Source organism: Pantoea folii (assembly GCF_056678875.1).
In genome coordinates, this window is the sequence record NZ_JBWXON010000003.1 from 173,014 (window position 1) to 230,145 (window position 57,132).

General features: G+C 54.5%; 58 protein-coding genes (1 of these 58 only partly in view). 25 read left to right on the top strand and 33 right to left on the bottom strand.

Features of this window, described 5'->3' with window-relative positions; genetic code table 11:
- Positions 1-35 precede the first annotated feature (35 nt).
- Positions 36-326, top strand: coding sequence for an Rdx family protein (locus tag AC1MDE_RS05780; protein ID WP_058959322.1), 291 nt, complete (start codon positions 36-38; stop codon positions 324-326).
- Between the two features lie 76 nt (positions 327-402).
- Here AC1MDE_RS05780 and AC1MDE_RS05785 read toward each other — a convergent pair whose 3' ends face one another.
- The 12 genes from AC1MDE_RS05785 to AC1MDE_RS05840 all read right to left on the bottom strand — a co-directional run bounded on the left by AC1MDE_RS05785 (position 403) and on the right by AC1MDE_RS05840 (position 10,703).
- Complete coding sequence (locus tag AC1MDE_RS05785) at positions 403-1,281, bottom strand: LysR family transcriptional regulator (protein ID WP_479399529.1); 879 nt, start codon at positions 1,279-1,281, stop codon at positions 403-405.
- A gap of 69 nt (positions 1,282-1,350) precedes the next feature.
- Complete coding sequence (locus AC1MDE_RS05790) at positions 1,351-2,073, bottom strand: DUF554 domain-containing protein (RefSeq protein WP_058959320.1); 723 nt, start codon at positions 2,071-2,073, stop codon at positions 1,351-1,353.
- Positions 2,074-2,083: 10 nt separating this feature from the next.
- Positions 2,084-2,662 carry a UbiX family flavin prenyltransferase gene (locus tag AC1MDE_RS05795; RefSeq protein WP_072226488.1) on the bottom strand — a complete coding sequence of 193 codons (579 nt, stop codon included), beginning with the start codon at positions 2,660-2,662 and terminating at the stop codon, positions 2,084-2,086.
- 11 nt (positions 2,663-2,673) lie between these two features.
- On the bottom strand, positions 2,674-4,155 hold the full coding sequence (locus tag AC1MDE_RS05800) for a UbiD family decarboxylase (protein WP_153012256.1): 1,482 nt from the start codon (positions 4,153-4,155) through the stop codon (positions 2,674-2,676).
- A 208-nt stretch (positions 4,156-4,363) separates the two neighbouring features.
- Positions 4,364-4,903 carry a PadR family transcriptional regulator gene (locus AC1MDE_RS05805; protein ID WP_058959317.1) on the bottom strand — a complete coding sequence of 180 codons (540 nt, stop codon included), beginning with the start codon at positions 4,901-4,903 and terminating at the stop codon, positions 4,364-4,366.
- Between the two features lie 90 nt (positions 4,904-4,993).
- Positions 4,994-5,776 carry a siderophore-interacting protein gene (locus tag AC1MDE_RS05810; RefSeq protein ID WP_058959316.1) on the bottom strand — a complete coding sequence of 261 codons (783 nt, stop codon included), beginning with the start codon at positions 5,774-5,776 and terminating at the stop codon, positions 4,994-4,996.
- 52 nt (positions 5,777-5,828) lie between these two features.
- Positions 5,829-6,272, bottom strand: a complete 444-nt coding sequence (locus AC1MDE_RS05815; RefSeq protein WP_479414342.1) for a GlcG/HbpS family heme-binding protein — start codon at positions 6,270-6,272, stop codon at positions 5,829-5,831.
- A gap of 325 nt (positions 6,273-6,597) precedes the next feature.
- A complete protein-coding gene (locus AC1MDE_RS05820) occupies positions 6,598-6,807 on the bottom strand; it encodes a hypothetical protein (protein ID WP_034823294.1) in 210 nt (69 codons plus the stop codon).
- Positions 6,808-6,991: 184 nt separating this feature from the next.
- Positions 6,992-7,858 (bottom strand): helix-turn-helix domain-containing protein, encoded by an 867-nt coding sequence (locus tag AC1MDE_RS05825; RefSeq protein WP_034823295.1) that lies wholly within the window; start codon positions 7,856-7,858, stop codon positions 6,992-6,994.
- A gap of 256 nt (positions 7,859-8,114) precedes the next feature.
- The gene (locus AC1MDE_RS05830; RefSeq protein ID WP_064511324.1) at positions 8,115-8,279 is read right to left on the bottom strand and encodes a DUF2474 domain-containing protein; all 165 of its coding nucleotides are present in this window, start codon (positions 8,277-8,279) and stop codon (positions 8,115-8,117) included.
- A 1-nt stretch (position 8,280) separates the two neighbouring features.
- The gene (cydB, locus tag AC1MDE_RS05835; RefSeq protein ID WP_058959314.1) at positions 8,281-9,285 is read right to left on the bottom strand and encodes a cytochrome d ubiquinol oxidase subunit II; all 1,005 of its coding nucleotides are present in this window, start codon (positions 9,283-9,285) and stop codon (positions 8,281-8,283) included.
- A 2-nt stretch (positions 9,286-9,287) separates the two neighbouring features.
- Positions 9,288-10,703, bottom strand: coding sequence for a cytochrome ubiquinol oxidase subunit I (locus AC1MDE_RS05840; RefSeq protein WP_058959313.1), 1,416 nt, complete (start codon positions 10,701-10,703; stop codon positions 9,288-9,290).
- Positions 10,704-11,271: 568 nt separating this feature from the next.
- Here AC1MDE_RS05840 and yghX point away from each other — a divergent pair.
- Positions 11,272-12,162: a YghX family hydrolase gene (gene yghX / locus AC1MDE_RS05845; RefSeq protein WP_058959312.1), complete on the top strand. Its 891-nt coding sequence runs from the start codon at positions 11,272-11,274 to the stop codon at positions 12,160-12,162.
- Positions 12,163-12,224: 62 nt separating this feature from the next.
- On the opposite strand, the gene AC1MDE_RS05850 is transcribed toward yghX, so the two are convergent.
- The 5 genes from AC1MDE_RS05850 to AC1MDE_RS05870 all read right to left on the bottom strand — a co-directional run bounded on the left by AC1MDE_RS05850 (position 12,225) and on the right by AC1MDE_RS05870 (position 17,816).
- Positions 12,225-13,355 (bottom strand): mandelate racemase/muconate lactonizing enzyme family protein, encoded by a 1,131-nt coding sequence (locus tag AC1MDE_RS05850; RefSeq protein ID WP_058959311.1) that lies wholly within the window; start codon positions 13,353-13,355, stop codon positions 12,225-12,227.
- The gene (locus tag AC1MDE_RS05855; RefSeq protein ID WP_058959310.1) at positions 13,352-15,127 is read right to left on the bottom strand and encodes an alkaline phosphatase family protein; all 1,776 of its coding nucleotides are present in this window, start codon (positions 15,125-15,127) and stop codon (positions 13,352-13,354) included. Before AC1MDE_RS05855 ends, AC1MDE_RS05850 begins: the two co-directional genes overlap by 4 nt.
- A gap of 11 nt (positions 15,128-15,138) precedes the next feature.
- Positions 15,139-15,834: a GntR family transcriptional regulator gene (locus AC1MDE_RS05860; RefSeq protein ID WP_058959309.1), complete on the bottom strand. Its 696-nt coding sequence runs from the start codon at positions 15,832-15,834 to the stop codon at positions 15,139-15,141.
- Positions 15,834-17,186 (bottom strand): MFS transporter, encoded by a 1,353-nt coding sequence (locus AC1MDE_RS05865; protein ID WP_153012255.1) that lies wholly within the window; start codon positions 17,184-17,186, stop codon positions 15,834-15,836. The genes AC1MDE_RS05860 and AC1MDE_RS05865 overlap by 1 nt, the downstream gene beginning before the upstream one ends.
- Before the next feature lie 258 nt (positions 17,187-17,444).
- Positions 17,445-17,816, bottom strand: coding sequence for a winged helix-turn-helix transcriptional regulator (locus tag AC1MDE_RS05870; RefSeq protein ID WP_034823303.1), 372 nt, complete (start codon positions 17,814-17,816; stop codon positions 17,445-17,447).
- 101 nt (positions 17,817-17,917) lie between these two features.
- Here AC1MDE_RS05870 and AC1MDE_RS05875 point away from each other — a divergent pair, with 101 nt between their 5' ends.
- Positions 17,918-18,772 carry an SDR family oxidoreductase gene (locus AC1MDE_RS05875; protein WP_479401549.1) on the top strand — a complete coding sequence of 285 codons (855 nt, stop codon included), beginning with the start codon at positions 17,918-17,920 and terminating at the stop codon, positions 18,770-18,772.
- A gap of 317 nt (positions 18,773-19,089) precedes the next feature.
- Positions 19,090-20,748 (top strand): alpha,alpha-trehalase TreF, encoded by a 1,659-nt coding sequence (treF, locus tag AC1MDE_RS05880; RefSeq protein ID WP_052127430.1) that lies wholly within the window; start codon positions 19,090-19,092, stop codon positions 20,746-20,748.
- Between the two features lie 126 nt (positions 20,749-20,874).
- Here treF and AC1MDE_RS05885 read toward each other — a convergent pair whose 3' ends face one another.
- Entirely contained in the window at positions 20,875-21,699 is an 825-nt protein-coding gene (locus AC1MDE_RS05885) for an alpha/beta fold hydrolase (RefSeq protein ID WP_479399541.1), read from the bottom strand.
- Positions 21,700-21,917: 218 nt separating this feature from the next.
- On the opposite strand from AC1MDE_RS05885, the gene AC1MDE_RS05890 reads away from it, so the two are divergent.
- Positions 21,918-23,507 carry an MFS transporter gene (locus AC1MDE_RS05890; protein WP_480344406.1) on the top strand — a complete coding sequence of 530 codons (1,590 nt, stop codon included), beginning with the start codon at positions 21,918-21,920 and terminating at the stop codon, positions 23,505-23,507.
- 6 nt (positions 23,508-23,513) lie between these two features.
- On the opposite strand, the gene AC1MDE_RS05895 is transcribed toward AC1MDE_RS05890, so the two are convergent.
- Positions 23,514-24,422: a LysR family transcriptional regulator gene (locus AC1MDE_RS05895; protein ID WP_058959305.1), complete on the bottom strand. Its 909-nt coding sequence runs from the start codon at positions 24,420-24,422 to the stop codon at positions 23,514-23,516.
- A gap of 129 nt (positions 24,423-24,551) precedes the next feature.
- Between AC1MDE_RS05895 and AC1MDE_RS05900 the strand changes: the two genes are divergently transcribed.
- Both AC1MDE_RS05900 and AC1MDE_RS05905 read left to right on the top strand, forming a co-directional pair.
- Entirely contained in the window at positions 24,552-25,112 is a 561-nt protein-coding gene (locus AC1MDE_RS05900) for an antibiotic biosynthesis monooxygenase (RefSeq protein ID WP_058959304.1), read from the top strand.
- Positions 25,113-25,131: 19 nt separating this feature from the next.
- The gene (locus tag AC1MDE_RS05905) at positions 25,132-27,000 is read left to right on the top strand and encodes an amidohydrolase (RefSeq protein WP_374754030.1); all 1,869 of its coding nucleotides are present in this window, start codon (positions 25,132-25,134) and stop codon (positions 26,998-27,000) included.
- 102 nt (positions 27,001-27,102) lie between these two features.
- Here AC1MDE_RS05905 and AC1MDE_RS05910 read toward each other — a convergent pair whose 3' ends face one another.
- On the bottom strand, positions 27,103-28,050 hold the full coding sequence (locus AC1MDE_RS05910) for a sensor domain-containing diguanylate cyclase (RefSeq protein WP_058959302.1): 948 nt from the start codon (positions 28,048-28,050) through the stop codon (positions 27,103-27,105).
- Between the two features lie 394 nt (positions 28,051-28,444).
- Between AC1MDE_RS05910 and uxuA the strand changes: the two genes are divergently transcribed.
- Entirely contained in the window at positions 28,445-29,509 is a 1,065-nt protein-coding gene (uxuA, locus tag AC1MDE_RS05915) for a mannonate dehydratase (protein WP_034823371.1), read from the top strand.
- A gap of 66 nt (positions 29,510-29,575) precedes the next feature.
- Here the strand turns inward: uxuA and fabF are convergent, their stop codons facing one another.
- From fabF to AC1MDE_RS05975, 12 genes are all read right to left on the bottom strand, one after another.
- Positions 29,576-30,850, bottom strand: coding sequence for a beta-ketoacyl-ACP synthase II (fabF, locus tag AC1MDE_RS05920; RefSeq protein ID WP_480344377.1), 1,275 nt, complete (start codon positions 30,848-30,850; stop codon positions 29,576-29,578).
- A gap of 10 nt (positions 30,851-30,860) precedes the next feature.
- Complete coding sequence (locus AC1MDE_RS05925) at positions 30,861-32,417, bottom strand: DHA2 family efflux MFS transporter permease subunit (RefSeq protein WP_479401534.1); 1,557 nt, start codon at positions 32,415-32,417, stop codon at positions 30,861-30,863.
- Entirely contained in the window at positions 32,414-33,454 is a 1,041-nt protein-coding gene (locus AC1MDE_RS05930; RefSeq protein ID WP_480344378.1) for an HlyD family secretion protein, read from the bottom strand. The genes AC1MDE_RS05925 and AC1MDE_RS05930 overlap by 4 nt, the downstream gene beginning before the upstream one ends.
- The gene (locus AC1MDE_RS05935; RefSeq protein ID WP_034823322.1) at positions 33,451-33,993 is read right to left on the bottom strand and encodes a winged helix-turn-helix transcriptional regulator; all 543 of its coding nucleotides are present in this window, start codon (positions 33,991-33,993) and stop codon (positions 33,451-33,453) included. Before AC1MDE_RS05935 ends, AC1MDE_RS05930 begins: the two co-directional genes overlap by 4 nt.
- Before the next feature lie 224 nt (positions 33,994-34,217).
- Positions 34,218-34,910, bottom strand: a complete 693-nt coding sequence (locus AC1MDE_RS05940) for an amino acid ABC transporter permease (protein ID WP_034823323.1) — start codon at positions 34,908-34,910, stop codon at positions 34,218-34,220.
- Positions 34,911-34,926: 16 nt separating this feature from the next.
- A complete protein-coding gene (locus AC1MDE_RS05945) occupies positions 34,927-35,616 on the bottom strand; it encodes an amino acid ABC transporter permease (RefSeq protein WP_197080186.1) in 690 nt (229 codons plus the stop codon).
- A gap of 79 nt (positions 35,617-35,695) precedes the next feature.
- Positions 35,696-36,511: a transporter substrate-binding domain-containing protein gene (locus AC1MDE_RS05950; protein WP_034823325.1), complete on the bottom strand. Its 816-nt coding sequence runs from the start codon at positions 36,509-36,511 to the stop codon at positions 35,696-35,698.
- A 20-nt stretch (positions 36,512-36,531) separates the two neighbouring features.
- Positions 36,532-37,269: an amino acid ABC transporter ATP-binding protein gene (locus AC1MDE_RS05955; protein ID WP_058959296.1), complete on the bottom strand. Its 738-nt coding sequence runs from the start codon at positions 37,267-37,269 to the stop codon at positions 36,532-36,534.
- A gap of 12 nt (positions 37,270-37,281) precedes the next feature.
- A complete protein-coding gene (locus AC1MDE_RS05960; protein WP_058959295.1) occupies positions 37,282-37,848 on the bottom strand; it encodes a peroxidase-related enzyme in 567 nt (188 codons plus the stop codon).
- Positions 37,845-38,327, bottom strand: coding sequence for a CMD domain-containing protein (locus AC1MDE_RS05965; RefSeq protein WP_479414340.1), 483 nt, complete (start codon positions 38,325-38,327; stop codon positions 37,845-37,847). The genes AC1MDE_RS05960 and AC1MDE_RS05965 overlap by 4 nt, the downstream gene beginning before the upstream one ends.
- Complete coding sequence (locus AC1MDE_RS05970) at positions 38,324-39,778, bottom strand: NAD(P)-binding domain-containing protein (protein WP_479414339.1); 1,455 nt, start codon at positions 39,776-39,778, stop codon at positions 38,324-38,326. Before AC1MDE_RS05970 ends, AC1MDE_RS05965 begins: the two co-directional genes overlap by 4 nt.
- Before the next feature lie 413 nt (positions 39,779-40,191).
- Complete coding sequence (locus AC1MDE_RS05975; RefSeq protein WP_480344379.1) at positions 40,192-41,154, bottom strand: LysR family transcriptional regulator; 963 nt, start codon at positions 41,152-41,154, stop codon at positions 40,192-40,194.
- A gap of 216 nt (positions 41,155-41,370) precedes the next feature.
- On the opposite strand from AC1MDE_RS05975, the gene AC1MDE_RS05980 reads away from it, so the two are divergent.
- The 11 genes from AC1MDE_RS05980 to AC1MDE_RS06030 all read left to right on the top strand — a co-directional run bounded on the left by AC1MDE_RS05980 (position 41,371) and on the right by AC1MDE_RS06030 (position 51,294).
- Positions 41,371-42,765 (top strand): MFS transporter, encoded by a 1,395-nt coding sequence (locus tag AC1MDE_RS05980; protein WP_479414337.1) that lies wholly within the window; start codon positions 41,371-41,373, stop codon positions 42,763-42,765.
- A 539-nt stretch (positions 42,766-43,304) separates the two neighbouring features.
- Entirely contained in the window at positions 43,305-43,844 is a 540-nt protein-coding gene (locus AC1MDE_RS05985; protein WP_479414336.1) for a fimbrial protein, read from the top strand.
- Positions 43,845-43,915: 71 nt separating this feature from the next.
- Positions 43,916-44,467 carry a fimbrial protein gene (locus AC1MDE_RS05990; protein WP_480344380.1) on the top strand — a complete coding sequence of 184 codons (552 nt, stop codon included), beginning with the start codon at positions 43,916-43,918 and terminating at the stop codon, positions 44,465-44,467.
- Between the two features lie 14 nt (positions 44,468-44,481).
- Positions 44,482-47,004: an outer membrane usher protein gene (locus tag AC1MDE_RS05995; RefSeq protein WP_479414334.1), complete on the top strand. Its 2,523-nt coding sequence runs from the start codon at positions 44,482-44,484 to the stop codon at positions 47,002-47,004.
- Positions 47,005-47,042: 38 nt separating this feature from the next.
- Positions 47,043-47,819 (top strand): fimbria/pilus periplasmic chaperone, encoded by a 777-nt coding sequence (locus AC1MDE_RS06000; protein ID WP_479399555.1) that lies wholly within the window; start codon positions 47,043-47,045, stop codon positions 47,817-47,819.
- A 15-nt stretch (positions 47,820-47,834) separates the two neighbouring features.
- Positions 47,835-48,455, top strand: coding sequence for a fimbrial protein (locus AC1MDE_RS06005; RefSeq protein ID WP_479399557.1), 621 nt, complete (start codon positions 47,835-47,837; stop codon positions 48,453-48,455).
- Entirely contained in the window at positions 48,448-48,966 is a 519-nt protein-coding gene (locus AC1MDE_RS06010) for a fimbrial protein (protein WP_058959285.1), read from the top strand. The genes AC1MDE_RS06005 and AC1MDE_RS06010 overlap by 8 nt, the downstream gene beginning before the upstream one ends.
- A 10-nt stretch (positions 48,967-48,976) precedes the next feature.
- Entirely contained in the window at positions 48,977-49,462 is a 486-nt protein-coding gene (locus AC1MDE_RS06015; RefSeq protein WP_072226486.1) for a fimbrial protein, read from the top strand.
- A 9-nt stretch (positions 49,463-49,471) separates the two neighbouring features.
- Entirely contained in the window at positions 49,472-50,011 is a 540-nt protein-coding gene (locus AC1MDE_RS06020; protein WP_480344381.1) for a fimbrial protein, read from the top strand.
- A complete protein-coding gene (locus AC1MDE_RS06025; RefSeq protein WP_153012253.1) occupies positions 50,008-50,775 on the top strand; it encodes a hypothetical protein in 768 nt (255 codons plus the stop codon). The genes AC1MDE_RS06020 and AC1MDE_RS06025 overlap by 4 nt, the downstream gene beginning before the upstream one ends.
- Before the next feature lie 195 nt (positions 50,776-50,970).
- Positions 50,971-51,294: a gamma-glutamylcyclotransferase family protein gene (locus tag AC1MDE_RS06030; protein WP_058959282.1), complete on the top strand. Its 324-nt coding sequence runs from the start codon at positions 50,971-50,973 to the stop codon at positions 51,292-51,294.
- Here AC1MDE_RS06030 and AC1MDE_RS06035 read toward each other — a convergent pair.
- Entirely contained in the window at positions 51,286-52,239 is a 954-nt protein-coding gene (locus AC1MDE_RS06035; protein ID WP_480344382.1) for a hypothetical protein, read from the bottom strand. The two genes, AC1MDE_RS06030 and AC1MDE_RS06035, sit on opposite strands and share 9 nt — an antisense overlap.
- Before the next feature lie 292 nt (positions 52,240-52,531).
- On the opposite strand from AC1MDE_RS06035, the gene AC1MDE_RS06040 reads away from it, so the two are divergent.
- The 6 genes from AC1MDE_RS06040 to AC1MDE_RS06065 form a co-directional block, all read left to right on the top strand.
- Entirely contained in the window at positions 52,532-52,837 is a 306-nt protein-coding gene (locus tag AC1MDE_RS06040; RefSeq protein ID WP_160832993.1) for a PTS sugar transporter subunit IIB, read from the top strand.
- A gap of 61 nt (positions 52,838-52,898) precedes the next feature.
- Positions 52,899-53,240 carry a PTS lactose/cellobiose transporter subunit IIA gene (locus AC1MDE_RS06045; protein WP_034823342.1) on the top strand — a complete coding sequence of 114 codons (342 nt, stop codon included), beginning with the start codon at positions 52,899-52,901 and terminating at the stop codon, positions 53,238-53,240.
- Positions 53,233-54,549, top strand: coding sequence for a 6-phospho-beta-glucosidase (locus AC1MDE_RS06050; protein ID WP_058959280.1), 1,317 nt, complete (start codon positions 53,233-53,235; stop codon positions 54,547-54,549). Before AC1MDE_RS06045 ends, AC1MDE_RS06050 begins: the two co-directional genes overlap by 8 nt.
- A gap of 193 nt (positions 54,550-54,742) precedes the next feature.
- On the top strand, positions 54,743-56,095 hold the full coding sequence (gene celB, locus AC1MDE_RS06055; RefSeq protein ID WP_058959279.1) for a PTS cellobiose transporter subunit IIC: 1,353 nt from the start codon (positions 54,743-54,745) through the stop codon (positions 56,093-56,095).
- Between the two features lie 200 nt (positions 56,096-56,295).
- Positions 56,296-56,913: a glutathione S-transferase family protein gene (locus AC1MDE_RS06060; protein ID WP_480344383.1), complete on the top strand. Its 618-nt coding sequence runs from the start codon at positions 56,296-56,298 to the stop codon at positions 56,911-56,913.
- A 10-nt stretch (positions 56,914-56,923) separates the two neighbouring features.
- Positions 56,924-57,132 carry the 5' portion of an FAD-binding oxidoreductase gene (locus tag AC1MDE_RS06065; RefSeq protein ID WP_480344384.1) on the top strand. It continues 1,834 nt past the right edge of the window, so 209 of the gene's 2,043 nt are visible here — the first part of the coding sequence; the start codon lies at positions 56,924-56,926; the stop codon falls past the right edge of the window.

Below are 57,132 nucleotides of genomic sequence, written 5' to 3' on the forward strand. Positions count from 1 at the left end.
CTTGTTTATAATCAATAATTAAGAAGAGGCGCCTGATGTCGCAAAAACCGGCTGTGACGATTTACTACTGCACTCAATGCAACTGGCTGCTGCGTTCGGCGTGGATGGCGCAGGAACTGCTGCACACTTTTGCCGAAGATTTAGGCGCGGTGACGCTGAAGCCTGGCACGGGTGGCGTGTTTGAAATCTCGATTGATGGCACGGTGATTTGGGAGCGTAAACAGGAAGGCGGATTCCCGGATGCGGCCGCGCTGAAACAGCGCGTGCGTGATTTCTGCTGGCCGGATCGCGAGTTAGGGCACGTGGATAAGAAGAAGCCGGGTTAATCTTCGAGCGGAGCGATGCGCATGCCCTTAAGTCGCATCGAACATGACAGAATCGCCAGACATAGTGCCCGACTGCTCAACCCTCAGCCTCCTGCTCCAGCGGCCACAGCAGGCGATCCTGCGCGGTGCTTAGCGTGACGATGGCAGGATGATAAATGGCAAACGGTTCGGCCAGCGGGCACGCCAGATATTTGCCGTGCTGACTCGGCACGAACTCAGAGCGCGGTAGAAAAGCCGCGCCCTCAAAGCCCTGCTCCATCATCTCCAGCACCAGACGCGGTTCTGACACTTTGATGCTGATATTGATGTGGCTTAAGTTGCTAAACAGGGTGTTACGCAGCACTTCATAAGTGCCTTCACCACCAATGCGATGCAGCAAAATTAACGGAATCCCGTTGAGATCGGTAAATTTGAGGGTTTTTCCCGCCAGAATCGCGCTGTAATGCGTGGAAACCACGGCGATAGTATCAATCGGTTCCAGTTCACGCACAAACCACGCCTGGCGATCGTGTGGCACTTGCATCAGTGCAATATCGACACGCTGATCGACCAGCATCGCTTCCAGATGGCTGGAATCGGATACCACCACGTTGATATCCCACTCGGGACGGTTCTGATAATAACCCATCAGGATCGGGGTGAAATAACGCAGATACAGGTAGGAAATACCGATGGTGACGCGGCGCTGTTTGTGGGTAGCAATGGTGACCGTCTGCCGCTTTAAACTGTTCACCTGGCTGAGAATATCGCAGGCGCGGCGATAGAGAAAACTACCCGCTTCGGTTAACACCATGGCACGTGGCGTGCGCGTAAAAAGCGGTGAGCCAATCTCCTGTTCTAACTCTTGCAGACGTTTTCCCAACGGCGGTTGTGCGATGTTCAATAGCTTCGCGGCTTTACTGATCGAGCCCTGTTCCGCTATCGTGCAAAAATAATGCAATCGTTTCAGATCCATAATCCCTCCGCGCCCTGTTCGCGCTACTTTACCATGGCCGAAATCGATCCAACCGCGCTGAGCGCAAGCTTAGTGGATATAGATACTCCATAGGTGGCTGATCGGCATCACCAGCACCAGCGCCGGTAACATATTCGCCACTGGGAAGGATTTGATCCCGGCGATACGAAAGCCCGCCGCCAGCATCACAAACCCACCGGCTGCGGTGAAATCACTCATCATCGGTGCCGTGGTGTGCGGCATAATCAGTACCGCCGCCGAGGCCAGCACCAGTTGCACGATCAACTGTGGAATGGCAATCACCGCCACCGCATAACCGAGCAGCGTGGCAAATATCGCCGCCGTGAAGATATCCATGATGGATTTCACCAGCAGGATATTGGCATCGTGGGTCATGCCTTCGGTCATGGCACCAATAATGCCGGTGCCGCTGGCGCAGAACAGCACCATGATCGCCACATACTTTTCAGTGAACGCTTCACCACTCAATCCACCTTCTGCTGGCTGGCTTTGAAAACGGCTCACCAGCCCTTTCGCCAGATTTCCCAGTCGACCTATCTTCTGCTCCAGATAGGCATATTCACCCAGCGCCGCACCGAGGATCAGCGCCAGAATTACCGCCGGCAAACTGTGGATCTTGCCGATCAAAACAATGCCGAGGCCCATCGACGACAGGCCGAACGTCATGGGCAACGCGGTGCGCAGCCTCTCTGGCACTCTGGTGCCAAGAAAGGCGCCCACCAGCCCGCCAATCAGCACCGCGCTGCCGTTGACAAAGGGTCCCACTACCATAATTTACTCCTTACTTATCGTTATGTTTTTCACCCCAGCGTTTGAGGTTGCCCACATCGAGATCGAACAGATCGAGGGCACGCGCCACGCTGTGATGGACCATCTCATCCACGGACTGCGGCTGCTGATAAAAAGCCGGAACCGGAGGATAAATAATCCCTCCCATCTCCGTAACAGACTGCATATTGCGGATGTGCGCCAGATTGAGCGGCGTTTCTCGTACCATCAGCACCAGCCGGCGACGCTCTTTCAGGATCACATCCGCTGCTCGCGTCAGCAGATTGCTGGTCAGCCCATGGGCAATCGATGCCAGCGAGTTCATTGAGCAGGGCGCCACCAGCATGCCGAGGGTTTTAAACGATCCGCTGGAAATCGACGCGCCGAGATTGCTGATGCTGTGCACCTCATCGGCCAGATCCACCACATCCTGCCGTTGCCATTGGGTTTCCATCGAACGCGTCACTTCTGCGCCTTTGGTCACCACCAGATGCACTTCCACATCCTGATCGCGCAGCAACTGCAGCGCCTTCATGCCGTACTGAAAACCCGACGCGCCGCTAATGCCGACGATAATGCGCCTTCTGCTCACTGCTACCTCACTTACTCAAAATCAGGAAGAAAACGTTTCACATCCACCTCTTTGAACTTCGAGCGTTCAAAGTGCGCCTTCATGTGCCACGGCACGGTGCAATCAAAGATGGTTTTGCAGGTCACGCCCTGTTGGCTAATGCTGGCGCTGTATTCCGGCACCTGTGAAGGATCGAGCGGATGGCAGCGCACACCGGGAATGGTGAGATGATCGACATCGCCCTGATAGCGGGTTTGCATCGCCCACAAAATGTCGTCGGTGTCGAACACATCGACATCGTCATCCACCAGGATCACGTGTTTGAGTTCGGAGAAGGCGGCGAAGGCGATCAGTGCCGCCTGGCGCTGGCGTCCTTCATCCACTGCGGAGGCTTTTTTGAACTGGATGACGGCCAGTAATTTTCCGCCGCCAGAGGTGTGCGCATTGACGTTCAACACGCGCCCCGGCATCGCACGATCCAGCATATCCAGAATGCTGGCTTCCGTCGGAATGCCTGCCATGCTGACGTGTTCGCCACTCGGGCCCAGGGTGGTTTGCAGAATCGGGTGTTTACGATGGGTGACGGCTTTCACCTTGATCACCGGCAGCGCATCCTTGGCTTCGCCGGTGTATCCCGGAAACTCGGGCATCGCTTTACCCGTATTGGTGTTCTGATCTTCACGCACACGCACGTTCGGCAGCAGTTCGCCTTCAATCACGATTTCAGCATGGGCGATGGCTTTTTCATTGATGCTCACGCACGGCGTTAACTGCACCGGATAGCCGCGCAGCGCACCGGCAATGCTGAGTTCGTTGTAGCCCAGCGGGGTGGTCGGTGGTTCAAAGCAGGCGGCGATCTCAATCGCCGGATCGACACCAATACTGATCGAGATCGGCAGCGGCTGTCCGGCCTTTTCGGCTTTTTCACGGAAGGCGTCGATGTGACGACCCGGCGTCAGCCACATCGAAAGCTCATCACGGCTCTGAATGCACAGGCGATGGATAGTGATATCCGATTCGTGGGTTTCCGGATCCGAGGCGTAGCACATGCCCATGGTGAAATAGGGACCAGCATCTTCTTCAGTGTTGGTAGGTGCAGGCAACAGCGTGCGCAGATCGAAAGCCGGATCTTCCGCATAGTGCACCACTTCCTGGCACAGCGGTTTGGTGCGGGTCACCACCGGAGCAATCGCGTGGTGGACGGAATCTTTCAGCAGGAAGCCTAGCTTTTCAGGCGGGCAGTTGAGCAGATGGCCGACGCGCTCACGAGTCGACATCAAACCGGTGACCACGCGCACATCAGGGAAGCCTTTGACCTTATTGAACATCATCGCCGGACCTTTGCGGGTTGGACGTTCACAGGTGCCACCTGCGCCGACATAGCGATAAACACCAGACAGTTCGGCGTGTGGATCGACTTCAGTATCGGTGCTGACAAACTCGCCTTTCAGGCTGGTGAGTAGCGCGATGGCCGAGCGCAGATCGTGCACGGCTGGGGTTTTATTTTCAGACATACTTCTCTCCATAAACGCGTTAACTGCGATGGAGAAAAAGTAACGCCAAATAAAAAAGTTAAAAACTACCGTTTATATTCACAGGCTAAACCTTTTTGGTATGCCTGTAATAAAGGATGTTGGGATGTTTTTATTTTATGAATTTCGTAGCAGAAAGGTTAATACCACAGGCAATAAAAAAGGCGCGATTGTACGCGCCTTTAACCTGTTAACTGTTCGAAATTTTTTCCGTCGCTTCGTTCAGTGCATTAATCACAATTTCGAGCGACTCAGGCGAAATATCTTCCTGGGATAAGCGATGATTCAGCGTGTGACGAATATGATGAATCGCCTGCTCAACTTCCGGAATGCTGCGATTATTCACCAGAATCGCCAGCGAAGTCAGTCGCTCAATAATATTGGCAATATTCTCGCCGTTCTCGGCTAATAATGCGCGACCACCTTCATTGAGTGCGTAGGCTTTACGCGATGCATGTGCATCTACCACGCGGATCGCATCCATCTCTTCGAGCAAAGTGAGGTTAGGATAGATGATGCCAGGGCTGGGGGAGTATTCCCCTTTGGACAGCTCTTCCACTGACTTGATCAGCTCATAGCCATGCGCAGAACCGTTGGCGAGGAAATGCATCATCAACAGGCGGATATCACTGGCATCCAGCATCCTTTCCCGGCGCTTTTTACGCGCACCTGCACAGATTGCACGTTGTGCATTATCGGACTGCCATGGAAAATCCCGCTGCTGTTTCATTGCCTTCCCTGAGGTCAATTAAGGGAGGTTGATAGTAGTCTGCCGCCTGGCAAAATTCAACACAGGCGGCAGCGGGCGCGGCGAAGTCAGTTATTTCTGATGCCAGTAAGCCACCGCGCGCACGAAGTCGGTGTGGGCACCACGGCGTTGCGTGAAGTAGTCGCTCAGCAGTTTCACCGCTTCACCTTCACCGGTCAGCCAGATGAAATACTCTTCTGTGGGCAGTGAGATCTGATCCAGCTTTGCAATCAGCGGGCCGAGGTTGTCTACCTGCATGCTGCCACTGCCGAGCCAGGTCACCTGCACATTTGGCAGATCGCCGAGGTAATCACGCCCGGTGGTTTCATCGGCGTAGGCCAGCAGATGGATCTGCTGCGCCTGCATCTCAGCGTAGCGACGCTTAAAGGCTGGCAGACCGGTCTCATCGCACACGTAAATCTGGCAGGCATAATCCACGGGCACCACACAGGAGCCACGCGGGCCGCCCATGGCGATTTGATCACCTGGCTTTGCCTCATTCGCCCAGCTGCTGGCCACGCCGCCATCGTGAATATAGAAATCGAGCGTCAGGGAATCCGTACCGTTAAACGCCAGCGGCGTGTAGTCACGCGCAGCCGGACGTACGCCACCAGGCCAGACGATCCCTTCTTCGGTCATTTTCGGCAAGGCCAAAGCACTGCCAGCGTTGTCCGGGAAGAACACTTTGATGTGATCGTCGAACGATGGCGAATTGAAGCCCGCCAGATCGCTGCCGGTAAACTCGATGCGCCAGAATTCACCGGCGATTAAGGTTTTGCTCGCCACGGTGATATGACGGAAGCGTAATTCGTTACGTACGCGCTTCGGTGCGCGATCGTTGGTGTTTTTTTGCAAGAGTTCTCTCCAGGCAGATGCATCATGCTGACGTCCCTGCCAATCGGTGTATTTAAAGGATTGCCAGTGCTTCGGCGGCCATTTCCGCGACCTGTGAGTCGTTAGCGCCGTGCGCCCCGCTCACGCCAACCGCGCCAATCACTTCGCCGTTGAGCCATAAAGGAATACCGCCTTCCAGCGGGGTGACGCCGGGCGTGGCCAGAAAACTCGGGCTGCCAGCGTTGATGAAGGTCTCAAATTCTTTTGACGGTGCACGCAGCAGTGCTGCCGTGCGCGCTTTGCCCAGCGCCACCGTCGGGCTGATGCCAATCGCCTTGTCGCTACGATCCAGGCTCACTAACTCGCCCGCACGATCCACCACGGCCACACTGATATGCCAGCCGAATTCTGCTGCGGCCTCAAATGCGGCGTTAATCACCACGCGCGCAGCTGCCAAAGAGATGGTGTGACAAGGGCTTGCCAGCGCACTGCCGGCCGATGCTGATTGTTTATCCATAATTTTGTCCCGTACCGGACGTCAGAAGTCCGCGCATGAATCAAACGTTATCGAAAATCATTCTCATCTGACGTCAGGAAGAATAGCTATGATATATCTTCGATGCAATGCCGAAAAATGCTATTGGGAAAAGTTGCAGAATTTTCGGTGTGGCCTGGGTAGGTATTAACGCCGACGGGGGTTTCAGGAGAGCACCGCAGCGACCACTCCCGCACAGGGAATTGAGTTGGACTCGCGAACAACAGCAAGCAACGATCGCGCCGCAACAAACGTGCGGCGTGTCATCGATATTAACGGAGTAAAGCGCGGTAAAACGGAGGTGAAATCAGGCCTGATGGTTACTGCAGTTGACGAAGCTATTGTCATCCTGGCTGTGCTGCGGCAGCGGGTTATCACCCACAATTTCATGCTGCTGGCAGTGAGTCTGGTGAGGATGCAAGCCCCCCGGCGGAGAGAAAGGTTCAGCCATCTGTGCACTTGCCAGCGAGGAAAACGCCACAAGCGCTGTCATGAGGAACAACGGTAAAAGTCGCATAATTTTTTCTTTTTCACTTTAGCGGTCCAGAGCGGACCAGGAATGCAGGTGATTATCCAGCCTGATGTGTGGCGGCTGGTGTTTTACGCGGCCAATCAGGTTTCGATGGAGGATTTTACGCCAGTTACGGCGAATATTTTATAAAATCGTGCGGTTAGTCACAGATAACCGCACGATTTATGCATTAGCAGGTGGAGACCGGAATGTAGAAAGTGCCCTGCAGCAAATCGGGCGTGCTGTATTTCAGATCCAGCTTGAGCAGGTCTTTACCGGCCCGGCGCGCCACACCCAGTGCAGGCAAGTGGTTGTAGTAAATTTCGGCGGTAAACGCGTTAATCTCTTCCGGCGTACCGTGCCAGTCAATTTCCGCATATAAACCACTCTCGCCGGTCCAGTTCTGCACGTTGCGCGGCAGCACATCGGCATACTGACTTTCCAGCGCCTGGAACAAGCTAATGTGCTGCTGATCGGCAGAATTCACTCCCGGACTGAACTGGAAGCCCAGCCAGCCACGGCTGACATGTTTACCGGCAAAGCGGACAAAATCGCGGGTATGCTGCGCGACCACCTGATTATGATGATCGATGTATTCGCCAAAGCGGCATTCCCACTCAATCACTTCACCACACAGCTGCAACTCCGGCTTCTCGGCCAGACGCGCGTTGACCCACGAACGCTGCGTGGAAATACGACTGTGGAAATCCTTCATCAGCATGTCCGGGATACGACGATAGGCGCCGGGCGTCATGGAGAAGTGGCTTTTGAATACCCTCGTGAAATTCTGCTGGTTATCGAAGCCAAAGCGCACGGCAATATCGATCAGCGGCATGCTGGTCAAACGCAGCGCCATCGCTGACATGGTCAGGCGACGCTTGCGCGTATACGAGGCCAGCGTTTGGCCGGTCATCTCTTTGAACATGCGCTGCATGTGCCACTTGGAGTAACCAGATTTCAGGGTAATCAGATCGATATTGAGCTCATCGGTCAGATTCGCCTCTATCCAGTCCACCAGATCGTTGATGTACTGTTTTTTAAGATTCAGGCTGAGCATGATTTTTTCAATCGAGTGATAAGTGTGAAGGTAATGAATTTGCGCGATTAGTCACATAAATATAACAAAAACGTATTACTTACGTAAGGAAGAGTAAAGGCAGCGAGGCGGGAAAAGCATTAATTGCTTAGGTTACTAACGTTTTAGGGTCAATTTTTGCACTGCGATAATGTGAATAAGGTCGCTATTACCAGCGACCTTCACGCGATATTTGTAACGGGGTGCACACTGTTGCGAAACCGGTCTCTGTGAAGACTCAGTGCGTATGCATGCCTGCCGCGTTCATCATCATACGAAACAGTGATGCCACCACACCCAGTGCCAGCACGCTTGCGCCATAAATAATGACCAGCCACATCACCCGCTTCCACCATGGCGACGGCGTTACCCTGTCTTTCATCTTGCTGACCTGGATTGGCATATCAATGGTACCCCTCATCGGCTTTGATTTTTCCGCGGAACACGTAGTAACTCCAGAAGGTGTAACCCAGAATCACCGGAATAATCAGTAAAGCGCCCACCAACATAAACGCCTGGCTGCTGGCTGGAGACGCGGCCTGCCAGATAGTGATCGACGGCGGTACGATGTTTGGCCAGATGCTAATGCCCAGACCGGAAAAACCGAGGAAAATCAGCGCCAGCGTCAAAAGGAACGGTGAGTAATGCGCCTCACGCTTGATGGCGCGCACAATCCCCCACGAGCACAGCACCACCAGGAGCGGAACCGGCAGGAACCAGAACAGGTTGGGGCGTGAGAACCAGCGTTGCGCGATATCCGCGTGGGTGAGCGGCGTCCAGACACTGATAATGCCGACCACCAACAGCAGCGTCAGGGTAAGTGGCGTGGCCAGCGCTGACATTTTGCGGTGCAGGTCGTGCTCGGTTTTCATAATCAGCCAGGTGCAGCCCAGCAGTGCATAAGCAATCACTAAGCCAATACCGCAGAACAGCGGGAACGGCGCCAGCCAACTCATTGCTGAACCGACATATTCACGGCCAGACACCGGGAAACCATTAAGAATGGCGCCCACGGCCACGCCCTGACTGAAAGTCGCCAGCAGCGATCCGGCGATGAACGATTTATCCCAAAACGGACGATGCTCTTCGGTGGCTTTAAAACGGAACTCAAACGCCACGCCGCGAAAAATCAAACCGATGAGCATCGCGGTTAATGGGATCGATAGCGCATCCAGCAGCACCGAATAGGCTAGCGGGAATGCGCCATACAGCGCTGCGCCACCCAGTACCAGCCAGGTTTCGTTACCGTCCCACACTGGCGCCACGGTGTTGACCATCATGTCGCGCTCGATCGGATCTTTGTTGAACGGCAGCAATAGACCAATACCCAAATCGAAGCCATCCATCACGATATACATCAGGGTGCCAAACACGATGATGGCGAACCAGATAATAGAAAAGTCGATCATAATTATTGCTCCCCACGTTTATGGGTATTGGCCGCTGACAGCGGACGAGCCGGTGTGTGTTGCTCGCCCGGGCCACCGTGCGCCACTTCTCTACCTTCACCGGTCACTGGACCTTGTTTAATCAGGCGCATCATGTAGTGATAGCCGACACCAAACACCGAGCAGTAGACCACGATGAACGCCATCAGGCTGATGCTCATATGCAGATTGCCATGGGCGGAGACCGCATCAATGGTGCGCTGCACGCCATATACTACCCACGGCTGGCGACCCATTTCGGTGGTGATCCATCCCGCCAGAATGGCGATCAGCCCCGATGGCCCCATCAGCAAGCAGAACCACAAAAACGGCCGTGACTGATACAGGCGCTTCTTCACCCGCAGCCACAGGCTGATCACTCCCATACCGATCATCAACAAACCGAGCGCTACCATCACGCGGAACGACCAGAAAATCACGGTGGAGTTTGGGCGATCCTCTTTCGGGAAGGTTTTCAGTGCCGGGATCTGCTTCTCGAGGCTGTGCGTCAGAATCAGGCTACCGAGATAGGGAATCTCCAGCGCATATTTGGTGCGCTCCTGCTCCATATCCGGCACACCGAACAGAATCAGTGGCGTGGCTTCACCCGGCTTGTTTTCCCAGTGCCCTTCTATCGCCGCGATTTTGGCTGGCTGATATTCCAGCGTGTTCAGGCCATGCGCATCGCCGAGAAACGCCTGAATCGGTGAGACGATCAGTGCCATCCACAGCGCCATCGAAAACATCTTGCGCACGGCAGGGTTGTCATTGCCTCGCAGCAGATGCCAGGCCGCTGAAGCGCCGACAAAGAAGGCACTGGCGAGGAAAGCCGCGGTGGACATATGTAGCAATCGGAACGGGAATGAAGGGTTAAAGATGATCCTGAGCCAGTCCTGCGGCACCACAACGCCGTTTTCGATGATGTAACCCTGTGGGGTGTGCATCCAGCTGTTACTGGCCAGAATCCAGAACGTTGAGAAAATGGTGCCTAACGCCACCATGCAGGTAGCGAAGAAGTGCAGACCAGGACCGACGCGATTCCAGCCAAACAGCATCACACCGAGGAAACCCGCTTCCAGGAAGAAGGCGGTTAACACTTCATAGGTGAGCAGTGGCCCGGTGATACTGCCGGCAAACTGCGAGAAACCACTCCAGTTAGTACCGAACTGGTAGGCCATTACCAGCCCGGAGACCACGCCCATACCGAAGTTAACGGCAAAGGCTTTGGACCAAAAATGATAGAGATCGCGATAGGTCTCGTTGCGGGTTTTCAGCCACATCCCTTCGAGCACCGCCAGGAAACTGGCGAGGCCGATGGTGATGGCTGGAAAAATAATATGGAAGGAGACAGTAAAGGCGAACTGTATCCTTGCCAGGTGAAAAGCATCTAATCCAAACATTGCTTACCTCATTGCCACAAAGTGCACTGGAATTTTTACTTATAATGAACAACAGCGTGCGGGGAGTTATTTCGTCTTATCGAATGAAAGGTCGCACTAATGTAAAGGGAAGACGCCATAACGAAAATAAACAGAGGAAGTCTGTAAAACTATAACAGTGTTTTTTGATGGCGATCATTGTCTCGATCAGAGACTAATTGATTGATATGACTGCCCAAAGGTTAACAATTCTCACTTATTGTGACGATATTGTTATTGATCCATAAGGCAGAACTTCAGCGTTAACAGGTAAGCACTTCATTTGATTATTATTATATACAGACTACAGAAAGGTTAATTAACTTTCTCGCTAAATGGCGTGTCAATAATTCCAGACAATATGGTGTTATCCCGATTGTTAATTAAAATGGCCTGTTTTTAATACCAAACGATATATTTTTCCAGACCTGCACTCAGCGCATCGCGCTCTCTTCACTCTTAACGCTTTGCGGCATAGCGTTTGCAAGCATTAACCCGCTGTGCTTTTTTAGAGCAGCAAAGCCATCGGTTAATCAGCGAAGGAGAGGTTATGACCCGTCTTACCGCACAGGATTTTCCCCAGGAACTGCTTGAGTTATATGACTATTACGCGCACGGCAGGATCAGTAAACGTGAGTTCATCACCCTGGCCGCCAAATTCACCATCGCCGGTATGACCGGTGCCACCCTGCTTACCGCCATGAGCCCCAACTATGCACTGGCGCAGCAAGTTGAATTCACCGACCCCGAGATCAAACCCGAATACATCCACTATCCCTCTCCGCAAGGCCATGGCGAGGTGCGCGGCTATCTGGTGCGTCCAGCCAAGGCAACCGGCAAAGTGGGCGCGGTGGTGGTGGTGCATGAGAATCGCGGACTGAATCCATACATTGAAGATGTCGCACGTCGCGTGGCCAAAGCCGGATATATCGCGCTGGCACCGGATGGCCTGAGCTCAATGGGCGGTTATCCGGGCAATGATGAAGAGGGTCGTGCAATGCAGGCCAAAGTCGATCCCACTAAGTTGATGAACGACTTTTTTGCTGCCGTCGATTTCCTGATGCACCACGAGGAAGGCACTGGCAAGGTGGGGATCACTGGCTTCTGTTACGGCGGCGGCGTGGCGAATGCTGCTGCAGTGGCCTTCCCGGAACTGGCTTGTTCGGTGCCATTTTATGGTCGCCAGCCCAAAGCGGAAGACGTGCCGCGCATCAACGCCCCGCTACTGCTGCACTATGCCGCGTTAGACAAAGGCATCAACGAAGGCTGGCCAGCGTATGAAGAGGCGCTGAAAGCTAACCATAAAACCTATGAAGCCTATATCTATCCCGGCGTAAATCATGGCTTCCACAACGACTCGACCCCGCGTTATGACAAAGCGGCAGCAGAGTTAGCGTGGAGCCGAACATTGGGGTGGTTTGAGAAATATTTGCACGGATAATGCCAGCACCCGGCGGCGGGACGCGCAACGAGGACGGCCCCGGGGCCGCCCTCTTCTCACGGTTACAGTGCGAAATGTCGCAATGCTTCACGATTGATTTCAATGCCTAATCCCGGCCCGTTCGGGATTTGCACCCACCCTTTTTGCTGCACAATGGGCTCAGCAATGATGGCCTGTCGAATCGGATGCTCGGTTTGATCGAATTCAAGCAGCGGCTGAACCGGCTGTAACGACGTGGGCGTATGCGTGGGCACTGTCGCCATCCATTGCAACGAAGCTGCAATACCAATGCCGCTGCCCCAGACATGCGGATTGACGCGCACACCAAACGCCTGCGCCATATCAGCAATCTTCTTGCACTCTGATAAACCACCGGCCGCACAAATATCGGGTTGGATAATATCCATCGCCTGCTGTGTCAGCACTTCGCGGAAACCATAGCGGGTGAATTCGCACTCGCCACCGGCTACCGGGATATCAATCGCGGCTTTCACTGCACGGTAGCCGGCTAAATCTTCCGGCGGCACTGGCTCTTCAAACCAGCCAATATCCAGCTCTTCCACTTCCCGGCCAAGCCGAATGGCGGCTACCGCATCATAGGCATGATTGGCATCAATCATTAGCGCCGCGTCTTCGCCAATGGTGTCTCGAATGGCCCGCGTCACGGTCGCATCCTCGCGCACGCCAAATCCCACTTTGAGCTTCATTGCCTGGAATCCCTGCTCTATGTAACCCGCCGCTTCTTCGCACAAATAGTGCAGCGGATCCCCACTGTCACGCCGATACAATCCGGTGGCATAGGCCTGCACTTCGGTTCGCGTGGCGCCACCCAGCAGTTGATAAGTCGGGACGCCAAAATATTTGCCGCGCAGATCCCACAGCGCGATATCAATGCCGCTCAATCCCTGAATCACCACGCCTTTTTGGCCGTGGTCGCGCAGTCTGGCGTAAAGTTCCTGCCAGAGAAACTCGCTGCGCAATGCATCTTCGCCAATCAACATCTGCCCGAGTTCCTCCACCACCGCTTTGGTGATGCGCGCCGGACCGTAGCACTCTCCCCAGCCAACCAGCCCCTGATCGGTCACTATCTCCACCAGCATCGCGGTGCGGGTATCATAACGGGCACGTGAATAGGCGAACGGTTGGCTAAGTTTGGCACTCAGCAGATGCGTATTAACCGCGGTGATTTTCATGATTGTGGCTCCTGCGGGGTGTCAAAAATTTCACTCATGATGCGTCCATCAAGATCGCGTGTGCTAAGACCAAGCCAGTGCGCCAGCGTTGCCGCCGGATCGGTCATGCGGTAAGGCCCACGCTGCTGGCGCGGATGATAGTAGCCTTGTCGAATACCTTTGCCCCACGCCAGCATCACGCCATAGTTGGAGCCAAGCGCGGTTTCTGCGGTGGGTTTCTGCGGGCCATGATTTGCGCCAGGCTCCTCCACAGCACAAATATCTTCACCCGTCTGGCTAACGCCCCAAACGAAACCGGTGTTGTAGGCAAAGACAATGTCGCCTGCGCAGTCGCCCCAGAATCCCAGAGCCACTGCATCGTCACGTCGCAGCGCGATACTCACCGCGTTATGCACGCCATCGCCCTCCTGCACCTGCCAGCCGCTCAGCGCCTGCAGGGTGCGCGCGCAGAGATCGTCAACCTGCTGTGGCGCGACGATGTCATGATTCACGAAGATTTCCAGGCCGCCACGCTCTGCTTTGAGATAGAGCGGCGAACGAGCCATATCTGGCAAGCCTTGCGCGTCCAGCACGGCCAGCGCCTGCTTTTGCAGATAACGATAGATGTCGCACATATAACTGTTGGGCACAGCGCCGTGATCGGAGGCGAGCATCACCAGCGTTTCCTCGTCCGTTTCATCCAGTAAGCGGCCAATGCTGTGATCAAGGATTTGGTAACTGCGACGCATCACCGCGTCGTATTGTTCTGCCTGCTGTGCATCAAAGAACGGAGAGTCTGGATCGGTCTGCCCAAGGCAGTTGTGGTGCGATTCGTCCACCAGTCGGTGCACCGTGGCCCACAATGCAAACCCCTGGCGTTGCGTTAATTCCAGCGCGCTATCCACCAGCCACTGTGACTGCTCATCGCCCTCCTGCCAGGTTGCCGCCAGATAAGGGGTATGCGGCGCCGCTTTCGCCACCCATTTGCTGAAGAAAGGCGTTTGCTGCTGTAAATAACGCGCATCACTGCTTAGGGCATCGGTACGCGTTACCTGGCTTTGCAAAATTTCGATATTGCCCTGCGTATCGCATTCACCGCAGTAAAAACGCACGCTGCCAGGAATGCCATCGGCGGCAAGCGACAGCCAGGGAGACCACTCTCCGATCGGCAGGACAACTCGCTGTTCACCGAGCAGCAGGGAGGGCTGTCCCTGCTCAACCTGCAGCGTTAACGCCAGCTCATCGCCCTGCCCGCCGCGTAACCTCAGGATATAACCCTCTTCGCTCACCTCAAGCGCCTGCCACGCGCCTTTATTGTGATACGCCAGCGCACTTTTCGGGGGCCAGCCCAGCGTTTGTTGCTTTGCACCGCCCTGGCCTAAACGCTCGCTGAGGCGCGTGGTGTGTCCCATTGGCCGGAATATCTCGCCCGGCCACGCCTGCGCACGTCCCCAATAGGGCGCAAAGCTGAAGTGGTCGCCATCGGCTTTAACGCTTTCCGGAAAATGCACCAGTGCCGCACGCTGTCCAGCCTCTTGCAGGGTTGCCAGCAAGTTGTGGCTTTGCTGATTGTCGGGCGGCAATCCCTGACCAATCCAGCTGGTGCCGGGACTCTGCCCGGTCAGAAAGGTCACCCAGTTCACATCGCCCCATGCCGAGATAAAGGGCAGCAACTCCGCTGCAGAACCCTGCTGTAACATGCGGGCAATGTGGGGCAGCGCGCCCTGTGCCACATAGCGTTTCAGCAGCGGCATGGTCAGGCCGTCAACGCCAAAAATAATCGCCTTGCGCATCGTAACTCCTGTCAAAGAGAGGGCGTGAGTCGCACGCCGGGAGAGGGGAAGCCAGGCTGCTGCATCAGCCCTTCCAGAATACTTTGCAGGCTACTGCGGATGTGGAGTCGCATCGCCTGTTCGGCCGCATCGGCATCGCGCGATTGCATGGCCGCTAAAATCTGACAATGCTCGAGCCAGGATTGCCATTTACGGCCTGGCAGATTCATCGCGATAACGTGAAAAAGCTGAAGACGATCCAGATAAAGCGTCATGATGCTGCTGATATAGGGATTGTCGGCGTGCGCAAAGATCAGCGTATGGATCTCATCACCAGCATCGGTAGCATTCAGTTCATCGTCACGCAGACCTTGCTCCAGCGCGGCCAGCTTATCCGCCATTACTGCCAGCTCATGATCGGGCGTTCGCTGCGTCGCCTGCCGCGTGGCAATCCCTTCCAGAGCCTCACGAATGACAAACAGCTGTTGAATATCCTGCAATTTGATTTCGCTGACGAACCAGCCTTTGCGTGGCGTTAACTCCACAAAGCGTTCCTGCTGCAGGCGATACAGCGCTTCACGTATCGGCGTGCGACTCATGCCCAACTGATCAATCAATCCCATCTCTGTCAATGAGCTCCCCGGAGCCAGCGTCAGTGACAAAATCATCTCTTTGATACGCCGATACGCTATTTCGCTGAGCGAAGGCTTGTAGCCAGGACTCTCCATTACGCTTCCTCCCCAACATCGCGCAGTTCAAAACGTTTGATCTTGCCGACCATGAACAGATAGAAAAGGATCACTGCCACCGCATGCGCGATCACGAACCACAACACGCCGTTGAAAGATCCGGTGAGTTGCAGGATGAAGCCGATGATGATCGGCGTGGTGATGCTCGACGCATTGCTGAAGGTGTTAAGCACGCTGCCGGATAAACCTGCGATCTCTTTTGGCGCGGTGTCAGCGTTGACCGTCCAGCCCATGCCGCCTATGCCTTTGCCGAGGAAAGAGGCCGCCATAATCGCGATAACGGCAGTTTCTGAGTCGGTGTAATTACACAGCACCATTACGCAACACAGCAGCATGCCGCAGACAATCGGCAGTTTGCGCGCCAGTGAAAGCGACATCCCGCGACGAATCAGCACATCTGACAGGAAGCCGCCCATAATGCCGCCAAGGAATCCGCATACTGCCGGAATGGCAGCGACAAACCCCGCTTTCATGATGGTCATGTGCTTTTCCTGCACCAGGTAAACCGGAAACCAGGTGATGAAGAAGAAGCCAATCGCGTTTAAGCAATATTGCGCAAGGTAGATGCCCAGCATCATGCGGCTGCTGAGTAGTTGTTTCAGCCAGCTGAGGCGCGGCTTGTGCTTATCGCCATCCATATTCACCAGCGCCCCACCCTGCTGCATATGATCCAACTCAGCCTGGTTCGTCATCGGATGGGACAAGGGGTCGTGCACCAGTTTGCGGAATAGCGGCAGGAAGGCGATGCCGATCAGACCCAGCACGGTAAACACCGAGTGCCAGCCGTAGGTATGTGCCAGCCAGCCCATCAGCGGGGCAAAAAATACGGTGGCACCGTATTGCGCGGAGGCAAAGATCGCCGCCGCCGTGCCGCGCTCAGAAGCCGGGAACCAGGCCGCCACCAGGCGACTGTTCGCCGGAAATGACGGTGATTCCGCCGCACCGACTAAAAATCGCAGACAAAACACCACCACGACCGCCGCCGCGCCAGTGACAAAGCCCGCGAGGCCGGTCATCAGGGTGAACAGCGACCAGAAAAAGATACTCAGGCTGTAGATCAGTTTCGAACCGTAGCGATCCAGCAACCAACCGCCCGGAAGCTGAAACAGTACATAGGCCCAGCCAAATGCCGAAAAGATCACACCCATGTCTACGGCATTGAGCCCAAGATCTTTTGCCATCCCCGGCCCCGCCAGCGAGATCGAGGCGCGATCGGCATAGTTAATCAGCGTGACAAAAAACAGCACGGCGACCACCAGCCAGCGCACGTTCGTTCTGCGTGCACTGATCGCCTTATCCAGCGTTATCGATTTAGATTGTCCCTGTGGCATGACGTACCTCATGACGACAGCATTAACCTCTTGGCCGTGGTGTTTTTGGCCCCGTAACGCATCAAATTCAAGTTGGATGCGGATTGTATACAACGTAGATACAGGCTGGAGAGCGCGCCAGCGGGATTACGGGTAACCGCTGTTTTTTGGTCATAAAGTGTGAGAAGGATCGAGAGATTCAGGGGAAGATCAGGAAAAAATGTGATGATGATCGAAGTGAAAAAAGGTCAGGTCAGCGCCGCGCGCCGACCTCGCGATTCAGGCAGATTGCGCATCCTTCACAATGCGATGCACATTGCTTTCCAGCCAGTCGGCCAGGCCAATCACATGCCCTTCAACTTCACGTCCGAGCGGCGTCAGGCGATATTCCACATGCGGTGGCACCACTTCATAGGCGATACGTTCGATAAACCCATCTTCTTCCATATAGCGCAGCGTTTGCGCCAGCATGCGTTCACTGACGCCACCGATCTTGCGGCGCAGTTCGCTAAAACGCAGCGTTTCTTCGCGCAGCGCTAATAATACCAATACGCTCCAGCGGCTGGTGATGCGCTTGAGCACGTCGCGTGAAGGGCAATTTACATTGAGCAGCTCGCCACGGATAAATTTATTACTCAATTTTTCAGACATTTATGCTGCCTCTTCCAAACTAACAAATCTGTAAGTACTTACTAAAAGTTAGTTTATCCCTTAGGCTGATTTCATTCCAGCTCAAACTGAAGGAGAACATCATGATTGCGATTACCGGTGCCACAGGCCAACTGGGCCGTTTGGTGATTAACGAGTTACTGAAGAAAGTCCCTGCCAGCGAAGTGATTGCGGCAGTGCGTTCACCTGAGAAAGCAGACGATTTGAAAGCGCTGGGCGTGACGTTGCGCGCGGCGGATTACAGCAAGCCAGACACGCTGAAAAGCGCGTTCAGCGGCGTCGACAAACTGCTGCTGATCTCTTCCAGCGAAGTGGGGCAGCGTGAAGCGCAGCACCAGGCGGTGATTGATGCGGCAAAAGCGGCGGGCGTGAAATTTATCGCTTACACCAGCCTGTTGCATGCGGACACCACCACGCTGGGTCTGGGCGTCGAGCATCGCGCCACAGAAGCGATGCTGAAGGCCTCAGGCGTGCCCTATGCCCTGCTGCGTAATGGCTGGTACACCGAAAACTATGCCGCCAGCATTGCCCCAGCGCTGGCGCATCACGCCTTTATTGGCGCGGTGGGTGAAGGCCGCATCTCATCGGCCGCTCGTGTAGACTATGCCGCCGCCGCCGCTGAAGTGATCAGTCGTGACGATCAGGCAGGTAAAGTGTATGAGCTCGCTGGCGATGAGAGCTATACGCTGGCCGAGTTCAGCGCCGAGATTGCTAAACAGTCTGGCGAGCAAGTGGATTACATCAACCTGCCGCCTGCTGAGTTTGAGGCAGCATTGAAAGGCGCCGGTTTGCCGGATGCGCTGGCAGAACTGCTGGCGGACTCCGATGCCGGTGCCGCACAAGGCGGGCTGTTTGATGACAGCCGAGCGCTGAGCAAACTGATTGGTCGCCCGACCACGCCTTATGCCGAGGTGATTAAAGTCACACTGGCAAAATAATGCCTGTTCAGGCCAGCGAAAGCTGGCCTGATTCCCGTCTCGTATGCCACCAAATGATCAAAGCCAAACGCAGTATTTAAGCCAAATAATGGCGATTTTCTTATTTACAGATAATTCTGTGCACTGATTTGAACCACCATTTAAAACATTGCTTTCACTTCCTGAAATATAGCTTGTTGTAATCGCTGTAAATTCACTAAAAAGCCGGATCAATCGACAAGATTTATTACGTTCATAGATATTTCGCATTGTTGTCTCAGCTATTCAAAGCTCTATAATTTGTGCTTTGAGCAACCAGGCAATTTCAGGAGGCCGCTATTAATACTAACCACCAGCAACGTCAAGCTTTCGGGGAACACGAAGCCCATGCTGATCTGGGGTATCAATACGATCCTCACGAATTTATCCGCGAAGGCATGGAGGATTCCGAGCCGGAACCGGAGCTGATCCAGGGTCTGCCCGCGCCAGATGCGCTCACCCCTGCCGATCGCTATCTTGAACTGTTCGAGCACGTGCAGATGTCGCGCATATTTCCGGATGGAAAAACATTCCCGGACTGCGCGCCAAAATATGATCCGCTGGATATATTAATCCGCTATCGTCGCACCCGTCGCTCGGCCGAATTCGATCTCGAAAAATTCGTGCACGACCATTTTTATTTGCCGCAGGTGAATGAAAGTTTTTATGTTTCCAATCCGGATAAATCGCTGACGGAACATATTGACGAGTTGTGGCCGGTGTTAACCAAAATGCCGCAGCAGCATTTACCGCACTCATCGCTGCTGCCGCTGCCAAAACCTTATGTGGTGCCAGGCGGGCGTTTTGGTGAGACCTATTATTGGGACTCCTATTTCAGCATGCTCGGCCTTGCCGATGCCGGGCGTGACGATTTGCTGCGCGACATGGCAGATAACTTCGCATGGCTAATCGATAATTACGGCCACGTGCCAAACGGCAACCGGACTTATTATCTCAGCCGCTCACAGCCACCGGTGTTTGCCCTGATGGTGGAGCTGTTTGAAGAGGATGGGATTCGCGGTGCCAAGCGTTATCTCGACCAGCTGATGAAAGAGTATCAGTTCTGGATGGATGGCGCGGGCGAGCTGATGCCACATCAGGCGTATCGTCACGTGGTGCGTATGCCGGATGGCTCGCTGCTCAACCGCTACTGGGATGACCGCGACACCCCGCGCGATGAGTCGTGGATGGAAGACGTGGAAACTGCCAGCAAATCGAGCCGACCGGCTAATGAGGTGTACCGCGATTTGCGTGCCGGTGCCGCATCGGGCTGGGATTACTCCTCACGCTGGTTGCGCGATCCGCAGCGTCTGGCCAGTATTCGCACTACCCAGTTTATCCCTGTGGACCTGAATGCGTTTCTCTACAAGCTGGAGCTGATGATCTCCACCCTGTCACACGCCAAAGGTGAAGAGCTAACGGCGCTGGCGTGGCAGAAAAAAGCCGATACGCGTAAGCAGGCAATTCATCGTTACCTGTGGGATGACACCGCAGGCGTGTACCGTGATTACAACTGGCGCGACGAACGCTTTGGTGCCTTCACGGCAGCGGCTGTGGTGCCGCTGTTCCTCGGCCTGGCCACGCCGGAGCAAGCGCATCTGCAGGCGGTGGCGCTGCGCCAGTTGCTGCTGACGCAGGGCGGTCTGGTGACATCGATGGTAGAGAGCGGTGAACAGTGGGATAAACCCAACGGCTGGGCACCATTACAATGGATGGCGGTAGTGGGTCTGAATCATTACGGCGAAGAGACGCTGGCGACAGAGATTGCTGTTAACTGGCTGACCACGGTGAAGAACTTCTATTCGCTGCATCACAAGCTGGTGGAGAAGTATGACATCAGCGGCGATCGTGCCCGTCCGGGTGGCGGCGGTGAATATCCACTGCAGGATGGATTTGGCTGGACCAACGGTGTGACCCGCAGGCTAATGTCGATGTACGGGCATCTGCTGGCGGATTAAAACAGAAAGGGCGCATCAGCGCCCTTTCTTTTTGGTGGTCATTATCGCAGCGGCTTATTGCGCATCTGTAAGCGGCGATGCAGCCCTGGATTCGCGCGATAAATTGCGCCGCTACGCAACCTGCGCTTATTTATTTCCCTGCAAGAATGCCAGTAAGTCGTCGTTCAACCGATCCTGATGCGTCACCGCAAAACCGTGCGGGCCGTTCTCATACACTTTCAGCTCCGAGCCCTCGATCATCTCGTGCACCAACTTACCGGTGGCTTCAAACGGTACGATCTGGTCGTTGCTGCCGTGAATCACCAGCGTCGGCACATCTACTTTGGCGATATCAGCGCGGAAATCGGTTTCCGCAAAAGCCGTCACACAATCAATCGTGCCTTTCAGTGAGGCCAGCAGCGCGATATTCAGCGTCTGCGTCATTACGCCATCTGAAATAGTCTGGCCCGCGTTGGCCCCATAAAACGGCGTGGCGAAGTCTTTGATAAACTGCGCACGATCTTTACGCAAGCCGTCTTTGATACCATCAAACACTGCTTTTTCAACACCTTCCGGATGGTCATCGGTTTTGCCGAAGATTGGCGTCACCGCGCCCAGTAGTACCAGCCCTTTCACTTTCGCCGTACCGTAGCGACCGATATAACGTGAGACATCACCACCGCCCATTGAGAAGCCCACCAGCGTGATGTCATCCAGTTGCAGATGCTCAATCAGCGCATGAATATCATCGGCGAAGGTATCGTAATCATAACCTTCCCACGGCTGCTCAGAGCGACCGAAGCCGCGACGGTCAAACGCAATCGCACGATAGCCGCGTTCAGCGAGGAAATTTAGTTGGCTATCCCACATATCGGCATCCAGCGGCCAGCCGTGGCTGAACAGAACTGGCTGACCTTTGCCCCAATCTTTGTAATACAGGTTAACGCCGTCTTTCGCTTTGAATGTGCTCATGTTTTTTTGCTCCGTTAAGTGAGTGATGTTGTGTCTGCTAATCAAACTACATTCGGTTGCTGCAAAAACCTAAAGCAGAGATTTTGACAACTTGTTCAAAGATTTTTGCCCTGTGAAGCTGTCAAAAAAGCCTGAACAAGTTGGCCGATTTTTTCCGCTATGAAGCGTCTGGCGGGATTCGTAAGGTGCATACATCGCACATTTACAGGAACACGATGATGAGCCAGCAAAACCCAATGACGCCACGCGGCGGTGCTTTTTCTCCCTTCGCCTACGGGCTGTTCGCCCTGATCTGGACCGCCTCAGTGCTCGGCAACACCGGCAGCTTTATTCGCGATGTCGCCAGCGCCTGGTTAGTTACCGGCTTATCCGATAACCCAACCGCCGTGGCTTTAATGCAAACCGCTGCCACCCTGCCGGTGTTTCTGTTGGCACTGCCAGCGGGCGTGCTCTCCGATATCGTCGATCGCCGCCGTCTGCTAATCGTGGTGCAAATCCTGATGGCCAGCGTCAGCGGCACTCTGCTGGTGCTGTCGCACAATCACTGGCTCACCGTGGAATGGCTAATCGGCCTGACCTTTGTCGGTGGCATTGGTGCCGCGCTGTTTGGCCCGGCCTGGCAGGCGATTGTGCCCGAACTGGTGCCACGCCATGAGCTGAAAAACGCCGTGGCGCTCAACTCGCTAGGCATCAATATTGCCCGCGCCATCGGTCCTGCCACTGGCGGTTTGCTGCTGGCAAGTTTAGGCGCCATGGCGGCCTACGGTGCCGATGTGGCGAGTTATTTTTTCGTTATTGCTGCCCTGCTGTACTGGAAACGTCCGGCGAAAGCCAAAACCGAACTCAACGAACACTTCTTTGGTGCCTTCCGCGCGGGCCTGCGCTATGTCAAAGCCAGCCGTGAACTGCATCGCGTGTTGTTCCGCGCTGCGATGTATTTCGCCTTTGCCAGTGCCATCTGGGCGCTGCTGCCGCTGGTAGCACGCACCATGCTGCACGGTACCGCCGGTTTTTATGGTTTGCTGCTGGGCGCAGTGGGCGGCGGTGCGATTGCCGGTGCGCTGCTGTTGCCGCGTCTGCGCAGCAAACTCAGTAACGATGGTTTGCTGCTGCTCTCAGCGGTGCTGAGTGCGCTGGTCATGCTGGCATTAGCGATGAGCCCGCCGCAGTGGCTGGCGCTGCTGTTGATGCTGGTGCTTGGCGTCGGCTGGATTATTGCACTGACCACCTTGAACGGCGTAGCGCAGGCGGTGCTGCCGGATTGGGTGCGCGGTCGCGGTCTGGCGGTGTATCTGATGGTGTTTAACGGCACATTAGCCGGTGGCAGTCTGGCCTGGGGTTTAATCGCGCAACAGCTCGGCCTGGCTTCCACGCTGATGATTGCCGGGGCCGGTCTGGTGATCTCTGGCGTGCTGCTGAAACGTCTGACACTGCCTGCAGGTGAAGCGGATCTGCAACCCGCGGAGCATTGGGCCATGCCGGTGGTGCACGATGATGTCGATGTGCGTCATGGTCCGGTGTTGATTCAGATTCGCTACCGCGTGCCGCAGGAAGATCGCGCCGCGTTCAAAAAGGCGATTCACAAATTGGCGCAGTCTCGCCGCCGTGATGGCGCCTATTCATGGGGACTCATGGAGCAAACCGACGATCCGACAGCATTGCTGGAGTGGTTTATGGTGGAGTCCTGGCAGGAGCATATGCGTCAGCACCAGCGTGTGTCGCACGCCGATGCCGAACTTCAGCAGGCCGTTCTGCAATATCACCAGGGTGAAGAAGCCCCGCAGGTCAGTCACCACATTGCGATATAACAGCCTTTACGCGGGAGAATAAATCTCCTGCAATCCAGGAAGCGTGAGCAGGTGCTCACGCCACCAGGTGGCCGCATTGCCGGTCGCGGTTTCATTCCACGCCAGATACGCCATATCGCGGCGGCATTCGCTATCCAGCTGGCGCGCCACCAGCGCGCCACTCTCCAGATGCGGCCTCGCCAGGTATAGCGGCAGGTAACCACAGCCCAAGCCATCCAGTTGCGCCTGTAGTTTCGCCGGGAAGTCATGCACGCTCAGCGTCTTCTGCTCATCCAGCACGCGTAAATCGATACCTGCACCGTGACGAGACGAGTCATGGACCGTCACCGCGCGGTACTGACGAATCTGCTCGCGCAGCAGTGGTTCAGGTGCGGAAGCGAGAGGATGCTCCGGTGCGACAGCAAACACATAATCCAGCCAGCCGAGCGGCTGGCAGACAATCTCTTTGCGCGTGGCGGGTTCCTGCACCGCGCCAAAGACAATGTCCGCTTCGCCATAGTTGAGCGCTTCCCAGCAGCCAGCCAGCACGTCCTGACGGAATTGCAGCTGAGTATGCGGGTGCTCCTGATAAAACTGATCAATCAGCGGCGTGAGAATGCGAAACGGCAGTGAGGCATCGACGCTGATCACCAACTGGCTTTCCCAGCCACTCTCAACATAGCGCGCCTGCTGTTCTAACTCATTCACCGCGCGCAGCAGGGTGCGACCTTTTTCCAGCATCAAACGCCCGGTCGGGGTGAAGGTGGCGCGATGTCCAGAGCGATCCAACAGCGTGATCTTGAGATCGCTCTCCATCTTCTGCACGGTATAGCTCAACGCCGACGCAGTTTTAAACAAGCGCGCAGCCGCAGCGGCAAAGGTGCCGTGGCGATCCAACGCATCCAAAATCAGCAGCGCCTCAAGGTTTAAACGCATACCCCATGCCTCCCCAAAAATTGTTGAACAACAACCCAAAATCTATCCGTTATCAATAAACGCTCTCATTTCGTATTTTTTTACTCAACGACGCAAGCACTTTCACCAGCGGAAACTCAGGAACTTACGATGAATTACTCACAACAAGCCAACCATGTCACGCTGGTGATTACCCACAGCATCCTGCCAGAACAGCAGGCCCATTATGAGCAGTGGCTCGACACCATCATGCCGCAGGCTGCGAGCTTTCCTGGCCATCTTGGCGTCAACGTGCTGCGCCCGGTGCACGGCGACAATGCTTACACCGTGCTGATTCGTTTTACCGGATTGGATGAGCTGTACGCCTGGCTGAAATCGGATCAGCGCAAAACGTTAATCCAGAACCTGCCAGCGATGCTGGCACAGCCAGAACACATTGAAGTGCGCCCCGGCGCCGCGTTCTGGTTTACCCCGACGCAAAAAGGCCAGGTCAAACCGGCGAAATGGAAACAATACTTACTGACGCTGGGGGTGATTTTTCCCTCTACCAACCTGGTGCCGTGGTTCTGGAATCAGGTGTTGCCCGCCGCGCACGGCACGCTGTGGGGCCACTTGCTAAATGATGCCAGCGTGGTGGCACTGGTGGTGTTCCTGTGGATGCCGATCGTTACCCGTGTTTTAAAACAGTGGCTTATTGGCCGCAACGCGTAATCTAACTGGAGAAGAGATGATGACAACGGCCACACTGATTTTTACCAACGGCAAATTCCACACGGTGGATCGCGCCAACCCGTTCGCCACTGCGGTGGCGATCAAAGACGGCAAGTTTCTCGCGGTAGGCAGCGAAGCGGAAGTGATGCGCTTTACTGGTAACGACACGCAGATTATTGATGCCAAAGGCCACACCGGTATTCCTGGCCTTAACGACTCACACCTGCACCTGATTCGCGGTGGCCTTAACTACAACCTTGAACTGCGCTGGGAAGGCGTACCGTCACTGGCCGATGCGCTGCGTATGCTGCGTGAACAGGCGCTGCGCACCCCTTCACCGCAGTGGGTGCGCGTCGTCGGCGGCTGGAGTGAATTCCAGTTTGCTGAACGCCGCATGCCGACGCTGGATGAGATCAACGCCGCCGCGCCGGATACGCCAGTGTTCATCCTGCACCTGTATGACCGTGCCCTGCTGAACCGCGCTGCGCTGCGCGTGGTCGGTTACACCAAAGACACGCCGAACCCACCGGGCGGTGAAATCCAGCGTGACAGCAACGGTAACCCGACCGGCATGCTAATTGCGCGCCCTAACGCCATGCTGCTGTACGCCACGCTGGCGAAAGGACCGAAGCTGCCGCTGGAACAGCAAGTTAACTCCACACGTCAGTTTATGCGTGAGCTGAACCGCCTCGGCCTGACCAGCGCCATTGATGCGGGCGGCGGCTTCCAGAACTATCCCGATGATTACGATGTGATTTCGGAACTGCACGCCAAAAAGCAGCTGACGGTGCGCATTGCCTACAACCTGTTTACTCAGCGTCCCGGCCATGAACTGGAAGATTTCGAGAAGTGGACCGACATGCTGAAGCCGGGCCAGGGCACCAATTTCCTGCGTCACAATGGAGCGGGCGAGATGCTGGTGTTCTCGGCGGCAGATTTCGAAGACTTCCTCGAACCGCGCCCCGACCTGGCCCCCGGCATGGAAGATGAACTGGAGCGCGTGGTGCGCCATCTGGTTGAGCATCGCTGGCCGTTCCGTCTGCATGCCACCTACAACGAATCGATCAGCCGCATGCTGGACGTGTTTGAAAAAGTAAACCGCGATATTCCGTTTAACGGCCTGCACTGGTTCTTTGACCACGCCGAGACCATCACCGAAGCCAACATTGAGCGCGTCAAAGCGCTGGGTGGCGGGCTGGCCGTGCAGCATCGTATGGCATTCCAGGGCGAATACTTTGTCGATCGCTACGGTAAAGAAGCCGCCAAACAGACACCGCCGGTAGCACGCATGTTGGATGCAGGCGTGCCAGTTGGTTTGGGCACCGATGCCACGCGCGTCGCCAGCTATAACCCATGGACCGCGCTCTACTGGCTGGTTTCTGGCCGCACCGTCGGCGGCATGCAGTTGTACGATGACAATGCGCGTATTGACCGCGAAACCGCGCTGATGCTGTGGACCAAAGGCAGCGCCTGGTTCTCCAGCGAGCAGAATGCCAAAGGGGAAATCAAAGTCGGTCAGTTGGCGGATCTGGTGTTGCTGTCGAAAGATTTCTTTAGCGTGCCGGAAGAGGAGATTAAAGGGATTGAATCCGTGTTGACGCTGGTCGATGGCGAAGTGGTGTATGCCGCAGGTGGGTTTACGCCGCTGTCACCACCACCGGTGCCAGTGTTGCCAGAGTGGTCTCCGGTGGTCACCGTGCCGGGCCACTACCGTAGCGCGCCACCGCAAGCCATTGGTCGTGCGGCGATGATGCCGAAAGTGCACCAGTGCAGCGGCCCTTGTGGGGTACACAGCCACTCACACGATGTGGCACGCCAGTCTTCGGTACCGGTGTCGGATAACCATGCCTTCTGGGGTGCGCTGGGCTGTTCGTGCTTCGCGTTTTGAGTTAAAGGCGGTTTATGGCCCTCTCCAGGTGAGAGGGCTTTGCTGCAAATGGGGACACAGACTTTGGCGGTGGCGCGGGTCTGTTTCCGCAACCACAAAAGATTACCCCGCCAGGCCAAACCCTTGCTTGCCGTTCTTCTTAATCTGGTACATCGCTTCATCGGCACGCGTCAGCGCCTCATCAAAACTAAAGTGCGGCTGCACCGTCGCCACGCCAATGGAAGCACCAATCTGCGCATGGCCGTTATCAACATCAAACGGCGTCAGTGCGGCATCCAGCACCGCCTGCATCATGATGCGCACTTTGGGGAAATCGATCAGGAACGGCATCAGCAGCACAAACTCATCCCCGCCCAGACGGCCCACCACCACGTTCGGTGGCACCTGGTCAAGAATGCGCTGGCTGAGCTGAATCAACACTTCGTCGCCACTGCGATGGCCGAGCGTGTCGTTAACATGCTTAAAGTTATCGAGATCGATAAATGCCACGCACAGCGGCCCCTGCGCTTTCATTTTGCTGAAATACGTTTGCAGCGCGTGGCGGTTGGTCAGGCCGGTCAGCGGATCGTGATGCGCCAATGAAGAGAGCTGCGCTTCATACTGCTTCTCTTTGGTCATATCAATATGCGTGCCGGTAACTTTGAGTGGATTCCCCTCTTCATCCCACTCGGTCACGCGCCCACGATCCAGCACCCAGGTAATTTTATCGTTCTTACCCAGCATGCGATGCAGCGCCTCATAGTAAGGCGCACGCCCTTCGATATGATCGTAAAACGCCTTGAGCACTTCATCGGCGTCATCGGGGTGCAGGCGTTCGCGCCAGACTTCAAACTGCGCTTTAGTCTCTTTCGGCTGGAAACCCAGCATCGAACCCCAGCGTCGATTGAAAATCACCAGCTTGCCGCTGGGAATATCCAGCTGCCACAAACATAAACCGGTTCCGTCCAGCGCCGCATTCAGCTTGTTTCGCGCGTCATGCGCTATGCGCTTTAAGCGCGCATTATGCTTTTTCAGGTTCTGAATCTGCTGACGCAGCGCTTCTTCGGACATGATAGCTGACGGAGAGGAAATAAGGGTTATTTTGCCTGCCAGGAAGTTTCTGATAAATAAAACAAATGAAAAGCCGATCAGTAGCGGAAAATTGCATCAAGCTCAGAGGGAACGGCGAAGCATTGAGGTTATTTCAGCTAACAAAACTTTCTTTATTCCTGCAAGGCAGTAGAAAACGCGCCTGGGAAAAGGCGTACCTCTTCTTTCCGTTCTCGTTGCGTTAGCACCCGAACTAAATTTAGGCCGCGTAAATCCGCCACACCGCCTGCTTTTCCGAAGAAATTGTGTTCTGTGACGCGGATCAAGAGATATTCGTTAGTCGATGCTGTGATCATGTTTACTAGAATGGTAGTTTAACAGTTATCGCAGCAACACGATGACGGTGGATGAGATTATGCAACTGACAATGCGTTGGTTTGGTCCCAAAGAAGATAAAGTTTCGCTGGAATATATACGCCAGGTGCCGGGTGTACGTGGCGTAGTCGGCGCGCTGTATGACGTGCCGGTCGGGGAAACCTGGCCGAAAGATAAGATTAAAGCACTGGTTGATCAGGTACATGCCGCCGGTCTGACGGTGGAAGTGATCGAGAGCGTCAACATTCATGACGACATCAAGATCGGCCTGCCGAGCCGCGATCAATATATTGAGAACTACAAGCAGAGCATTCGTCACCTCGCTGAAGTCGGCGTGAAAGTGATCTGCTACAACTTCATGCCGGTATTTGACTGGATGAAGACCGACATGAACTACGTGCTGCCAGACGGCTCACTCACCATGGCGTTCGAGAAGAAAGGCATCGATAAGAGCCTCGACGAAGTGGTGCAGGAAGTGTTGGGCAACTCAAACGGTTTCGCGTTGCCAGGCTGGGAGCCAGAGCGTCTGGCGAAAGTGCAGGATCTGTTTGCGCAATACAAAGACGTTGACGACAACAAGCTGCGTGAAAACCTCGCTTACTTCCTGAAAGCGGTGATCCCGGTATGTGAAGAAGTGGGCGTGAAGATGGCGATCCATCCTGACGATCCACCGTACTCGATCTTCGGTCTGCCACGCATTGTGAAGAATCGCGAAGACCTCGACTGGATCTGTAACGTGGTGGATTCAGAGGCTAACGGCATCACGCTGTGTACCGGATCGATTGCGGAAGATCCGCAGAATGATGTGTACGGTATTCTGGCCGAGTTCTCACGCCGCAAACGTATTCCATTTGCGCACGTACGTAACATCAAGATTATTCAGGACAAAGATTTCTACGAGTGCGCACATCCTACTGAGTATGGCTCGCTGGATATGTACAAGGTGCTGCAATCGATGCACGACAACGGCTTCGATGGCTACATTCGTTCCGATCATGGCCGCTTTATCTGGGGCGAAACCGGACGTCCGGGCTACGGTTTGTATGACCGCGCACTCGGCACCACTTACCTGATGGGTCTGTGGGAAGCGCTGGAAAAGCGCTAATTCACCCTGCCCTCCAGGCCGCTGATAACAGCGGCCTTTTTTATTGCCGTCAGTCTTCCCAGCACGTTAACGAGAAACCTCATCCCAACCCTTAAACAGCAAGCTGGCATTCACGCCGCCGAAGCCAAAGCCGTTCGACAGCACATGCTGCATCACCATCGGCAGAGGTTTCATTGCCACCAGATTCAGCCCGGCAGCGGCTTCATCGGGATTTAGCAGATTGAGCGTGGGCGGTGCGATTTGATCGCGCAGTGCCAGGATCGAGAAGATCGCCTCCACGCCGCCCGCGGCACCCAGCAGATGCCCGGTGGCGGATTTCGTCGAGGTGATCGCCACATTGCTGTCCGCAAACAGCGTGCGAATGGCCGCCAGCTCGCCTTTATCGCCCACCGGCGTGGAGGTGGCATGAGCGTTGATATGCTGCACCTCGGCTGGGGTGATGCCCGCCTGCGCCAGCGCAGTCTCCATCGCACGGCGAGCGCCCTCACCGGTTTCCGGTCCGGCGGTGAGATGGTAGGCATCGGCACTGGTGCCATAGCCGACCAGCTCCGCCAGCGGTGTCGCACCGCGTGCCTGTGCATGTTCCAGAGATTCAATCACCAGCAGACCCGCGCCCTCACCCATTACAAAGCCATCGCGGTCACGATCAAACGGACGAGATGCCTGTTCAGGATGATCGTTAAATCCGCCTGACATCGCTTTCGCAGCCGCAAAGCCCGCAAGACTGACGCGATGGATTGCCGCTTCAGTGCCGCCGCACAGCGCGACATCCGCCTCGCCGCTGCGAATCATTCGCGCCGCATCGCCAATCGCCTGCGCGCCCGCTGCGCACGCCGTTACCGGCGCGCCAATCGGGCCGCGAAAACCGTGGGCAATCGACACATGCCCTGCCGCCAGATTGGCGAGGAAAGAGGGAATGGTAAACGGCGATAAACGACGCGGGCCGCGATTGGTGGTGGTTTCAACCGCGTTGGCGATCTCGTTGAAACCACCAATGCCAGTAGCAATCACCGTCGCGGTGCGCTGGCGATCTGCCTCATCCTGCGGGAACCAGTTGGCTTGCGTCAGCGCTTCATGCGCCGCCACCAGCGCAAACTCAATAAAGCGATCCATTTTCTTGCGATCTTTTGGCGCGATCACGCGCTCGGGATCGAAGCCATGCTGCGGATCTTGATCCAGCGTAGGCACCTGCCCGGCAATTTTGCAGCTGATGTCCTGTACCATCTCGTCCGGTAAGGCGCTGATCCCCGATTTTCCCGCGAGCAATGACTGCCACACCGCTTCTGTACCGCAGCCGAGCGGGGAAACCATCCCCATACCAGTAATCACAATACGTTTCATCGATAACTCCTTAAGCTGCGGGCTTTTTCATCAAAGGCACCAGCAGCGCAGCGATACAAAATCCGACCATGATCAGCCAGAATGCGTCCGAAAAAGCCTGCGTGCGCGCCTCGCGCAGGGTGAGTGAAGCCAGCGATTGCAGCGCCGCCGTGTGCGCCGCATCCAGGCTTAATCCGTTAAACATCAGGGCTGCGGTGCGCGATTGCAGATAGTCGCCGAGCGACAAACTGGCGCTGTTGAGGTGATCGGCCAGGCGGCTGAAGTGCAGATTGGTGCGGTCATTCAGCACGGTGCCGCACAGCGCAATGCCGATAGCGCCACCGAGATTACGCATCAGATTAAACAGTCCTGAGGCTAATTTTAGTCGCGCGGGTGGCAAGCTGCCGAGCGTCAGCGTCACGGTGGGCGCCACCGCAAACTGCTGCGCCATGCCGCGAAACGCCTGCGGAAACAGCAGCTCTTTTGCGCCCCAGTCATGGGTAATCGGCACAAAGAAAAACATCGATACACCAAAACTCATCAGGCCAAACGCCAGCAAAATGCGCAGATCGACGCGGTTCGCCAGCCAGGCATAAAGCGGGATCGACAGGATCTGAAAAATGCCGGTGGAGAAGATCGCTAGCCCGATCTCCAGCGCACTAAAGCCGCGCACCTGGCTGAGAAACAGCGGCGTGAGATAGATGGTGGCGAAGATCCCCACCCCGGCCATAAACGAGAAATAACAGCCGAGGCTAAAGCCTGGATCTTTTAACGCGCGCAGATCCATGATCGGCTTGGCGTGGTTTAGCGTGCGGAAGATAAACAGCACGCCACACAGCAATGCGATCCAGCCCGTGGTGGTGATGGTGCTATCGTCAAACCAACCCCAGCGCGGCCCCTCTTCCAGGGTGTACTCCAGACAGCCCAATGATAGCGCCAGCAAAACAATGCTGAAGTAATCCGCACCGCGCAGTAACTCAGGATTCGGCGAGTCGATCCTGACCAGCAGCGGCACCGCAATGGTGATGTAGATACCGGGGATGATGTTGATGTAAAACAGCCAGTGCCAGCTGAAGTTATCGGTGATCCAACCGCCTACCGTGGGCCCTAACGTCGGCGCTAATGAAGCCAGCGCCCCCACGGTGGCGGCGGCAATCACCCGCTGCTTGCCCTGGAAAAAGGCAAAGGCGGTGGTGAACACCAGCGGAATCATCGAGCCGCCCGCCAATCCCTGCAAGGCGCGAAAGGCGATCATGCTCTGAATATTCCACGCCCAGCCACACAGCAAACTCATTACCGTAAATCCGCAGGCGGAGACGGCAAACAGCCAGCGTGTGGACATCACGCTCGCCAGCCAACCGGAAAGCGGGAGGATGATGATTTCCGCGATCAGGTAGCTGGTTTGCACCCACACGGTTTCGTCGTCACCCGCCGAGAGCCCCCCGCCGATATCCCGCAATGAGGCGGAGACAATCTGGATATCCAGCAAGGCGATAAACATGCCGATGCACATGGTGGCAAAGGCGAACACCTTCTTGCTGACCGGCATCTCCGCCGGTGCCATCAGCGGTGCAGCCACGCTGCTCATCGCGCGCTTCTCTCATCCACCGTCACCGTGACGGAAAGACCAGGGCGTAGCAGACCCAGCACCGCCGCGTCGCCGTCCAGCACAATGCGCACCGGCACGCGCTGGACGATTTTGGTGAAGTTGCCAGTGGCGTTTTCTGCCGGAAGAATGCTGAAGCGTGAACCGGTGGCTGGCGACAGGCTGCCAACATGGCCATTAAAGGTGCGACCGGGTAACACGTCCGCGACGATGCGAGCCACCTGCCCCGGCTTCATATTGGCCAGCTGGCTCTCTTTGAAGTTGGCATCGATCCACAGCCCTTGCGCCGGCACCAGCGACAGTAGCTGCGCGCCGCTGCTGACATAAGAACCTGACCAGGCGCGACGATTGCCCACCACACCATCAAAGGGGGCGCGGATTTCAGTGTATTCAAGATTGAGCTTCGCCATCGCCAGCCCCGCTTGTGCCTGAGTTAAGGCGGCTTTGGCCTGCTGCTCACGGGCATCCAGCACCTGCAACTGGCGCTCGGCAACGGTTTTGTCGGCGCGGGTTTTGCTCTCTTCCGCCATCGCCTGATGGTAATCGGCCTGAGCATGATCGCGGATCTGCTGTGACACCGCGGAGCTGCTGGCCAGCGCACTGTAACGGCGCTGATCGGAGGTGGTTTTCAGTGTCACCGCCTGCGCTGCCAGCAGAGAGGCGTGCGTGCCCGCAATAGTGGCAAGTTGCAGCTGGCGCGTGGCGGCGATATCGCTTAACGCGGCTTGCTGTGCCGCCACTTCGCCCGTTGCCTGATCCACCGCCGCCAGATAATCACGGTTATCCAACTGCACCAGCAGATCGCCTTTTTTCACCTGTGCGTTGTCCTGCACCGCCAGCGTGTGAATGTAACCGGACACTTTGGCGGAGATGGCACTGATATCTGCGCCAACATAGGCATCATCGGTCGAAGGCATAAAGCGCGCGGTGTGCCACCAATAGTAGCCATAACCTGCCGCCGCTAAACCGCCGATTGCCAGTGCCAGCAGCAGAGCGTATTTTTTACGCGTGCGGGTCATGGCTGTTTCTCTGTAACAGGCGGAGAGAATTTCAGCGTGCTGTCACCCGCGCGTTTTTTCTGCAAATAATCATGGCGATAGTGCATGATCGGCGCCGCTGCCGGGCCGGGCACCATTTGGTATTTATCGCTGGTGAGTGGTTGGCCGTTTTCGCTATCGACCAGCTGCGGTTTCACTGGACGCTGGGTGGCGGTTTCCACCAGCTGCATCTGCCTTCCTTCCGGCGAGAAGTGGGTGCTGCCCCACTCGGCCAGCGCCAGGATAACGCCACGCAAATCACGTCCGGCGGGCGTAAGGTGATATTCGAAGCGCATCGGCGTGGTGCTGTAACACACCTTTTCCAGCAAACCATCTTCCACCAGCTCTTTCAGGCGGCGCGACAGGATGTTCGGCGCCACGCCGCTGTTTTTCTGGAATTCGTCAAAACGGGTAAAACCGGCCAGCGCATCGCGCATGATTAGCATGCTCCAGCCATCGCCGACGCGGCCAAGGCTGCGCGCAATCGGGCAGGCCATTTGATAGAGCGGTTCGTTTTTCATGGTGGGTATTCTGCAAAGGATCTTATGCGGCATACTGTTGCAGAGTGACTATCATTTTGCAAGTGACTTGCATAATGATAGCAAGGAGTGTTCATGGTGAAGCGCAATGAATTGCGCCGCTACCCAACCCGTGCGGGCCCTGTAGCAGCAAGATTTATCGCGCAAATTTGCCAAAAAAAACGGCAGCCACACTGGGCTGCCGTTTCATCACAACTTAGCCATCTCTAGGTGCGCACGCGCAGCGCCGCCTCAATCTTGTCGGCGATCTTAGTGACCACATAAGCAATCACCATGTAGAACACCACCGCAATCAGGAAGGCTTCGAGGTAGTAGAAATTCAGCGCCGCCGTCAACTGCGCCTGGGCAAAGATATCCACTACTTCAATCGCAAATGCCAGCGACAGGGCTTTCATGATCACCATAAACGCATTCGCCAGATCGGGGATCGCCGCCACGATAATCTGCGGGAACATCACCCGACGGAAAAGCTGTCCACCGCTGTAGCCGAGTGATAAGGCTGCATCGGATTGTCCACTGTCGAACGAGTTCAGCGCGCCTTTCCACACTTCGGCCTGGAATGCCGCGACACAGGCACTCAGTGCCACAATGATGATCACCCAGTTCGGCAGTGAATGGGCATTCACCTCGACGCCAAACAGCGTGGCAACAAAGTGCAGCGCCGGTGGCAAGCCGTAATAGGCGAGAAAAATCACCACCACCATCGGCACGCCTTTGAAGGCGATTTTGTAGGTGATCACCAGCTGGCGCAGCACGGGAATGCGGCGATGTTCGATAAAGGCAAACAACCCGCCCAACAGCGTCGAACAGATAAATACCGTGACCGCCATCAGCAGCGTCACCGGTACCGCATCGAGAATGCTCCAGAAGTCCGGCAGCAAAACCTCAGCATCAAACATGGTTTGTCTCCCCGACTCAGACGCTGGTGGTGAACTTCACGCGCGGTGCAGACTTAGAGCTGTACTTCGCATGACGTTGTTCAAAGAAGCGGATAACCAGCCACGCCACACCGCACAGCAGTGAATAAAGTACGGCCAACACCAGATAGGTGCCGAACTGATACTGGTTGTAATCGCGTTCCATAATCAGGTGCGCGGTCGCCATCACATCTGCCGCACCGATGTACATCACCAGCGCCACGTTGTGAATCAGATAGATAATCGCATTGCCGTAACCCGGCAGCGCAAAGTGCACCGCTTGCGGGCCAATCACCCGCAGCATTTTCTGGCGGAAGCTGTAGCCAAGGCTGTCGGTGGCATCATGCTGACCCCGTTCCACCGCAAGGTATGCCGGGCGCATCACTTCCGACAGATAGCCGCCGTGATACAGGCTCAGGCCGATCATCGCCGCCACATTGGCGGTAAAGAAGTCACCAAAGCCGAAATTATCGGTGATCAGCGGCATGCCGTAGAAGGCCACAAACAGCTGCAGCACCACGGGCACGCTGCGCGCATAGGAAACATAGAGATCGGCCAGCTGGCTGATCACGGGAATACGGCGCACGCGAAAAACGGTGGCGATCAGCGCCAGAAAGAACCCGGCAATCATCGCGACAAACATGATGCCGAGCGTCAGTGGCAGCGCCGACAGCAGTTCTGGAATCATGGAGGATAGATTCACGGTGAAACACTCCTGCTAAAAAGGACAGCATGCGCCCGGCTCAGCACCGGGCGCAGTGAATCTATTACTTCATGTACTTAGTGACTTCTTCGCCAAACCACTTCTGCGCCAGCTTATCCAGCGTGCCGTCGTCTTTCAGTTCTTTCAGCGCTTTGTTCACGTCATCGTTCAGGGCCTGGTTTTCGGCAGAGCGGTGGATCAGTACATAGGTATTGTTGATCACCACCGGCTCACTGGCTTTGATCGCCAGCTTCTGGTTGTCGATCACCGTCTGCTCACCGAGGTTTGAAGGCAGGATCAGCGCATCGTATTTCCCGTTCTGCACTTCTTTCAGACGATCCGGGTAAGGCACACCGGCGCTGGATGCTTTGATGGTGATTTTGTCGTTCGGGTTGTCCTGTTGCCACTGGGTGACGAACTTATACACGCCGCCGCCTGCGGTCACAGGCACGATATTCTTGCCGACCAGATCCTTCATGCCGTTGATATTGCTATCGCTGCGGCTGTAGATCTTCATCAGGCTGGCACCGATCGGTGCATCCGGGATCAGGAACTGCTTGCTGCGTGCTGGCGCTTTGTAGTAACCACCAGTCGCCATGTCGTATTTGCCGGTCACCAGGCCGGTTTCCTGCGCGATATCCGCCGCGCCTTCCATCACAAACTTGTACTGCGGCAGTTTCGCGTTAATGGCTTTCAGCACGTCCGGCTCGTAACCCTCAGGTTCGTGGCCGATGGCGCCCCATGACAGCGGTTTGGATTCCGCTGCGGTCGCGATTTTGATGGTGCGTACCGCGTCAGCAAAGCTGTTACCGCTGATCAGGGCCAGGGCGATGATGCCAGGCGCGGCCAGGCGACGTAATGTGGTTTTGATTGCAGGCATGTCTCTGATTCCTTTAATTATTAGAATGCTCGTTCTGAACTGAGGAACTGTGCAAGGCGCGGCAGGGTTGGGTTATCAAACATCTCTGTCGGACTGCCCTGCGCGGCCACGACACCCTGATCCATAAACACGATGCGATTCGAAATGCTTTTCGCGAACTGCATCTCATGCGTCACCAGCAGCGAGGTAATACCGGATGACGCCACGTCTTTAATCACTTTCAGCACTTCACCCACCAGCTCCGGATCGAGCGATGAGGTCGGTTCATCAAACAGCATCACATCCGGACGCACCGCCAAAGCACGGGCGATACCGGTACGCTGTAACTGGCCGCCAGACAGCTGCGACGGATAGTGATCAAGCCTGGCACCCAGACCCACACGCTCCAGCTCCTGCACGGCGATGTCGCGCGCTTGCTGTTTGGTTTTATGCTGGATGACGATCAGCGGATCCATCACGTTTTCCAGCACCGTCATGTTTTTGAACACGTTAAACTGCTGGAACACCATGGCGGTGCGCAAGCGGATCGCCTGGATCGCCGCTTTATCCGGTGACTGATAATCCATGCGGATCTGATCCAGCTGAATGGTCCCGGCTGATGGCTTCGCCAGATAGTTGATGCAGCGCAGCAGCGTAGTTTTCCCGGTGCCGCTTGGCCCGATGATCGATACCACATCGCCGCGTTTTACCGACAAATCAACCCCTTTCAGGATCGGATTGCTGCCGTATGAGAGCGTAATATTGTTGAGTTCTAACATCCGGTGCAGCCCTTATTTGTTCAGGTCAGCATGGCCGAGCACATGCATCAGACGGTTGGCCCAGCCAAAGATGGCGATGGCGTGGATCAGATCGATAATCTCCTGATCGTTCATGCCGACGGCGCGCAGTGCCGCCACATCTTCCGGTGTGGCTTCAGACGGCGTGACCGACAAACGGCGGGCGAAGTGATAGATCGCCGCATCGCGTTCACCTAACACATCCGCTCTATCAAAATAGATGGCACTGACCACGGCGTCACTGTCAGCTAACTGCGCATGACGGCGCGCGTGCACCACCGCACAATAGCGGCAACCGTTGACGATCGAAGCACCTAATGCGCCCAGCTCACGATCGGCGCGATCGAGGCCACCTTCGACATACATAATGGCGTTGAATAGCCCGGTACGTGCGGTGTAACTCTCGGGATCGTGCACCAGCGTGCGCACGTACTCGGAGATCTTCTTGTTGGACGGCGTGACTTTCATCGCATCGAGCTGCGCCGGTGTCGCCTGTTCAACATCCACTGGCGTGATATACGGATGCCAGTGCAGCGGCTTGAGATTAACCGACGGAATCATGCGGACCTCATCAGACGTAAACCAGCCGCGACGCGCGTCTGGAAGTTAACAAAAGCGATCAGCTCAGAGAGCGCGACGATTTGCGGATTGCTCAAACCAGCCTGCTCCAGTAAGCGAATGTGCTGCTCGGTGGCCTGAATCGGCTGCTGCGTGACCATATCGGCATGGCGCGCAATCGTAGCCAGCGGCTCTTCCGACACGGCACAACCCGATGCCAGCGCCAGTAGCGCTTCAGACGGGTTTAACGCCGCCAGTTGCGCCTGGTAATCATGTTGCAGCGGCGCATCGTAGTTCAACACCGCCATACGCTGCGCCAGTGCCAGACGCAGATCTCCAGGTAAACCCTGATCGTCTTCTGGCGTAAGTACTGACACACGGCACGCTTCCGCACCCTCAACAAATTCGGGACGCAGGCGGCGCGTCTGATACAGCGCCTCTTCTGGTGTTAATCCGGCTGCTTGATCAATAGCGTCGCTCACAACGCGTTCTCCTGTTTTAGTAACGGGGTTGAATCCACCCATTCATCGCCCTGTAATTCAGGGGTGTCAAAAGCTTGTAAGTTGGCGTAGTGCTGCTCGACGTCCTCGGCAAACAGCGATGCGGTAATACCGCGCACCAGGCGATCGGCCCCCGCGCTCACCGCAGGAATGTCGCCGGAGACTTTGCCGTGCGTCAGCATGGCGGCATCGTTGAAGCAGTGAATGTGTGCCAGCATCGGGCAGGCATCAGGCGTCAGTTCGCGGAACTCAAATGAAGGACCGAGATCTGGCGCTTCCAGCAGGCTGTGGCGCGGATTGCCCATCTCAGGCTGATAGCGACCATCGGACCAGCTGCGAATATGTGGCGCGATAGCGGCAAACTCCGGGCGGCCGTGGAAATCATTGGTGAAGCCCGTCGCGGCGATCAAAAAGTCGTAGTGCAGTGCGCCTTGGGTAGTTTCAATCAGCAAGCCGTCTTCTTCCTGTTTAACGGCGTTAATACCGCAATCGAGGAAGAAGCGCGCGTTCTCATGACGTGATACGCGCAGAGTGGAAGAGCGCGGCGGTGGGGTTTGGGTTGCGGCGGTGTAATCGACGAACTTCCACTTCCACGCGTCCGGCAGTTGATGCATACCGTGCACCACACCCTGGCTGCCAATGCCGGTCATCTTGTTGATGCGTGGCATTTCTTTGCGACGAATCAGTAGATCCACTGCACCCGCGCCCTGCTCCAGCGCAGTAGCCGCGTTATCCATCGACGAGGCGCCGGCACCAATCACCGCAATGCGCTTGCCTTGTAAGGCGGCGAAATCGATGTCATCAGCGGAGTGTGCCCAGAACTTGCGATCAATGCCCTGCAGGAAATCCGGCAAGGCGAAGCCACCGAGGCCAGAACGTCCGGTGGCCAGCACCAAACGGCGCGTATAAACACGCTCGGTTTCGGCACCTTCCAAATCCAGCGCAATTAAATCCCCGGCCTGCGCAATGCTGGTGACGCGCACGTTGTTGTGCACCGGCAAATTCAGCACCTTGCGGTACCAAATCAGGTAATCCATCCACTGCGCTTTAGGGATCTTGTCCAGCGCCTGCCACGCCTCTTTGCCCCACTGCGCAGTGAACCAGGCGCGGAAAGTCAGCTGCGCGAGCCCCAGTGCCGGGCCGTGCAACGTCTTCGGAGAGCGCAGGGTTTCCATGCGCGCGAAAGTGATCCACGGCCCCTCCAGCCCAGCGGGTGCGGCGTCATAAGCCACCACATTGCTGATGCCGGTGAACTGTAATTTGGCGAGTGCCGCCAAACCGCACATGCCCGCACCAATCACCACCACATCACGGACCGGTGCACTCTGAAAGGTGCGTTCCGGTACCCATGATTTGGCGGGCAGTTCCAGAAACTCCAGATCCTGCTGAAGCTGAGCTTCCAGCGCGGCAAGACCGTCGGCGGCATACGTCATAGAGAGATTTCCCTGGTGTCAGCGATAGCGTTGAGAGCGAGCGAAAACGGTTAAAACGCGCCGATGACCCTGCCTTATTTATTATCTGTAAAACGCATAATAGGTAGCTAACAATCATCAATACGCATAATAAGAGCTAAGTTTTCGCATAATCCTCTTGCCCTAAATCGGAGTCAAGAAATGCGCTCAGGATTTGACCAATGGATTTCTTATATCTTATGCCGAAAAAGTTATAAGCGTTGAAAATGAAGGGATTCGCCGCGCCTGATAAATAAGGAAGCCGCTGTGCTATATCCTGCCGCTGTAGCGTAATAGGGCTATTGCGTGCCTTAATGCATTCGGTTCAGATGCGTAGAGATACGCTTCATTTCTAATTGAAGCGCTAATGCTGTTGGATGAACTCAATTGCCCCGCTATGACTCCTGGTTTATCACTCGCATGATGCGCGGATGTTCACTGGCAGGCAGACGTTCAAACCCTGGCAGCAGCTGAGCAGCGGCGTCTGCCAGCGCTTCCACCAGTGCCTGGGCGGCGCTGGAAATCTGCCGGCCTTGCGGCGTGATCACGCCAAAGAAGTAAGGGATGTCTTCCTGAATCGGACGAATCGCCACACCGGCCAGCGGCATGCCCCAGCCGGTGACCGGTTCGAGGATCGCCACGCCCAATCCGGCACGCACGCAGCCCAGAATATTCGCCGAGGAGTTGGTTTCGATGGTTTCCAGCAGAGGGGCTTTGACTTTCTTCAGCGCTTTTTCGTAACGACCACGCAGGCGTTGCGGACTCCATGGCGCAATCAAACGGCGTCCAGCAAGCTGGCTCAGCGAGATCGTACTGTGTGCCGCCAGCTCATCCTCTTCTGGCAAGGCAATCACGCACTGAGATTGCCCAATCCAGTGCAACTCCACCGCATGATGCTCCAGCGGCAAGCTACATAATCCAATATCGGCTTCAGCGGTGATCACCGCATGCGCGGTCTGCTCCGCCGATTCGCTGATAATCTGCACTTTGTTTTGCAGGTTCAATGCCGCCAGCGCCTGGGGCAGCAACCCGGCGGCCAATGCAGGCGTGGCGGCAATACTGAGTGGGCGATGCTGCTGATGGGCGATCTCTTGTGCGCGCAAGCGGATCTGTTGCAGCGACAGCAGGGCTTTCTGCACATACTGATGCAGCTGCAACGCCTCTTCCGAGGGATGAATACGCGGACCATTGCGGATAAACAGCGGATAACCCAGCGACTGCTCCAACTCCTGAATCAGGCGGGAGACGGCGGGCTGCGAGCGGTTTAGTGCTTTGGCGGCCGCCGTCACGCTGCCCGCCGAAATCACCGCCGAGAAGGCTTCCAGCTGACGCAGGTCGAGGTCATTTAACAGAGTCATCGCGTGGTTACTTCCCTAACTCATTGATCGTTCCCGACAATCATGCGGGAAAAAATCCATCATAGAGAGAGTCTGTGTAATTCGCTACTGCGGAGACAGTAATATCAAATCCGTAACGACCGGATTTTATAACGCTAAACTTGCACAGAAAACAATTGCGCCCGAAACTATTCTTTCCCTAATCCTGATTCGCATGGAAGATAAAGGAATGGCGTTATGACGCAAAATGGCATCTCAGCCAACCGCACTCTGCTGCTTGCACTGCTGGTCGCAGTCACCTTCTTTATGGAAAACCTTGATGCCACCGTCATTACCACTGCCATTCCCCAAATGGCACACGATTTCGCCGCCAGCCCGGTGGCGCTTAACGTGGGTGTCAGCGCTTATTTGTTAGCCGTGGCGGTAGGCATTCCCATGAGCGGCTGGCTAGCGGAGCGCTACGGTGCGCGCAACGTGTTTGCCTGTGCCATCCTGATTTTTACTGTCGCATCAATACTATGTGGACTCAGCGATACTCTACCGATGTTTGCGTTAAGCCGGGTATTGCAGGGCATTGGCGGTGCCATGATGGTGCCGGTGGGCCGCATGGTGGTGTTACGTGTGACCGAAAAAAAAGACATGGTGAAAACCATCGCCTTTATTACCTGGCCGGGTTTGATCGCGCCCGTGCTTGGTCCGCCGCTTGGAGGTTTGATTGTCACTTACGGCCACTGGCCATGGATCTTCTGGCTCAATATCCCGCTCGGAATTATCGCCATTATCGCCACCGTTTATTTGGTACCCCAGTTCAAAGCTGAGCAAACACGTCGATTTGATGTGCGCGGGTTTGTGCTAACCGCTACCGCCTGCACCGCACTGATTATCTCCTTGGAAGCGCTCGGACAAATGCATCTTAGCCTTGGCATTCCATTACTGTTACCTGGAGTTCTGTGCAGCGTTCTGGCCTATCGCCATAGCTTCAGCCATCCACAACCGCTGCTGCCGTTCAGTGCGATGACCATTAATACCTTCCGAAATGCTGTTGTCGGCGGTTCACTGTTTCGTGCTTCGATAAACGCCGTGCCATTTCTGCTTCCTCTCCTATTCCAACTTGGCTTTGGCTGGAGTGCTGCGCAGGCAGGTGCCATGGTGCTGTGGGTATTTGCCGGCAATCTGGCAATGAAACCCGCGACTACCTGGTTGATGAAACGCTTTGGCTTCCGTCGGGTATTGATGGTGAACGGCGTCATCAGCCTGGCAGCGATGTTGGGCTGCTTGCTACTCAGCCCTTCACTTGGCTACTTCGCGATTGCCGCCATTCTGTTTATTGGCGGCTTGTCTCGGTCGCTGCAGTTTAGCTGCTACAACAGTTTAGGTTTTGCCGATGTACCACAGACGAAAATGAGTGATGCCTCCGTGGTGTTCAGTATCTTCTTCCAGTTCAGCATGAGTGCCGGTATTGCGCTGGCCGCCCTGTTCTTGCGCGGAGCAATGCTCTGGCACCAGCATGCCGCCATTGAACAGAATGACATTCACATCGCATTTGCGGGTGTGGCTTTATTGGTGTTGATGTCGCTGTTTGATGTATGCCGGCTGGAAAAAAATGCCGGTGCACAGGTGCTGAGCCGATAACAACAAAACTGCCCGCGCGGATAATGGCGTGGGCGACTTTATTCATGGCTAGCTGGTCAGGAGAGTCATAGATTGTTAATAAACATTGTTAACTGTTCTCGGAATATTTCCAACGCGGCTCACATTAACCGCTATCTCGCGATGTTATAGTTTTTATCAATTGGAATAAAAGGTCATTTAGATTAATTCGTCGAGAACCTGTTTCTCCCTACCTCTTATCACTTCCTTTGTAATGCATACCTGACAAACAGCCCATTCACTCACTACACCATCAGAAAATAAATCTTATTTTCATAAAACCACTCGGTATTCATAATGTTTCCCAACAACGCCAATAAAAAGAATCAAAAGGCGAAGCGATAATGAATCATGCAGTTTGAATCTGCATATTCCAGGAGCACCTGATAGCAGTGTGTAAATACTGAAATCTCTTCAAACCAGAGAAGTAATTCATTGCTTTAACGCCTGATGGGATTTCAGTTTAAGCATATTTCTTACAAAAGAAGAAATATGGGTACAAACCAAATGGAAGATATTAAATGAAAAAGTGTATTATCGCCCTTTCTGTATTAAGCCTGTTTACCGCATCCTCTGTCTACGCTGCAGGTGGCACCGGTAAAGTGACCTTCACTGGTTCTATTATTGATGCACCTTGCTCGATTGCACCGGGTTCATTAGATCAAACCGTTCCGCTGGGTGCCATTTCCAATGTGGCACTGGCCGCGAACGGAAATACCGGTTCATCAACTCCCAAGCCTTTCCATATTGAACTGGAAGATTGCGTCATCACCACACCAGGCACCAAAGATAAAGTCAGCGTCACCTTTACCGGAGCAGCCTCTCCACATGACTCTGATAGCCTTGCTCTGGTCGGTGGTGATGCCAGTGGAGCATCTATCGTCCTGACTGATGGTGATGGTGTGAAAGTCAAACTGAACACTGCGTCCACTGGCCAGACCGTTATCAACGGCAATAACACCCTGACCTTCGCTGCTCGCGTTCAGGGCGGTGGTGCAGCAGCGACTATCGTACCGGGTACCTTCCAGGTGCCAGCGAACTTCGTACTGAACTACAACTAATCAATAACGCTTTTACTAACCTGCGGTTTATCTGCCGCAGGTTTTTCTCTCCTCTATTCCGGAGTGCGTCGATGTTTTTTAAGTCATTTCTTTCACGATATTCGGCCGTCTTTTTTTTGTTTTTAGGTGTTTTGCTAATAACAAAAACATCAGTTGCAAATACTGAAGGATTAGGTCGCGTGAATATGACAGGCTCAATAGTTGAGACACCTTGCGCAATTGAAGTCGGCGATCGCGACCAGACCCTTTTTATGGGAAATCATCCTGTCAGCAACATCATTCGGGAAGGGCAAGGACCAAAGAAAGAGTTTTCCATTCGCTTATTTGGTTGCACCCTCACCCGATTAGATCCCAGTAAACCTGACTGGAAAAATTTTAAAGTCATGTTCGATGGTGAGGAAGATAAAGGCCATTTCAAAACTTCAGGTATGGCCAGCGGTGTCGCGGTAAGAATCAGTGACCATGTGGGCAACATAGCATCACCGGGCGTACATCTGCCTGAAAGAGATCTCATGGCAGATAACATGCACCTTAAATACACACTGAACTTAGTCGGCAATCAGGAAATATTACGAGCTGGCGATCACCAATTAACGATTCGATTCAGAATAGATTATAACTAATGAGGCTCGCGATCATGCTGTTATGCCTTCCGCGTCAAGCGGCTTCACTCTTATGTTTTACCGCCATTGGGACAATCTTATTCATCGGAAAGCTGACATCATCGATTGCAGCTAACGAAGTGCAGTTCAATACGGATGTTCTCGATCTTAAAGATCGCAGCAATATCGATCTCAGCCAGTTTTCACGTAAAGGTTTTATTCTGCCCGGGACTTATTCCCTGTCTATCAACCTGAATGCCATCCCTCTTTCCGAGAGACAAATTCATTTCTATCCTTCCGAACAGGATGCCAATGAAACGGTTGCCTGTGTGACCCCCGAAATGTTGCCGCAATTTGGACTCAAGGATTCATCTTTAGCCAAACTCACATGGTGGCGGGATGGACAGTGCCTTGCGCTGGAAAGCATTCCAGGGATGGAGGTGCGCGGTGATTTAGGCAAATCGACGCTGTTCGTAAGCATTCCGCAAGCTTACCTCGAATACAGCAGCCCTTATTGGGATCCCCCCGCTCGCTGGGAAGAGGGGATTTCCGGCGCCCTGTTTGACTACAACCTCAACCTACAAACCTTGCAACAAAACGGCGCGGGCGGTGGAAGTGGCACCAATTTGTCAGGCAATGGTACCAGCGGTGCGAATTTCGAAGCATGGCGATTGCGCGCAGATTGGCAGACGCGTTATGACCGCCGCAGCGGCAAGAACCATGAGGAAGATACCCATAACTGGGACTGGAGCCGATTCTATGCCTATCGCGCCCTGAGTAAAATCGGCGCAAAGTTCAGTTTGGGTGAAGATTATCTCAGCTCTTCTCTTTTCGATAGCTTCCGTTACACAGGTCTAAGTCTGGTATCAGATGACAATATGTTGCCACCCAATCTGCGCGGCTATGCTCCGGAAGTCAGCGGTGTGGCAAAAAGCAATGCGAAGATCATCATCAGCCAGCTGGGCCGCATCATTAAAGAAGTGCAGGTCGCGGCCGGTCCCTATCGTATTCAGGATCTTGATAGCGCCGTTTCCGGCACTCTTGATGTTCGTGTGGAAGAGCAGGATGGCAGCATCACACAGTATCAGGTGAGTACCGCAACCATCCCCTATCTGACCCGCCCTGGCCAGATACGCTACAAAACAACCATCGGAAAACCCAGCGACTGGAAGCACCGAGTGGAAGGCCCTCTGTTCGCTGCCGGAGAGTTTTCCTGGGGGATCAGCAACGGCTGGTCGCTTTATGGCGGAGGAATGGGTGGCGAGGAATATAACGCGCTATCGATGGGGATTGGTCGAGATCTCCTGTCATTAGGCGCGCTGTCAACGGATGTCACGATGTCGCGGGCTAAAGCCCCTAATCAGGACGTTCAACGTGGTGGTTCTTATCGCCTGAGTTATGCCAAACGCTTCGAAAATACAGGCAGCCAGGTCACATTTGCCGGCTACCGTTTCTCAGACAGTGGTTTTCGCTCAATGGCCGAATATCTGGATTCCCTGGACGGCGAAATCAGTGCTGGCCGCAGCAAAGAGATGTACACCATCTCGCTTAACCAGCAATTTGAATCGCTGAATCTGACAGCGTATTTGAATTACAACCATCAGACCTATTGGAATCAGGCTGCTAACGATCGTTATGACCTGTCACTCTCACGCTATTTCGATCTGGGCCGATTTCGAAATCTCAGCCTTTCACTGACGGCGTACCGTAACAAATTTAATAACACCAATGACGACGGTATGTATATGTCGCTGTCACTGCCGTGGGGTGAGTCTGGCACAGTGAGTTACAACGGGTCTTATGCCAAAGGCGATAACCGTCAGAGTGTCAGTTATTACAGCCGTGTAGGCGAGGCCGATTCTTATCAGGTGAGTACAGGTGTTGCACGCCAGGGTGCCGATCTGAGCGGCTATTACACCCATAACGGTACTCTCGCACAGATAAATGGCTCGGCGAGTTATCGCGAGGGCCAGTACAGCGCACTCGGGGTTTCAGTTCAGGGTGGTGCCACACTTACCCCACAGGGTGGTGCATTCCATCGCGGCGGTATTTTAGGGGGGACTCGTATGCTGGTTGATACCGATGGAATTGCAGGCGTGCCTGTCGGCGGATACAGCAATCCCGTCTATACCAATAATTCTGGCAAAGCCGTGGTGAGCGATATCAGCAGCTATTATCGCAACAGTGTGCGCATTAATGTCGATAAGTTGGCGGATAACGTAGAAGTTCCACAATCCGTGGTTCAGGGAACGTTAACTGAAGGGGCAATTGGTTATCGAAAATTCAATGTCATTGCTGGTGAGAAAGCAATGGCAATGATACGGCTGTCCGATGGTTCCGCTCCGCCTTTCGGCGCCACCGTTTTAAATATGAAGAATCAGGAAGCGGGTATCGTCAATGACGATGGCAATGTCTACCTAAGTGGAATCAACTCAGGTGAAACAATGATGGTGCGCTGGAATGATGAAGAGCAGTGCAAGATATCTTTACCTGAAATTCTGCCCTCAAACATGATGAACAATATTTTACTTCCTTGCGAAAAAATATCGCGATCATAAACACGTATGCGCCAGCAAAATTACTTATCGGAAAAAAAATGAAAGCAAAAAAATGGTTTAACATTATAACTGCAACTACATTGACTCTTGTTGCTCATTCCGTCTCTGCGGCTATTTCACTGGACAGGACACGCGTGATATTCCCCGGATCAGAGAAGTCCGTCAGTTTAACAGTGAGTAATCAGAACACTGAATTGCCTTATTTAGCACAAGGCTGGCTTGAAGACGAACAAGGTGAAAAGCTGAATGCGAATAGCCCGCTCACGGTTGTGCCGCCGGTACAACGCATCGAACCTAAAGCCGAAAGCCAGGTAAAAGTTCAGGCACTATCATCCTCTGACGCATTTAAAAAATTGCCACAAGATCGGGAATCACTGTTTTATTTTAATCTGCGCGAAATTCCGCCTAAAAGCGATAAGCCGAATGTGTTACAGATTGCACTACAAACACGCATCAAACTTTTTTATCGCCCGGCCTCACTAGCAGAGGCAGCGGCTGCACAGCATGCGTTGCCTTTTCAGGAGAAAATTACGCTGAGTAAAAGCGGTGATAAATATACCGTCATCAACCCCACGCCTTATTACATCACGTTGATTGGTGCCAGCGCCAAAAAAGAGGGTGATGTCATTAAAGGATTTGATGCACTGATGATTTTACCTAAAAACCAGGCTGTATTGGGCGGCAGCGCGGCAGCACTGGGTGCTACGCCAGTATTGGTCTACGTCAATGATTACGGCGGCCAGACAGCACTGACCTTTAAATGCAGCGGCAATGTTTGCAGTGTCGATACCAGCAAGCGCGCAACGCCAAAATAATCAGGAAATGAACTCATGAAAAAAATAGTTTTTAGGGCGCGCACAACTTTGGTTATCAGGAAGTTACAAGGCCCAGCGCTCCTGACTGGCTCACTGTTATTCTCATCTCTGGCACAGGCAGGATTTACTGATGGTCTGGTGGATGGCAATTACGGCGTTATCCGTGCTCATGGGACGTTAACTGAAAGTGCATGTCGGTTGGATATGCGGTCGGCTGACCAATCTGTTTCTTTAGGCAATGTCGCCACGGGTGACTTACAGCGTTCAGGTGATAACGGCAATTTGATCCCTGTTGCGCTGTACTTACATGACTGTTTACGCACTTCTTCTGCAAATCACGATGTCAGAGGCAATCTTGCATGGAGTGCCAGTCAGCCTGCGGTGTCATTCACCTTCACCGCGATTGAAGATCCCGTAAATCCGCAATTAATTAAAGCTCAGGGTGTTGAGGGTATGGGGCTGCGTTTAAAAGACGCGCACCGCAACAACGTTGTGCTGGGACAAAAAGGAAAGCCGCTTTTATTAACCCCGGCCAACAATGTCGTGATTTATTACATTGCCGCTGAACGTACCCGCGACGCGCTGCGTGCGGGAAGTTATTGGGCTAACGTCAACTTCAGGTTGAATTATGATTAATAAAAACGCATTGAATTATCCAAGACCAGGTTTCACCTGGAAGTGCGTGGCTGTATTCATTGCAATGATGTGTGTTAACCATTCAGCCCGGGCGTTTTCTGTTGGTATCACAGTAAAAGGTAAAGTATTCGCTCCACCTTGTATCATTAACGGTAAGCGAGACATTCCAATAGATTTCGGCAGCGACATTATTATAGGACGAATCGACAGTCAGATTTACGAAAAGCCAATTCCATATGTCTTAGATTGTTCAGCGGCAACGTCCAACGCGCTGAAAATGCAGCTTAGAGGTACGGGAGCCTCATTTGATGGCACGCTATTAAGCACGAGTAAATCTAATCTGGGCATAATGCTAAAGAGTGATGGTGGAAAATTAACCTTGAATAGCTGGAAAAATTTCACCAACCCTGCCCGACCTGCTCTAAGCGCTATGTTGGTGAAAAATGGTAGCGGTACGGTAACGGGAGGTAACTTCACTGCGACCTCGACTTTATTAGTTGAATATCAGTGAGAGGTTGGAAATGAAGAAAAGGACACCAACACTTAAATATTTAGCGATAAATCTATGCTATCTCTGGTTAAACCTGCCTGCTGCTTCAGCAGTAAATGTTAACTTCCAGGGGAGATTGGTTGAGTCTATCCCTTGTGAAATCAATAGCGGTGGATTGATCGAAGTCGATTTTGACAACGTGATTATTAGAGGAATTGACGGTGATAAATATCGCCGCCCAGTGCCCTATTCTGTTCATTGCAGCGGTACGGGTAGTGTCAGGCTCAGTATACAAGCCACGGCCGTTAGCTTTGATAATACTGCCGTGGTAACTAATAAAAGTGGATTAGGCATACGCATTGAACAAAATGGTACACCAATGCGGTTGAACCAGTTCATTCCCATCAATCTAACCCGACCGCCCACATTAACCGTGGTTCCTGTGGCGAATCCCGCTTCACTTCCGGATGAGGGTGCTTTTGTTGCCCGGGCCACCATCATATCGGATTACCAATAGGCGAGCGTAATGAAATACAGAATACTTCCCTTGGGATATATAGTTATGCTTGCTGGCCTTTTGTTTTTGACACTGCCGGCCAAAGCAGCAGAAAACTTAATTATGCGTGGTACATTAGTGGCAGCACCTTGTTTTATTCGCCCTGGTGATGACCTGATTAAACTGGATTTTGAAGAGGTGATCGACAAATTCCTTTATCGCTACAAACGTACACCCAGCCGACCGCTACGTATTCATCTCGAAGATTGTGATATCAGCGTGTTCAAAGGGGTGAAGGTGACGTTTCAAGGCATTGAAAATACAGCACTACCCGGCATGTTGAAGCTTGATGCCGGAAGTATGGCAAAAGGCGTGGCTGTGGGCCTGGAAAATCAGGATGGCAGCCCGCTAAAAGTTAATGTGGCAAGCCCAACGGTGGCATTACAAGCGGGCGATATGGCACTCGGGTTCCAAGCCTATGTTCAGGGTGAGCCAGATGCATTAATTAACAGACGCATTGGTCATGGTCAATTTACGGCCACTACCACTTTTATTCTGGATTACTTATGATTAAAAAAATTATCAAAATTAAACCCTTATTAATACTGGCTGGATTATTTACCTGTCCAGCCAGCGCTGTCATATTAGTGCAAAACTTCACCCAAATTGGAAGTAGCATATCAGGAACAGCACAGGATAATGGTATTCCCTATTCTGCAGCCAGTAACTGTGGCGATAATGGCATGGGGGGATATTTCAGCTGCGATTATGGCGTGGCATTGTTCTACTATTATGGTGGCGTAAGGACTGCAATCGCAGCATCTGGGTTAGTCACTCCTTATAAAACCTCAGAAGATGCTCGACAAGCCTGGCTAAGAAGATATGGGAGTAGTGTGCCAGTCAGAATAACTTTGCCGGCAGGAGGGTCTGACCCTGTACTTTGTTTTGGGTATAGACGACTTGGAGGAGGATTTGTGGAGTCGCAGTGTCTTTCAACCCCAGTTCGCCCACCACCACCTCCTCCAACTTGCTCCGGAAGTGCCGGCACTATTGATTTTGGCAGCCTTCAGCAAGATAAATACAGTGGTGTTGGAAAAAACACCTCGATTAATATTTATTGTTCTGGCGCAGCCACAATCCGCTTCAGATCAGGTAATAATGTTTCACTGAATAATGGAACGAGCGCAACATTAAAATTCAATGGCGTTTCACAAGGCAGCAATTTCTACATGAGAGCAGGTAACAATTCGGTCACAGTGGATGCCACTTTAAGTGGCACACCATCATTAGGTGATTTTACCGGCAGCTCTACCGTTATTTTGGATGTTCTTTAACGTTAAAAATAGCAGCGGTTAAAAAACTTATTGGCCGCTGCTAGCACATTAGGGCATTTCTCTAATGTTTAATTAACCCCTGCTTCTGTAACGTCCAGTTTACTTAGACACTACTTTTCATCTCAATCATCACCATTGGCTAACCTCACCTCTCGCGCTAAATTCAAAGCCTTTCCCTTATTACTGAGGTAGTTAATGCACAGTCTTTTCGTTTACGGCACGCTCGGTCCAGGCCGTCCTAATGCGCATATCATGGAAAATATTGGCGGAAGCTGGCAGCAAGGTTATGTGCTGGGCAATCTGCATGAAGCGGGCTGGGGCGCAGCGATGGGTTTTCCCGGCATTGAACTCACTGCCGAAGGCACGCAGGTTAACGGCTTTGTCTTCAGTTCGGATAACCTTTCCGCGCACTGGTCGATGCTTGATGAGTTTGAGGGCGAAGGCTATCAGCGTGTGCCAGTTGAAGTGATGCTGCAAGATGGCAGCACCCTGATATCAGAAATCTACGCGCTAAAATGACGTAAGCGCCGTTTCCAGCCGATCCAGCGCGCAGAGAATGCCATAGCTGCGCGCCTGCTGTTCATCCGGCAGCGGTAACCAAATATCAGCCTGACTCGCCAGATCCAGCTTCGATGGACAAACGGCAATCACTGGCGTTTTTTGAATATGTGCATGATGCACAGCGCTGAGCACGCTGCTGTTCACCGCATCCGGCGCGAGAATCAGCAGTAAATCATCCGGCTGCAATCGGCTCAGCGTCATACGCAGCAGGTTATCGTCCTGAATCCATGCCAGCGCCAGACCTGTCGCCGTTAATCGCTGGTGTACTTCAGCCACCAGCGGCGTAGTCTGCCCTGCCGCACCAATCAACAACACGCTGCGAGCTTTACCTAACATTCGTGCCGCCCGCTCCCAGGTCGCTGTTTCAGCCAATGACCACTGCTGGGCTAACGCCTGATGAATCGCCTCCAGCTGCGGAATACCCTGCGCGGTTGGGGTTGAAGGCACCGAACTGGCACGCGCCAGCCGCATACGCAATTCGCGAATATCTTCACAACCCACAGAACGCGCAAAGCGGGTAATGGTGGCCGCACTGACTTCGGCGCGCCCGGCTAATTGCTCGATGGTGGCCGAGGCGGCAAACGCGATATCGTTAAGAATTGCCAGCGCCACACGATTTTCCTGCTGGCTCAGCGATGACTGGCGCTGCCGGATGACATCGAGAAATGCCCCTTCCTGCTGTCCTGCTTTGCGCACCTGATGCAGGAAATCATCCAGATCGCGACAGCCTGCCGATACCGCAAAGCGGCGCAGGACTTCAGGACTCACCCCTGCCTGCGTTGCCAGACTTTCCATTGTCGCCTGCGCGCTGACATGCAGGTTTTCCAGAATAAAACGCGCCAGCTTAGATTCCGGCGCATCCGCGCGTGCCGACTGCTGCCGCAATTGCCAGACAATATCCATCCGCTCACCACATCCTCTCGTTGCGAACATCCATCATGCATGAAAATATTTTTCAGTGTGAGTTTTTTTTCAGCAATTCCACCACTACCAGCGTTAAAAACCGCTTATGTTAACGATAAATTACAGCACCGATCACAGTCGTGAAAAATATTTTCACAAACATTCATAGGATAAGTCATTAATTTTAAATCGTTAATTATTCATTCATCAGAAAACCGTCTGTCCGGAGGGTATTTACATCGTCTTCAACACGGGTCTTTAATGGCCCCGACAAATCACAGGAGGAAATCATATGCGTATCGTACTTTGCTGTGCTGCAGGGATGTCCACCAGCATGCTGGTCAACAAAATGCAGAGCGCTGCTCAGGGGCGCGGGCTGACGATTGATATCAAAGCGGTGCCGGTAGCGGAATTCGAACGCATCCTGCCGGATGCCGACGTGGTGCTGCTCGGCCCGCAAGTGAAGTTTGAAGCCGCCCGCCTGACTGCCATCGCCGAGCCACAGGGCAAAGCTGTCGCCGTCATCGACATGATGGATTACGGCATGATGCGTGGCGAACAGGTGCTGGATACCGCCCTGGCGTTGCACACCTCGTAATACCTCCGTTTTACCCAAACTGACCGAAATAAACACGGCCTTGTGCTGTGGGGGATTCTGCATGTCCGAAGAAGTGGTTATCGAGTTTGAAGAACAAATCATGCTGCTGCTGGTACAGGCCGGTGCCGCTCGCAGTGCAGCACTGAGCGCCCTGCGATTAGCGCGTGAAGGCCAGTTTGCTGCTGCCGAGCAACAGCTTATGGCTGCCAAAGAGAGCGTCAATGGCGCTCATCAGCAGCAAACGGCATTGATCAGTCTCGATGAAGGCAGCGGCAAACTGCCCGTCACCCTGATTTTGGTACATGCCCAGGATCACCTGATGAACGCCATGCTGGTGCAGGATCTGGCGGGCGAAATCATTGAACTCTACCGCCGCACTGCGGCAGGAGGAACCGATGCTTAAGATAGCCATTATTGGTGGTGGCAGCAGCTACTCACCGGAACTGGTCGAAGGGATTATCAACCGTTACGCGCAGTTGCCGGTGACTGAACTGGCCCTGGTGGATGTGGAATCGGGTCGTGAGAAAGTGAATGTCATTGCCGATCTCACCCGCCGTATGCTGCAGCAGAATGGCTTAGAACAGGTCAAAGTCAGCGTGCACTTTGAGCTGGATGATGCCATCCGTGGTGCCAGCTTTGTGCTAACCCAGCTACGTGTCGGCCAACTGGCGGCGCGCGCAGCCGATGAACGCCTTGGCCTGAAATACGGTCGTCTCGGCCAGGAAACCACCGGCGTCGGCGGTTTTGCCAAAGCGCTGCGCACCATTCCGGTGATGCTGAACGTGGCGCGTAAAGTGGAAGAACTGGCGCCCGATGCCTTTATCATTAACTTCACCAATCCCGCCGGGATCGTCACTGAAGCGGTATCGCGTTATAGCAACGCCAAAATCATCGGCCTGTGTAACGTGCCGGTGAATATGCATCATATGATTGCCGGTATGCTCGACGCGCCATGGGATGATGTGCAGTTGCGCTTTGCCGGGCTCAATCATCTGGTGTGGGTGCATCAGGTGACTTGCCGTGGCGAAGATGTCACCAAACAGGTGATTGAACAGCTGTGCGATGGCCAGTCGCTAACCATGAACAACATCAAAGATATGCCATGGTCTCCGCAGTTCCTGCGTGCGCTCAACGCCATTCCCTGCCCGTATCATCGCTATTACTGGCAGACGCCGCAGATGCTGGCCGAAGAGCAGGAGAAAGCTAAAAACGGTCATGAAGGCACCCGCGCTGAGCAAGTGATGAAGGTTGAAGCGGAGCTGTTCGCGCTGTATGCCGATCCGCATCTGGCGCACAAACCGGAGCAACTGAGTTTCCGCGGTGGCGCCTATTACTCTGAAGTGGCGGTCGAGCTGATCAGCGCGATTCACAACAACAGTGGCAAGAATCTGGTGGTGAACTGCCGCAATAACGGCGCGATTCACGGCCTGCCCGATGACGCGGTGGTGGAAGTGAACTGCCTGGTAGATGCTCAGGGCGCGCACCCGTTAGTGTTTGGCGAGTTGCCACCGTTGATGAACGGCCTGACACAGCAGATTAAAGCTTTCGAGCGCTTAACCATCGAAGCTGCGGTACACGGCGATCGTAATCAGGCATTGCTGGCGCTGCTGGGCAATCCGCTGGTCGGCGATGTCGCGACAGCAGAAGCCCTGTTGGAAGAAGTGTTAACGCTGAACAAGCCGTGGTTGCCGCAGTTCTCATCGGCTCAATAGCGCCGTAACGGTGCAATCGCGAGAATGCGGCTCCAGATATGCCCGATAAACCGTGCCGCTGCGCAATTGAGGGCATCTGGCAATGTCAGGTCACCTGCACCAACGCTAACAGCGCGAATTATCCGCCGCTAGCGTTGGTGCAAATGGACCGCTTATTATCATTTTGTTGCGCCATTGAGCCTGAGGAGGCCCTGTGTCCAACCGTACTCTTATTGAACGTTATGTGTTGCCCGCAGCGCTGAAAGTCGCCGGACAAAAGCATGTGCTCTCGGTGCGTGACGGCATCATTCTCAACATGCCGTTTATGCTGATTGGCAGTTTCTTCCTGATCTTCGCCTACCTGCCGATTCCGGCGTGGGGCCATTTGATGGCGGATCTGTTTGGCGACACCTGGCGCAACAAACTGCTCTATCCGGTGCGCGCCACCTACGACATCATGGCGCTGATCTCCAGCTTCGGCATCGCCTATCGTCTGGCGGAGAAATACCGCACGCTGGATCCGCTTACCAGCGGCGCCATGGCGTTAGTGGCTTTTGTGATGACCATTCCGCAGCAGACCCTGTTTGCCCCAGTCGAAAATGCACCCGCACAGCTGGTAACCGGCGTCCTGCCGATCTCGATGATTGGCAGCCAGGGCTTGTTCGTGGCCATTGTGATTGCGCTGATGTCGACGGAGATTTATCGCTTCGTCCATAGCCGCAATCTGGTGATCAAGATGCCGGAAGGCGTGCCGCCTGCGGTGGCAAAATCCTTCCTCGCACTGGTGCCGGGCTTCTGCGTGCTGGCGGTGGTGCTGATCATCCGTCTGGCAGTGGAAGCCTCGCCGTTTGGCGACATCAACAACCTGATCGCCACCGTGATTGGATTGCCGATGCACCACGTCGGCGGCACGCTGCCGGGCATGATCTTCTCGGTGCTACTGATTGGCATTCTCTGGACGCTGGGGTTGCACGGCGATGCCATTGTACTGGTGTTCATCCAGCCGGTCTGGCTCTCCAACATGAGTGAAAACCTCGAAGCGTTCCAGCATAACCAGCCGATCCCGCACATCTTTACGCAGCAGTTTTATGATCTGTGGATAGCGCCTGGCGGCACCGGTGCTTTGCTGGGTCTGGTGATCTTTATGCTGATCCGCTCTCGCAGCCGCCAGATGAAACAGCTGGGTAAGATTGCCGGACCTGCCGCGCTGTTCAACATCAGCGAGCCGTTGGTGTTTGGCATTCCGCTGGTGATGAACCCGTACCTGTTCCTGCCGTTTATTCTCACCCCGGTGGTGCTGGTGATTGTCTCCTGGGCGGCCATGACGACCGGATTCGTCGCGCCGCCCGCCGGGATCGCATTACCGTTTACCACGCCGATATTTGTCAGCGGCTATCTGGCAACTGGGGGGCACATTTCCGGCACGGTGTTACAGGTGGTTAACCTGGCGATCTCGATGGTGATTTACTATCCGTTCTTCCGCATCTGGGATCGCTTGAAACATCGCGAAGAGCAGCAAAGCGAGCAGCAAGCTCAGGCTGTGACAGGAAGTGCAGTGGTTTCATAGTTCCCGGCTAACCCATGCGCGGCGGCGCTGCAAAAGAGTTTCAACGCTTTTGCAGGACCGCCGTACATCAACCCCGCCCCCATTCTTCCATTTTCCGCAATAATGACTTCGCAAACCCGGCTATTCTGCCGCACCACAGGCTGTGCCAACCTTTAGACAGGGTTCGGGATCATCCCGGCCACCACTAAAGGACACTAATTATGAAACTCTACCACTTCCCGCTTTCTGGCCATGCGCACCGTGCTCGTCTGTTCCTGTCCCTGCTCGACCTGCCACACGAGGTGATTGATGTTGACCTCGCTAACGGTGAACACAAATCCCCGGCGTTTCTCGCCATCAACCCGTTCGGTCAGGTGCCGGTGCTGGAGGATGACGGCGTGTATATCTCCGACTCCAACGCCATCCTGGTTTATCTGGCGAAAAAATCAGGCCGCAGTGAGTGGTTGCCTGAAGATGCACTGGGTGCGGCGCAGGTGCAGCGCTGGTTGTCTGTCGCGGCAGGTGAACTGGCTTATGGCCCTTGCGCGGCACGCTTGATTACCGTGTTTGGTCGCCCGTTCAACCCTGACGAAGTGATCGCCCGTGCGCACACCATTTTGGCGTTAATGGATAAACATCTTACCGGGCGTGAATGGCTGGTCGGCGATCGCCCGACCATCGCGGATATCGCGCAGTACAGCTACCTGATCGGCGCGCCGGAAGGCAATGTGGATCTCTCTGGCTATCCGGCGGTCAATGCGCTGTTACGCCGTATTGAAGCGTTGCCGGGCTTTGTTCCCTTCCCGCAAACCGCTGCCGGTCTGCGCAGCATCGCGTGAGTTAACTATCATGGGCGAGAAACTTCCGGTATGGCATGCAGGTGAAATAGCCCTGCAACAACAGGCGGGCGTTGCCGAACGCATGGCGGAAGTCGGCCAGCGCGTGATTCGCGACTACATGCCCGATCAGCACCGTGACTTCTACGCACAGCTACCGTTTATCGTAGTGGGCAGCGTGGATGGGCAAGGCGATGCCTGGGCCACGCTGCTGGAAGGCCA

Bases quoted from the DNA above. Each gene is read 5' to 3' on its own strand.
- AC1MDE_RS05935 (WP_034823322.1), bottom strand. From the start codon at position 33,993: ATGAAAAACGAACCGCTCTATCAAATGGCCTGCCCGATTGCGCGCAGC.
- AC1MDE_RS05995 (WP_479414334.1), top strand. From the start codon at position 44,482: ATGCTGTTATGCCTTCCGCGTCAAGCGGCTTCACTCTTATGTTTTACC.
- AC1MDE_RS05945 (WP_197080186.1), bottom strand. From the start codon at position 35,616: ATGATTCCAGAACTGCTGTCGGCGCTGCCACTGACGCTCGGCATCATG.
- AC1MDE_RS05885 (WP_479399541.1), bottom strand. From the start codon at position 21,699: ATGAGCACATTCAAAGCGAAAGACGGCGTTAACCTGTATTACAAAGAT.
- AC1MDE_RS05910 (WP_058959302.1), bottom strand. From the start codon at position 28,050: ATGTCCGAAGAAGCGCTGCGTCAGCAGATTCAGAACCTGAAAAAGCAT.
- AC1MDE_RS05870 (WP_034823303.1), bottom strand. From the start codon at position 17,816: ATGTCTGAAAAATTGAGTAATAAATTTATCCGTGGCGAGCTGCTCAAT.
- AC1MDE_RS05820 (WP_034823294.1), bottom strand. From the start codon at position 6,807: ATGCGACTTTTACCGTTGTTCCTCATGACAGCGCTTGTGGCGTTTTCC.
- AC1MDE_RS05860 (WP_058959309.1), bottom strand. From the start codon at position 15,834: ATGGAGAGTCCTGGCTACAAGCCTTCGCTCAGCGAAATAGCGTATCGG.
- AC1MDE_RS06000 (WP_479399555.1), top strand. From the start codon at position 47,043: ATGAAAGCAAAAAAATGGTTTAACATTATAACTGCAACTACATTGACT.
- AC1MDE_RS05790 (WP_058959320.1), bottom strand. From the start codon at position 2,073: ATGGTAGTGGGACCCTTTGTCAACGGCAGCGCGGTGCTGATTGGCGGG.
- AC1MDE_RS06060 (WP_480344383.1), top strand. From the start codon at position 56,296: ATGAAACTCTACCACTTCCCGCTTTCTGGCCATGCGCACCGTGCTCGT.
- AC1MDE_RS05840 (WP_058959313.1), bottom strand. From the start codon at position 10,703: ATGTTTGGATTAGATGCTTTTCACCTGGCAAGGATACAGTTCGCCTTT.
- AC1MDE_RS05975 (WP_480344379.1), bottom strand. From the start codon at position 41,154: ATGACTCTGTTAAATGACCTCGACCTGCGTCAGCTGGAAGCCTTCTCG.
- AC1MDE_RS05955 (WP_058959296.1), bottom strand. From the start codon at position 37,269: ATGTTAGAACTCAACAATATTACGCTCTCATACGGCAGCAATCCGATC.
- AC1MDE_RS05800 (WP_153012256.1), bottom strand. From the start codon at position 4,155: ATGTCTGAAAATAAAACCCCAGCCGTGCACGATCTGCGCTCGGCCATC.
- fabF (WP_480344377.1), bottom strand. From the start codon at position 30,850: ATGAAACGTATTGTGATTACTGGTATGGGGATGGTTTCCCCGCTCGGC.
- AC1MDE_RS05785 (WP_479399529.1), bottom strand. From the start codon at position 1,281: ATGGATCTGAAACGATTGCATTATTTTTGCACGATAGCGGAACAGGGC.
- AC1MDE_RS05805 (WP_058959317.1), bottom strand. From the start codon at position 4,903: ATGAAACAGCAGCGGGATTTTCCATGGCAGTCCGATAATGCACAACGT.
- AC1MDE_RS05990 (WP_480344380.1), top strand. From the start codon at position 43,916: ATGTTTTTTAAGTCATTTCTTTCACGATATTCGGCCGTCTTTTTTTTG.
- AC1MDE_RS05905 (WP_374754030.1), top strand. From the start codon at position 25,132: ATGACAACGGCCACACTGATTTTTACCAACGGCAAATTCCACACGGTG.
- AC1MDE_RS05925 (WP_479401534.1), bottom strand. From the start codon at position 32,417: ATGAGCAGCGTGGCTGCACCGCTGATGGCACCGGCGGAGATGCCGGTC.
- AC1MDE_RS06010 (WP_058959285.1), top strand. From the start codon at position 48,448: ATGATTAATAAAAACGCATTGAATTATCCAAGACCAGGTTTCACCTGG.
- AC1MDE_RS05830 (WP_064511324.1), bottom strand. From the start codon at position 8,279: ATGCCAATCCAGGTCAGCAAGATGAAAGACAGGGTAACGCCGTCGCCA.
- yghX (WP_058959312.1), top strand. From the start codon at position 11,272: ATGACCCGTCTTACCGCACAGGATTTTCCCCAGGAACTGCTTGAGTTA.
- AC1MDE_RS05940 (WP_034823323.1), bottom strand. From the start codon at position 34,910: ATGTTTGATGCTGAGGTTTTGCTGCCGGACTTCTGGAGCATTCTCGAT.
- AC1MDE_RS05875 (WP_479401549.1), top strand. From the start codon at position 17,918: ATGATTGCGATTACCGGTGCCACAGGCCAACTGGGCCGTTTGGTGATT.
- AC1MDE_RS05815 (WP_479414342.1), bottom strand. From the start codon at position 6,272: ATGGATAAACAATCAGCATCGGCCGGCAGTGCGCTGGCAAGCCCTTGT.
- AC1MDE_RS06020 (WP_480344381.1), top strand. From the start codon at position 49,472: ATGAAATACAGAATACTTCCCTTGGGATATATAGTTATGCTTGCTGGC.
- AC1MDE_RS05980 (WP_479414337.1), top strand. From the start codon at position 41,371: ATGACGCAAAATGGCATCTCAGCCAACCGCACTCTGCTGCTTGCACTG.
- AC1MDE_RS06005 (WP_479399557.1), top strand. From the start codon at position 47,835: ATGAAAAAAATAGTTTTTAGGGCGCGCACAACTTTGGTTATCAGGAAG.
- AC1MDE_RS06040 (WP_160832993.1), top strand. From the start codon at position 52,532: ATGCGTATCGTACTTTGCTGTGCTGCAGGGATGTCCACCAGCATGCTG.
- AC1MDE_RS05865 (WP_153012255.1), bottom strand. From the start codon at position 17,186: ATGCCACAGGGACAATCTAAATCGATAACGCTGGATAAGGCGATCAGT.
- uxuA (WP_034823371.1), top strand. From the start codon at position 28,445: ATGCAACTGACAATGCGTTGGTTTGGTCCCAAAGAAGATAAAGTTTCG.
- AC1MDE_RS06045 (WP_034823342.1), top strand. From the start codon at position 52,899: ATGTCCGAAGAAGTGGTTATCGAGTTTGAAGAACAAATCATGCTGCTG.
- AC1MDE_RS05890 (WP_480344406.1), top strand. From the start codon at position 21,918: ATGAGCCAGCAAAACCCAATGACGCCACGCGGCGGTGCTTTTTCTCCC.
- AC1MDE_RS05930 (WP_480344378.1), bottom strand. From the start codon at position 33,454: ATGACCCGCACGCGTAAAAAATACGCTCTGCTGCTGGCACTGGCAATC.
- AC1MDE_RS06015 (WP_072226486.1), top strand. From the start codon at position 48,977: ATGAAGAAAAGGACACCAACACTTAAATATTTAGCGATAAATCTATGC.
- AC1MDE_RS05825 (WP_034823295.1), bottom strand. From the start codon at position 7,858: ATGCTCAGCCTGAATCTTAAAAAACAGTACATCAACGATCTGGTGGAC.
- AC1MDE_RS05780 (WP_058959322.1), top strand. From the start codon at position 36: ATGTCGCAAAAACCGGCTGTGACGATTTACTACTGCACTCAATGCAAC.
- AC1MDE_RS05850 (WP_058959311.1), bottom strand. From the start codon at position 13,355: ATGAAAATCACCGCGGTTAATACGCATCTGCTGAGTGCCAAACTTAGC.
- AC1MDE_RS05970 (WP_479414339.1), bottom strand. From the start codon at position 39,778: ATGACGTATGCCGCCGACGGTCTTGCCGCGCTGGAAGCTCAGCTTCAG.
- AC1MDE_RS06050 (WP_058959280.1), top strand. From the start codon at position 53,233: ATGCTTAAGATAGCCATTATTGGTGGTGGCAGCAGCTACTCACCGGAA.
- AC1MDE_RS06030 (WP_058959282.1), top strand. From the start codon at position 50,971: ATGCACAGTCTTTTCGTTTACGGCACGCTCGGTCCAGGCCGTCCTAAT.
- AC1MDE_RS05900 (WP_058959304.1), top strand. From the start codon at position 24,552: ATGAATTACTCACAACAAGCCAACCATGTCACGCTGGTGATTACCCAC.
- AC1MDE_RS06025 (WP_153012253.1), top strand. From the start codon at position 50,008: ATGATTAAAAAAATTATCAAAATTAAACCCTTATTAATACTGGCTGGA.
- AC1MDE_RS06035 (WP_480344382.1), bottom strand. From the start codon at position 52,239: ATGGATATTGTCTGGCAATTGCGGCAGCAGTCGGCACGCGCGGATGCG.
- AC1MDE_RS05960 (WP_058959295.1), bottom strand. From the start codon at position 37,848: ATGATTCCGTCGGTTAATCTCAAGCCGCTGCACTGGCATCCGTATATC.
- AC1MDE_RS05895 (WP_058959305.1), bottom strand. From the start codon at position 24,422: ATGCGTTTAAACCTTGAGGCGCTGCTGATTTTGGATGCGTTGGATCGC.
- cydB (WP_058959314.1), bottom strand. From the start codon at position 9,285: ATGATCGACTTTTCTATTATCTGGTTCGCCATCATCGTGTTTGGCACC.
- AC1MDE_RS05950 (WP_034823325.1), bottom strand. From the start codon at position 36,511: ATGCCTGCAATCAAAACCACATTACGTCGCCTGGCCGCGCCTGGCATC.
- AC1MDE_RS05855 (WP_058959310.1), bottom strand. From the start codon at position 15,127: ATGCGCAAGGCGATTATTTTTGGCGTTGACGGCCTGACCATGCCGCTG.
- AC1MDE_RS05985 (WP_479414336.1), top strand. From the start codon at position 43,305: ATGAAAAAGTGTATTATCGCCCTTTCTGTATTAAGCCTGTTTACCGCA.